Annotated in this window: 54 protein-coding genes and 1 tRNA gene (2 of these 55 cut by a window edge); 36 read left to right on the top strand and 19 right to left on the bottom strand. The window is 60.8% G+C overall.

What is annotated here, in order from left to right; translation table 11 throughout:
- From AB7813_RS18880 to AB7813_RS18830, 11 genes are all read left to right on the top strand, one after another.
- A protein-coding gene (locus tag AB7813_RS18880) for a flagellar hook-associated family protein (protein ID WP_089263446.1) crosses the window boundary here: on the top strand, nt 1–120 show its end. 924 nt of this gene lie to the left of the window's left edge; only the last 120 of its 1,044 coding nucleotides appear in the window; its start codon lies off the left edge, out of view; its stop codon occupies nt 118–120.
- Between the two features lie 40 nt (nt 121–160).
- Nucleotides 161–508, top strand: coding sequence for a flagellar biosynthesis regulator FlaF (flaF, locus tag AB7813_RS18875; protein ID WP_068729866.1), 348 nt, complete (start codon nt 161–163; stop codon nt 506–508).
- An 8-nt stretch (nt 509–516) separates the two neighbouring features.
- On the top strand, nt 517–924 hold the full coding sequence (gene flbT, locus AB7813_RS18870) for a flagellar biosynthesis repressor FlbT (protein WP_120288068.1): 408 nt from the start codon (nt 517–519) through the stop codon (nt 922–924).
- Nucleotides 925–939: 15 nt separating this feature from the next.
- The gene (gene flgD / locus AB7813_RS18865) at nt 940–1,347 is read left to right on the top strand and encodes a flagellar hook assembly protein FlgD (protein ID WP_439060104.1); all 408 of its coding nucleotides are present in this window, start codon (nt 940–942) and stop codon (nt 1,345–1,347) included.
- A gap of 3 nt (nt 1,348–1,350) precedes the next feature.
- Nucleotides 1,351–1,617, top strand: coding sequence for a flagellar biosynthesis protein FliQ (gene fliQ, locus AB7813_RS18860; RefSeq protein WP_089263448.1), 267 nt, complete (start codon nt 1,351–1,353; stop codon nt 1,615–1,617).
- Nucleotides 1,618–1,692: 75 nt separating this feature from the next.
- Nucleotides 1,693–3,780, top strand: a complete 2,088-nt coding sequence (flhA, locus tag AB7813_RS18855) for a flagellar biosynthesis protein FlhA (RefSeq protein WP_309941945.1) — start codon at nt 1,693–1,695, stop codon at nt 3,778–3,780.
- Entirely contained in the window at nt 3,777–4,523 is a 747-nt protein-coding gene (gene fliR, locus AB7813_RS18850) for a flagellar biosynthesis protein FliR (protein ID WP_068729859.1), read from the top strand. Before flhA ends, fliR begins: the two co-directional genes overlap by 4 nt.
- A 6-nt stretch (nt 4,524–4,529) precedes the next feature.
- Nucleotides 4,530–4,925, top strand: a complete 396-nt coding sequence (locus AB7813_RS18845; RefSeq protein WP_175369208.1) for a hypothetical protein — start codon at nt 4,530–4,532, stop codon at nt 4,923–4,925.
- 36 nt (nt 4,926–4,961) lie between these two features.
- On the top strand, nt 4,962–5,426 hold the full coding sequence (locus AB7813_RS18840; RefSeq protein WP_175369207.1) for a rod-binding protein: 465 nt from the start codon (nt 4,962–4,964) through the stop codon (nt 5,424–5,426).
- A 33-nt stretch (nt 5,427–5,459) separates the two neighbouring features.
- On the top strand, nt 5,460–5,951 hold the full coding sequence (locus AB7813_RS18835) for a hypothetical protein (protein ID WP_231078766.1): 492 nt from the start codon (nt 5,460–5,462) through the stop codon (nt 5,949–5,951).
- Nucleotides 5,948–6,400 carry a hypothetical protein gene (locus AB7813_RS18830; protein ID WP_175369206.1) on the top strand — a complete coding sequence of 151 codons (453 nt, stop codon included), beginning with the start codon at nt 5,948–5,950 and terminating at the stop codon, nt 6,398–6,400. The genes AB7813_RS18835 and AB7813_RS18830 overlap by 4 nt, the downstream gene beginning before the upstream one ends.
- A 169-nt stretch (nt 6,401–6,569) precedes the next feature.
- Here the strand turns inward: AB7813_RS18830 and AB7813_RS18825 are convergent, their stop codons facing one another.
- From AB7813_RS18825 to AB7813_RS18815, 3 genes are all read right to left on the bottom strand, one after another.
- Nucleotides 6,570–7,283 carry a response regulator transcription factor gene (locus AB7813_RS18825; RefSeq protein WP_175369205.1) on the bottom strand — a complete coding sequence of 238 codons (714 nt, stop codon included), beginning with the start codon at nt 7,281–7,283 and terminating at the stop codon, nt 6,570–6,572.
- 902 nt (nt 7,284–8,185) lie between these two features.
- Entirely contained in the window at nt 8,186–9,007 is an 822-nt protein-coding gene (locus AB7813_RS18820; protein ID WP_441228257.1) for a hypothetical protein, read from the bottom strand.
- A gap of 534 nt (nt 9,008–9,541) precedes the next feature.
- A complete protein-coding gene (locus AB7813_RS18815) occupies nt 9,542–10,198 on the bottom strand; it encodes a hypothetical protein (RefSeq protein WP_147421587.1) in 657 nt (218 codons plus the stop codon).
- Between the two features lie 538 nt (nt 10,199–10,736).
- On the opposite strand from AB7813_RS18815, the gene AB7813_RS18810 reads away from it, so the two are divergent.
- Nucleotides 10,737–11,777, top strand: a complete 1,041-nt coding sequence (locus AB7813_RS18810) for a glycosyltransferase family 1 protein (protein WP_439083853.1) — start codon at nt 10,737–10,739, stop codon at nt 11,775–11,777.
- A 74-nt stretch (nt 11,778–11,851) separates the two neighbouring features.
- Here AB7813_RS18810 and AB7813_RS18805 read toward each other — a convergent pair.
- Nucleotides 11,852–11,928 (bottom strand) — tRNA-Arg (locus AB7813_RS18805).
- A gap of 271 nt (nt 11,929–12,199) precedes the next feature.
- Here AB7813_RS18805 and AB7813_RS18800 point away from each other — a divergent pair.
- From AB7813_RS18800 to AB7813_RS18790, 3 genes are all read left to right on the top strand, one after another.
- Entirely contained in the window at nt 12,200–13,123 is a 924-nt protein-coding gene (locus AB7813_RS18800; RefSeq protein WP_441228256.1) for a class I SAM-dependent methyltransferase, read from the top strand.
- Nucleotides 13,124–13,308: 185 nt separating this feature from the next.
- Nucleotides 13,309–14,274: an amidohydrolase family protein gene (locus AB7813_RS18795; RefSeq protein ID WP_439065318.1), complete on the top strand. Its 966-nt coding sequence runs from the start codon at nt 13,309–13,311 to the stop codon at nt 14,272–14,274.
- Between the two features lie 112 nt (nt 14,275–14,386).
- Nucleotides 14,387–15,475 (top strand): acyltransferase family protein, encoded by a 1,089-nt coding sequence (locus tag AB7813_RS18790; RefSeq protein ID WP_439060099.1) that lies wholly within the window; start codon nt 14,387–14,389, stop codon nt 15,473–15,475.
- 8 nt (nt 15,476–15,483) lie between these two features.
- Here the strand turns inward: AB7813_RS18790 and AB7813_RS18785 are convergent, their stop codons facing one another.
- The 5 genes from AB7813_RS18785 to AB7813_RS18765 form a co-directional block, all read right to left on the bottom strand.
- Nucleotides 15,484–15,984 (bottom strand): hypothetical protein, encoded by a 501-nt coding sequence (locus AB7813_RS18785; protein WP_309941971.1) that lies wholly within the window; start codon nt 15,982–15,984, stop codon nt 15,484–15,486.
- 46 nt (nt 15,985–16,030) lie between these two features.
- Complete coding sequence (locus tag AB7813_RS18780; RefSeq protein WP_175369197.1) at nt 16,031–16,207, bottom strand: hypothetical protein; 177 nt, start codon at nt 16,205–16,207, stop codon at nt 16,031–16,033.
- A 208-nt stretch (nt 16,208–16,415) separates the two neighbouring features.
- A complete protein-coding gene (locus AB7813_RS18775; protein WP_309941977.1) occupies nt 16,416–17,471 on the bottom strand; it encodes a polysaccharide deacetylase family protein in 1,056 nt (351 codons plus the stop codon).
- Nucleotides 17,472–17,586: 115 nt separating this feature from the next.
- A complete protein-coding gene (locus AB7813_RS18770) occupies nt 17,587–17,991 on the bottom strand; it encodes a YccF domain-containing protein (protein ID WP_093757646.1) in 405 nt (134 codons plus the stop codon).
- A 94-nt stretch (nt 17,992–18,085) separates the two neighbouring features.
- Entirely contained in the window at nt 18,086–19,807 is a 1,722-nt protein-coding gene (locus AB7813_RS18765) for a putative bifunctional diguanylate cyclase/phosphodiesterase (RefSeq protein ID WP_439060562.1), read from the bottom strand.
- Between the two features lie 612 nt (nt 19,808–20,419).
- Between AB7813_RS18765 and ssuD the strand changes: the two genes are divergently transcribed.
- Genes ssuD through AB7813_RS18745 form a run of 4 tightly spaced genes read left to right on the top strand, consistent with a single transcriptional unit; the run spans nt 20,420 to nt 23,914 of the window.
- A complete protein-coding gene (gene ssuD / locus AB7813_RS18760) occupies nt 20,420–21,577 on the top strand; it encodes an FMNH2-dependent alkanesulfonate monooxygenase (protein WP_068730429.1) in 1,158 nt (385 codons plus the stop codon).
- Nucleotides 21,578–21,595: 18 nt separating this feature from the next.
- Nucleotides 21,596–22,402 carry an ABC transporter permease subunit gene (locus tag AB7813_RS18755; RefSeq protein ID WP_439065317.1) on the top strand — a complete coding sequence of 269 codons (807 nt, stop codon included), beginning with the start codon at nt 21,596–21,598 and terminating at the stop codon, nt 22,400–22,402.
- A 32-nt stretch (nt 22,403–22,434) separates the two neighbouring features.
- On the top strand, nt 22,435–23,286 hold the full coding sequence (locus AB7813_RS18750; RefSeq protein ID WP_439065932.1) for an ATP-binding cassette domain-containing protein: 852 nt from the start codon (nt 22,435–22,437) through the stop codon (nt 23,284–23,286).
- A 25-nt stretch (nt 23,287–23,311) separates the two neighbouring features.
- Complete coding sequence (locus tag AB7813_RS18745; RefSeq protein WP_439065316.1) at nt 23,312–23,914, top strand: flavin reductase family protein; 603 nt, start codon at nt 23,312–23,314, stop codon at nt 23,912–23,914.
- 83 nt (nt 23,915–23,997) lie between these two features.
- On the opposite strand, the gene AB7813_RS18740 is transcribed toward AB7813_RS18745, so the two are convergent.
- From AB7813_RS18740 to AB7813_RS18725, 4 genes are all read right to left on the bottom strand, one after another.
- Entirely contained in the window at nt 23,998–26,223 is a 2,226-nt protein-coding gene (locus AB7813_RS18740; RefSeq protein ID WP_439083855.1) for a CHASE2 domain-containing protein, read from the bottom strand.
- Between the two features lie 10 nt (nt 26,224–26,233).
- Nucleotides 26,234–27,541, bottom strand: coding sequence for an HlyD family type I secretion periplasmic adaptor subunit (locus tag AB7813_RS18735; protein WP_439065314.1), 1,308 nt, complete (start codon nt 27,539–27,541; stop codon nt 26,234–26,236).
- On the bottom strand, nt 27,538–29,295 hold the full coding sequence (locus AB7813_RS18730; RefSeq protein WP_439065931.1) for a type I secretion system permease/ATPase: 1,758 nt from the start codon (nt 29,293–29,295) through the stop codon (nt 27,538–27,540). The genes AB7813_RS18735 and AB7813_RS18730 overlap by 4 nt, the downstream gene beginning before the upstream one ends.
- Before the next feature lie 138 nt (nt 29,296–29,433).
- On the bottom strand, nt 29,434–33,981 hold the full coding sequence (locus AB7813_RS18725) for a cadherin-like domain-containing protein (RefSeq protein ID WP_439083856.1): 4,548 nt from the start codon (nt 33,979–33,981) through the stop codon (nt 29,434–29,436).
- 447 nt (nt 33,982–34,428) lie between these two features.
- On the opposite strand from AB7813_RS18725, the gene AB7813_RS18720 reads away from it, so the two are divergent.
- Nucleotides 34,429–35,229 carry a transglutaminase-like cysteine peptidase gene (locus tag AB7813_RS18720; RefSeq protein ID WP_439065930.1) on the top strand — a complete coding sequence of 267 codons (801 nt, stop codon included), beginning with the start codon at nt 34,429–34,431 and terminating at the stop codon, nt 35,227–35,229.
- Nucleotides 35,230–35,273: 44 nt separating this feature from the next.
- On the opposite strand, the gene AB7813_RS18715 is transcribed toward AB7813_RS18720, so the two are convergent.
- Complete coding sequence (locus AB7813_RS18715; protein WP_120288065.1) at nt 35,274–36,962, bottom strand: methyl-accepting chemotaxis protein; 1,689 nt, start codon at nt 36,960–36,962, stop codon at nt 35,274–35,276.
- Nucleotides 36,963–37,207: 245 nt separating this feature from the next.
- Here AB7813_RS18715 and AB7813_RS18710 point away from each other — a divergent pair, with 245 nt between their 5' ends.
- Both AB7813_RS18710 and AB7813_RS18705 read left to right on the top strand, forming a co-directional pair.
- The gene (locus tag AB7813_RS18710; RefSeq protein WP_439065312.1) at nt 37,208–38,050 is read left to right on the top strand and encodes an SDR family NAD(P)-dependent oxidoreductase; all 843 of its coding nucleotides are present in this window, start codon (nt 37,208–37,210) and stop codon (nt 38,048–38,050) included.
- A 17-nt stretch (nt 38,051–38,067) separates the two neighbouring features.
- Entirely contained in the window at nt 38,068–38,577 is a 510-nt protein-coding gene (locus AB7813_RS18705) for a cupin domain-containing protein (protein ID WP_439065311.1), read from the top strand.
- Here AB7813_RS18705 and AB7813_RS18700 read toward each other — a convergent pair.
- Nucleotides 38,558–38,854 (bottom strand): hypothetical protein, encoded by a 297-nt coding sequence (locus AB7813_RS18700; protein WP_439065310.1) that lies wholly within the window; start codon nt 38,852–38,854, stop codon nt 38,558–38,560. The two genes, AB7813_RS18705 and AB7813_RS18700, sit on opposite strands and share 20 nt — an antisense overlap.
- Before the next feature lie 150 nt (nt 38,855–39,004).
- On the opposite strand from AB7813_RS18700, the gene AB7813_RS18695 reads away from it, so the two are divergent.
- Nucleotides 39,005–39,778 carry a DUF4886 domain-containing protein gene (locus tag AB7813_RS18695; RefSeq protein ID WP_439065929.1) on the top strand — a complete coding sequence of 258 codons (774 nt, stop codon included), beginning with the start codon at nt 39,005–39,007 and terminating at the stop codon, nt 39,776–39,778.
- Between the two features lie 106 nt (nt 39,779–39,884).
- On the opposite strand, the gene AB7813_RS18690 is transcribed toward AB7813_RS18695, so the two are convergent.
- A complete protein-coding gene (locus AB7813_RS18690) occupies nt 39,885–41,111 on the bottom strand; it encodes an LLM class flavin-dependent oxidoreductase (protein WP_439065309.1) in 1,227 nt (408 codons plus the stop codon).
- Between the two features lie 191 nt (nt 41,112–41,302).
- Between AB7813_RS18690 and htpX the strand changes: the two genes are divergently transcribed.
- The 4 genes from htpX (at nt 41,303) to AB7813_RS18670 (ending at nt 44,893) form a co-directional block, all read left to right on the top strand.
- On the top strand, nt 41,303–42,235 hold the full coding sequence (gene htpX / locus AB7813_RS18685; RefSeq protein ID WP_439065308.1) for a zinc metalloprotease HtpX: 933 nt from the start codon (nt 41,303–41,305) through the stop codon (nt 42,233–42,235).
- Nucleotides 42,236–42,400: 165 nt separating this feature from the next.
- On the top strand, nt 42,401–43,480 hold the full coding sequence (locus AB7813_RS18680) for a DUF4892 domain-containing protein (RefSeq protein ID WP_439083858.1): 1,080 nt from the start codon (nt 42,401–42,403) through the stop codon (nt 43,478–43,480).
- 187 nt (nt 43,481–43,667) lie between these two features.
- Nucleotides 43,668–44,090, top strand: coding sequence for a hypothetical protein (locus AB7813_RS18675; RefSeq protein ID WP_089263479.1), 423 nt, complete (start codon nt 43,668–43,670; stop codon nt 44,088–44,090).
- Between the two features lie 53 nt (nt 44,091–44,143).
- Complete coding sequence (locus tag AB7813_RS18670) at nt 44,144–44,893, top strand: cupin domain-containing protein (protein ID WP_439083859.1); 750 nt, start codon at nt 44,144–44,146, stop codon at nt 44,891–44,893.
- Nucleotides 44,894–44,969: 76 nt separating this feature from the next.
- Here the strand turns inward: AB7813_RS18670 and sthA are convergent, their stop codons facing one another.
- Nucleotides 44,970–46,364, bottom strand: a complete 1,395-nt coding sequence (gene sthA / locus AB7813_RS18665; protein WP_439084257.1) for a Si-specific NAD(P)(+) transhydrogenase — start codon at nt 46,362–46,364, stop codon at nt 44,970–44,972.
- A 277-nt stretch (nt 46,365–46,641) separates the two neighbouring features.
- Between sthA and AB7813_RS18660 the strand changes: the two genes are divergently transcribed.
- From AB7813_RS18660 to AB7813_RS18620, 9 genes are all read left to right on the top strand, one after another.
- Nucleotides 46,642–48,051 carry an MFS transporter gene (locus AB7813_RS18660; protein WP_439083860.1) on the top strand — a complete coding sequence of 470 codons (1,410 nt, stop codon included), beginning with the start codon at nt 46,642–46,644 and terminating at the stop codon, nt 48,049–48,051.
- Nucleotides 48,052–48,195: 144 nt separating this feature from the next.
- A complete protein-coding gene (locus tag AB7813_RS18655) occupies nt 48,196–49,014 on the top strand; it encodes a sulfurtransferase/chromate resistance protein (protein ID WP_120287511.1) in 819 nt (272 codons plus the stop codon).
- 1 nt (nt 49,015) lies between these two features.
- On the top strand, nt 49,016–50,413 hold the full coding sequence (chrA, locus tag AB7813_RS18650) for a chromate efflux transporter (protein ID WP_439083861.1): 1,398 nt from the start codon (nt 49,016–49,018) through the stop codon (nt 50,411–50,413).
- A gap of 105 nt (nt 50,414–50,518) precedes the next feature.
- Complete coding sequence (locus tag AB7813_RS18645) at nt 50,519–50,767, top strand: hypothetical protein (RefSeq protein ID WP_093757628.1); 249 nt, start codon at nt 50,519–50,521, stop codon at nt 50,765–50,767.
- A gap of 212 nt (nt 50,768–50,979) precedes the next feature.
- Nucleotides 50,980–52,167 (top strand): extracellular catalytic domain type 1 short-chain-length polyhydroxyalkanoate depolymerase, encoded by a 1,188-nt coding sequence (locus tag AB7813_RS18640; protein ID WP_199711980.1) that lies wholly within the window; start codon nt 50,980–50,982, stop codon nt 52,165–52,167.
- Nucleotides 52,168–52,266: 99 nt separating this feature from the next.
- Nucleotides 52,267–54,756 (top strand): PAS domain-containing protein, encoded by a 2,490-nt coding sequence (locus AB7813_RS18635; protein WP_439083862.1) that lies wholly within the window; start codon nt 52,267–52,269, stop codon nt 54,754–54,756.
- Nucleotides 54,757–54,951: 195 nt separating this feature from the next.
- Nucleotides 54,952–55,371, top strand: a complete 420-nt coding sequence (locus tag AB7813_RS18630; RefSeq protein ID WP_068730422.1) for a DUF1236 domain-containing protein — start codon at nt 54,952–54,954, stop codon at nt 55,369–55,371.
- Between the two features lie 166 nt (nt 55,372–55,537).
- Nucleotides 55,538–56,509 carry an acyl-CoA desaturase gene (locus AB7813_RS18625; protein ID WP_439083863.1) on the top strand — a complete coding sequence of 324 codons (972 nt, stop codon included), beginning with the start codon at nt 55,538–55,540 and terminating at the stop codon, nt 56,507–56,509.
- 65 nt (nt 56,510–56,574) lie between these two features.
- Complete coding sequence (locus AB7813_RS18620; RefSeq protein ID WP_093757625.1) at nt 56,575–56,826, top strand: hypothetical protein; 252 nt, start codon at nt 56,575–56,577, stop codon at nt 56,824–56,826.
- 5 nt (nt 56,827–56,831) lie between these two features.
- On the opposite strand, the gene AB7813_RS18615 is transcribed toward AB7813_RS18620, so the two are convergent.
- On the bottom strand, nt 56,832–57,158 hold the full coding sequence (locus AB7813_RS18615; protein WP_089263487.1) for a hypothetical protein: 327 nt from the start codon (nt 57,156–57,158) through the stop codon (nt 56,832–56,834).
- Between the two features lie 7 nt (nt 57,159–57,165).
- Nucleotides 57,166–57,671: the 3' portion of an MBL fold metallo-hydrolase gene (locus AB7813_RS18610; protein ID WP_441228255.1), read on the bottom strand. 163 nt of this gene lie beyond the right edge of the window; the window shows 506 of its 669 coding nt (coding positions 164–669); the start codon falls outside the window, past its right edge; its stop codon occupies nt 57,166–57,168.

The raw sequence follows: 57,671 nt of genomic DNA, 5'->3' as shown, positions 1-57,671 counted from the left end.
ATGGAAGTGGTCGATCCGGAAGAGGCATCCGTCCGGGTCAACTCTCTGAAAAATCAGTTGGAGATGTCGCATGCGCTGACCGCGCAAATTCAGAACCTCAGCATCCTCAATTATCTCTGATAGGTGGGCTGATCTATGAAGCAACAGGTTATCGATTGAAATGACATTGGCAGGTTACGACGCGGAAATCGAGGATAGCGGCCGCGAGGCGCGATCCAGGGAACAACAAGCGCTCAATCACGGAATTAAACTACTTCAGAAAATCCAGAGCGGAGCGCTTGCTTCATCCGAAGAAACTGATGCCCTACTCTATATTCGTAATCTCTGGACCTTCTTCATACAAGATCTGTCGAATCCGCGAAACGGCCTGCCGGAGCAGTTGCGAGCGCAACTGATTTCGATTGGTCTCTGGGTCATCAAGGAAGCCGAGCGCCTCCGGGAAGGGCAGTTGTCGGACGTGAGCGATCTCGTTGCGATCAATATCGTCATCCGGGATTCGCTGGCATGAAGAAGCCAATGTGCATATCGCTGCGATCGGGCGAGAAAATCTATATTAACGGCGCAGTTTTGCGGGTCGACCGCAAGGTGACACTGGAGCTGATCAACGACGTGACTTTCCTGCTAGAAAGCCAGGTCATGCAGGTCGCCGATGCGACAACGCCGCTTAGGCAGCTCTATTTCGTCGTGCAACTGATGTTGATGAGCCCGAGCGATATCGAACAGGCGCGTGCGGTCTTTGGACATCAGCGCTGCGCGATCTACGCGGCGGCCGATAACAAGGAATTGTTGCAGGGCCTCGATGCGATCGAGGAGCTCGTCGAGGCTAAACGTTATTACGAGGCGTTGCGGAAGATCCGGGCTCTGTTCGAAGTCGAACAGGCGATCCTGAGCGGCGCCGACATGCTGCTGCCGGTCGTGGCCTAACCCAGGGAGAGCGAGATGATCGTCAACGGCGTAGATACCGCGAAATCCACCACAAGTACGACGACGTCGACGTCGTCGACCAACATGATCGACTACAACGGCTTCCTGCAGCTTCTGATCGCGCAGATGCGCAACCAGGATCCCACCAATCCGACCGATTCAACCGAATATATGAGCCAGCTTGCACAGCTGTCGTCCGTCGAGCAGGCGGTTCAGACCAATGCAAAGCTCGATACGCTGCTGTCGACCAGCGCGATTACCCAGGCAGAAGGGTTGATCGGCCGCACCGCTTCGTTCACGGATGAAAGCGGAACGAGCACGACCGGCAAGATCAAGGAAGTCTATATCATCCAGGGCGGTGCAGTTGCGACGCTCGAAAACGGTACGAAGGTCCAGCTCGGGCCCGGCATTACCATTAGCTGAGCCATGAACGAGCGCGACGCCCTCGATATCGCCCAACAGGCGATCTGGACCATCATCGTTGCCGCCGGCCCGGCGGTTGGTTCCGCGATGTTCGTCGGCATCGTCATTGCCCTCCTGCAGGCGCTGACTCAGGTACAGGAAATGACGCTGACCTTCATCCCCAAGATCGTGGTGATGTTAATCGTGGTCGCCGTCACCGGCTCCTTCATGGGAGCCCACATCTTTGCCTTCACCGAAGTGCTCTACGGCCGGATCGAACGCGGCTTCTAGCCGCCACCGTCTTCACCATCTTCACGCAAGGTCGGCGCTGCACAGTGCGGCCATGATATTCGCGCGAGACTTGCCATGGCCGACGTAATGATTTCAGCCCTGCCGGCCGAACGGCGGGCCGGCACGGACGTCGCCTTTGCATTCGGCATCGTCACCATTCTGGTGATGCTGGTGCTGCCGGTTCCGACGATCCTGATCGACCTCGGCCTGGCCTTCTCGATCGCGTTGTCCGCGCTGATCCTGATGGTGTCGCTGTGGATTCAGCGGCCACTGGATTTCTCGGCATTTCCCACCGTGCTGCTGATCGCCACCATCCTGCGATTGGCGCTGAACGTGGCGACCACGCGCGTGATCCTGTCGCATGGCGGTGAGGGAGAGCACGCCGCCGGCTATGTTGTCGCCGGTTTCGCCAAATTCGTGATGGGTGGCGACTTCGTCATCGGCCTCATTATCTTTGCGATTCTCGTCACCGTGAATTTCGTGGTGATCACCAAAGGTGCGACGCGTATCGCCGAAGTCGGCGCCCGATTTTCGCTTGACGCCATTCCCGGCAAGCAGATGGCGATCGACGCCGACCTGTCGGCTGGTCTGATCGATGACAAGGAAGCGCAGCGTCGGCGCCACGAGCTGGAGGAAGAGAGCTCGTTCTTCGGCGCCATGGACGGTGCCTCGAAATTCGTGCGCGGCGACGCGATTGCCGGCCTGATTATCACCGCCATCAACATCTTTGGCGGCATCATCATCGGCGTCACTCATCATGGCATGGAGCTGTCACGCGCCGCTGATGTTTTTACCAAACTCTCGGTCGGTGACGGCCTGGTCTCGCAGATCCCCGCACTGATTGTGTCGCTCTCGGCCGGTCTGCTCGTCTCCAAGGGCGGTACCCGCGGCTCTGCCGAGCAGATGGTGCTGAAGCAGCTCGGAAAGTATCCGCGCGCCCAGTCAGTTGCCGCGATGATGATGTTCGCGCTCGGTCTGCTGCCCGGACTTCCATTCCTGCCCTTCGCGCTGCTTGGCAGCGCCATGGCCTTCATGAGCTTTACGCTGCCGCGCCAGCAGGCCGCCCGCGCGAAGGTGGAGCAGGCGCGCATCGCGCAGGTTCAGGAAAAAGCGCAGATCGAGAACAGGGATTCCGTCAAGGAATTGCTCAAGACCTCCGATGTCGAGCTCTGCGTCGGTAGCCAGCTTGCGATTCAGATGCTGAATGCCCATGGCGAACTGGCGCACCGCGTGGCCAAGGTTCGGCGGCGTTTCGCTGCCCAATATGGCTTCGTCATTCCCGAGATCAAGCTGACCGATGACCTCTCCATCGGGCCGAAGTCATATCGTATCAAGATCTACGGCACCGTCGTGGCCCATCACGAACTACGTATCGGCGAGTCCCTCGTGTTGTTTGACGGCGATCGGAAGCCCGATGTTCCGGGCGACGAGACGATCGAACCCGCTTTCGGCATGAAGGCGATGTGGGTTCCGGAGACGTTTATTGATGAAGTCAAACAGGACGGATTCAAGATCGCTGACAATATCTCGGTGCTGCTCACGCATCTCAGCGAGGTCGTCCGCAACAATCTGGCCCAGCTCCTTACCTATAAGGACACCCGGGCACTGATCGATCGGCTCGATCCCGAATACAAGCGGCTGATAGAGGATATGGTGCCATCGCAGATTTCCTATTCCGGGCTGCAGGCGGTGTTCAAGCTACTGCTCGCCGAGCGGATCTCGATCCGCAATCTGCATCTCATTCTGGAAGCCATCGCCGAGATCGCGCCGCATGTGCGTCGTTCCGAGCATGTGGCCGAGCATGTGCGGATGCGCATTGCGCAGCAGATCTGCGGTGATTTCGCCGACAACGGCGTGCTCAAGGTGCTCCGCCTCGGTAATCGCTGGGACCTCGCCTTCCATCAGAGCATCAAGCGCGACGGCAAGGGTGAGATCGTGGAATTCGACGCCGATCCGCGGCTGGTCGAGCAATTTGCGGATGACGTGTCGGTTGCGGTCCGTAAGGCGGCGGCCAATGGCGACACTGCGGTGCTGGTCGCGCCGCCTGACGTCCGTCCTTATGTTCGCATGATCACCGAGCGCATGTTCCCCACGCTGCCGGTGCTGTCGCATGTGGAAATCGCGCGGGGGGCCGAGGTGATGTCGCTCGGAGCTGTATCTTGATCGCAAGCAGCTCGGTCTCCATCCTGGCCACGTTCCTGATCTTTTGCCGCATCGGGACTTGCATGATGGTGGCGCCGGGCTATTCCCGCGTCAATATCCCGACGCAGATCCGGTTGTTCCTCGCTATCAGCGTCACTCTGATGCTCACGCCCCTGCTGGAGTCCACGGTTCGCCCGGCTGTGGAAGCGGCGACGGCGCCGGATCTCCTCCGCCTGATCATGTCCGAGCTGATGGTGGGCCTGGTCATTGGACTCACTGCACGCATGTTCTTCGCTGCGCTGGAAACGATGGCCACATTCGTCGCGTCGGGGATCGGTCTGACCCTCCCTGGTGTCGCCGACGATGGCGAGCATGTGCCGGCGCTGGTGCCGCTGATCACGCTGACTGCGACGGTGGTCTTCTTTGTAACCGACCAGCATTGGGAATTGTTGCGCGGCCTAGTCGGGTCCTATCAGATCTGGTTGCCGGCAACCGGGATCAGCGCCGAGGGCGGGCTAACGCAACTCGTAGATCATCTCTCCATGGCCTTTACGCTGGCGCTCCGGGTCGCCAGTCCCTTCGTTATCTATGCTGTCATCGTCAATTTCGCGGTCGGTCTCGCCAATAAACTGACGCCAAGCATTCCCGTCTACTTTATCTCGATTCCATTTGTACTCACTGGCGGTCTACTGCTGCTCTATCTCACGGGCCGCGAAATGGTGCTGCAATTCAGCATCGCCTTCGCGTCCTGGCTGTCCGGGTGACGAGCCATGCAGAAGCGCGACCGCAAGATCCGCCGTATCGCCGCCGTGCAGGCCAGGCTGCATCGGATTGCCGAGTGGCAGCTGATGGAATGCCAGGCACGAGAAAACCAGCTCGAGGAAAAGCAGCGCGTCATTCTCGAAGGTTTCAATGACGAGAGCAAACTTCCGGACCTCGCCGTGCAGACGGCGAGCCAGAGTTTGCGCGCCGCGAGCATCGAACAAGGCGTCGTGGCCAAGGCCAAGGAAAGACTGGCGGTGCATGCACGCGATGAAGGCCGCAAGCTGAAGCATGCGCTGAAAATGGTGAAGTCGGCGGTCGGACGCACGGTTCGGGCCGACGAAAAGCGGGTTCTGGACGACGAAATCGACAAGGCCGTGCGGCGCTCGATCGAGGGAGGATAGGCCGATGAAAGCTCTCACAACTATGCAGGGCGTGACATGACAGTCGCCCCGGTATCGAACGATCTAATTGCGGATGTCATGAAGGCGGCGGATCCGGCCGCTCAACGTGTCGCGGCAACGAGGCTCGAGCGTATGGCGCCGGCGGGCGATGCGAACTTCGCATCTGCGGTCGCCGACGAGTTTGCCGCAGGGCAGGCCGCCCAGAGCGCGAAGTCTGCCCCCGTCAGCGGCGGAGAGATAGTGTCAACGCCGATCATCCGGAAGGCTGAGGGAAGCAACCCGGTTTACCGCAAGTTCGAAGCCTTCGTGCTGCAGATGTTCGTGGAAACGATGCTGCCGAAGGATGCGGAGGACGTATTCGGCAAGGGTACCGCCGGCAATGTCTGGCGTTCGATGCTCGCCGAGCAGATCGGCAATGAAATGGCCAAGGGCAACGGCGTCGGCATCGCCAAGCAACTGGCCAAATCGCGCCCGACATCGGCTCCAACTTCCGAAGGCTAACGGCCGAATCCGGCCATGACAGTAGAGATCGACATGGAACAGATCGAACAGCAGACCTCAGTCATCCCCGTCGAGGCGCAGGCTCTGGCCTTGCCTGAGACCGACCTTCCTGAATCGGCTGTGCAGGAGGCCCCCATTTTCGGCGAGGGGGACGATACGCCTGGCCAATGGCTCGGCACCCAAAGTAGCGCGCTGACCGCGATTGATCGGTTGAAAGCAACCATCGACGAAGAGACGGAGAAGCTTGAGGTTCGCGCCGTAGTGGATTTCGACGGCTTCAGCCAGCGCAAGAACCGTGGTCTGCTCGAGCTGACTCGCGCGATGCGGCTGACTCAGGACATCAAGAACGATCCGCGTGTCGCGCCGCAACTCACACTGTTGCGCGCCAGCCTGATTCGTAATCAAGCGGCGTTACAGATCCATCTCGATGCGGTGCGTGAGGTCTCGGCCATCATCGCGCGTTCGATCCAGGAGGTTGAATCGGACGGCACCTATTCCCTGGCGATCGCAGGCAAGCGCAAATGATGAAGCTGCTGATCACGGGCATTTGGGCCTGCCTCGTCACTGTGGGTACCAGTTTCGGGATCTCCTACTGGAAGGAGACTGCGGCCGCATTGCCCGCGAAGCAGGACCAACCTGAAGGTCTGGTTTATGAAAAGGTCAAGGTGATCAATGTGCCGATGATCGCTGACGGCAGCGTTCAGGGCTATATCGTCACCCAACTCGTCTTCACCGCTAACGCCAAAGTCCTGCGTCAGCTGCCGGTGCCGCCGGAGCCGTTCGTCGTCGATGAAGCATTCCGTATGATCTATGGCGACCAGAAGCTCGATTTCAAGAATCTCGGTCGTTACGACCTCACACAATTCGCACAGACGGTGCGCGCGCAGGTCAACAAGCGTCTGCAGACGGACGCGCTGCAGGAAGTCCTGGTGCAGGATTTCAACTATGTGTCGAAGGATCAGATTCGCCGCTGAGACTACAGCGAGTGGTCATCGCTGTGGTACGGTGATACTCGATGATCTAGCGTGGTGGATGTGTGGTACTTCGTGTTGCGCGAGAAGCTCTGTGTCTTGCACAGCAGTTCGAGGAGGCGGTGGACGCCAACGCCGTAGTCGGCGTCCTCTTGCGCGTAAGGCGTGAGCCTTAGTTCGCCTTTGAAATAGGCGCTTCGTGAGCGGGACGAGACTTCAGATCGTCCAGCCGGTAACCCATATAACGCTTCGATTCGATCGGGTCGAAGCCGAGATGATCGCGTAGCTTCTTGCGCAGCTTGCTCACATGGCTTTCGATCACATTCTCATCGAAGCTGGCATCGAACAGACCGTAGATGGCGTTGAAGAGCTGGGTCTTCGTCAGCCATTTGCCCTGATGCCCGACCAGGTGTTCGAGAATGCGTAGTTCGCGTCGTGGCAGAATCAAAGTGCGACCGGCAACCTCCGGGTCGCGGCCATCGAGAAAGACACGAATTACGCTCGTTTGTGCCGGTTCATGCTGATCGATGGTGCGGCGGCGAATAACTGCCGTTCGTGCCATGATCTCGCGGACGTGGACCGGTGCGTGAACGACGTCATCGACGCCAGCTTCGAATAACTCAATGGTCTGCTTGAGGTGCTTCAGGCTGTTGAGCGCAATAATCGGCGCCCGTGACCTGTTGCGGATACTGGATGGGATGCTCGTCCGATCCGGACAATCGCCCAGCAGAAAGGCCCGAATGACAGTTAAATCATTACCAACGGCACATTCCAGCCAATCGCGAAAGTCTGTAGAAGTGAAGCCAATCGATACAACCCCTTCGCGATCAAACCCGGCCGCATAGCCTTGTGTGACGCCCTCTCGGTCATCGATTACAACAAACATTTTAATCCCCTGCGTGTTCGCCTTGATATCGTTATGGGGTCGAATTAGGCGCACTCGCCCCATTTTTGTCTTGAAGACGCAACACAACAGTTACTTGAGCGGATGGATGGGCCTTTGAGCGATTCGTTGACTTGCAAATGGGAGGCCCGGTCGCTTTTTACGGGATACCCAATGCTGTGATGCGGTCAGCTCACATTCTCCGGCTTGCATTCATCCGTAGTTTCAGAGAGCTCCCTCTCGCTATGTGAACACGACATGACATCTCATGGTCGTGCACGGTCGGTGGCAGAACCGAACCAACGCTAATGTCAAAACGGGGGAGGTGGCCGATCGCGTGCCGTATCGTCGATATCTGGCGCTTTGATCGGCTGAACTTGCCCGAGTTGTCACACACGCGAATCGGCATACTGGTCATCAAGATGATACCGCATCATCAAGTAGTCGAGGTGCACAAATTTGCAAAGAGTCGTGCATGCAAACCATGCAGTTGAAGCAAACTAACAAGTGGATAATTCATGAAGGGCGACGATTTAGTCGGCCTCTTTTTGCATCGAACTATCTCACAGCGTGTCGTCACAGATGCAATCGCCACTTCACCGGTTTGAACCAGTGCAGTACCACACGGCAAAACGCATTGATTGTCGTGCGCGGGCATATGGAGCGAGAGTCTGTTCGTCATGTGCGGGGCAGCAACATGCGATTGCGTGGGTCCGATATCAGTCGGCATCGGCCAATACTGATATCCGCTCTCAAGAGCGTGCCATATAGGGCGCTCGGATCGCTCGATACGAATCCGAAGTTGCCGATCTTGTCGGCGTCGTCCTTGGTAGTCATCCAGCGTGTCACGAGCATCCTGCCTGTGCGTGGCCGTTAGTATCGATCAGTCAGATCGAGGCATCAATTCAGCGACCTGAAAGGATGACGCCTCTGCTGGTCAGAACCTGCCAGCGGTTGTTTTCGTTCTTGATTTCCTGGATCCGCCCGAGAGCAGGGACATCCTGCCCCGGCACGACCTCAATCACGCCGGTCTTCCCCTCGAGCACTGCGACGCCATCATAGGCGCGGCGCACGTGCCAGCCGGGAATAACTTCGCGTGACGTATTTGCTGGCCGTTGCGCCTGAGGCTGCACCGTGCCGGTGATATCGGCAGTATTCGTCAGCGTGGCTGCGACCTGTACCGCTTGCGCTTTCTCATCGGCAATGCGTGCAAATTTCGCAGCCAGAGCGGTTTGTTCGCGGTCGGCGCGATCTTGTGCGCGGCTCGCCTGTTCGGCGGCCTGCGTACGGGCAGCTTCAGCGGCAGCGCGACTGCTCGCCACATCGCCGGTCATCTCCGCAACTTGCCGTCGTAGCTGCGCGACGGAATCGCGAATGCTGCGAAGATCCGCATCAGATACGGCTGAAGATGTCATCGGCCGCAGGAGCAGATAGGCAATCGCGCCAGCGGAAACGAGCGTTGACAGGCCGACGACCATCGCCAGGGAGAAGAATGGAGCTTTCCATGCCGGCGATTGTAACGGTCTTGCGACAATACGGGCGGGCGGCACAGTGAAGCGCACCTTTGCCTTGATCGGCTCTTCGCGGGTGGAAATGCGAGCGCGTTGCATATTCGCCCGCGCTTCGCTGGCCAGAAGCTCGTCGATCGCAGCGGCAGCAGCGATATGAGGTTTTGGCGTGGAGTGTGAATTCGGTGATTGCTCACGAAACAGGCTGCCGTTTTCCACAGCGGTCGACTGTGAATCCGACGGTTTCTTGGACATCGTCATGCTGATCTTTGCATTGGTCATGACTGTCTGCAGTGGCAATCAAATCGTAAGAGCGGCGTAACAAGCGAAGCTTGCGCGAAGCCGTCGAGATAGATGTGTGCGCAAACGATCAACCGACGGTCGATCTTCATCGCACGACGATGCAGATTGTTCGAACGATGATGGGGTGCCGTCCGCACCGATATGTCGTGCACAAGAGCGCATAGGAGTTGTGTAGTTATCGGTGTGGTCTTCGTGTGGTCGCGAGATGCTAGCCGCCCATCTCACGATCGTCACGGGGTGGCGATTTGATCGAATAATGGAGAATGGCGCACGCACGATCAATGAGATGCGCGACAATCAAATTAAAGTCGACCCAAAGAATATTGAAATTGATTCGTAAAAATATAGATGAGTCGAGCTGCCTCACTCCAAAGTCTATCAGATCAAATCGGTAAATCCGCGCATTGAGTTAAATGCCGTAAATCTTGATAATAGATCGATAGGGGCTATTCATCGGTTGATGAAGTGGCGTTTTAAGAAACCGACACTATTGCCGTGGCCATGGATATCGATCTCAAAAGCCTTCGCGATTACGTGAAATTGTTGAAAGCCGAACGGCAGGATTCGCCGATCGGCAAGATCAAATCTGGCGCGACTGAAATTATTCGAAAGAACCTTCGGGAACTGGAACGGATGCACCGTGAAGACGGCGCGACGTGGACCGAGATTGCTGCGGGCCTTGCTGCGCAGGGCGTTACCCAGGGTGATGGTCAGCCCATCACCGGCCGTCGCCTCACAGCTCTGATGCATAATATCAGGGTGCAGGAAGAACGGAGTCTCGCCCGGGGAAAGGCGCTTGGTGATGCGCCTGATCAGGAGCCGCCCGAGCCACAAGGCACTGCCGACTGAGTCACGTTGCGAATTGTCAAATTCGATCCATTCAAAACGAGTCCCTTGTTGACGACCTTCTGTCACCAAGGTCGTTGGAGTGGATCGATTTGAAAGAGGACCGGCATGGTGCTCCCGCCGCATTGCGGCATGGGCTCTGCCTTTGGCATTCGCTCGACATTGATTGTCTTGTTGGCGCCTGTCCTTCAGCTCCGACAGTTCGGTTATCTGACGTGCCGACGCTCGGCCTTGTCCACCCTGATATGCGATCAGCTTCATGACCAACCAGGTATGGATCCAGTCCGCCGCGCGCTCAGGATGTCATGCTTCATCATGTCCTGTAGAGGATGTGGCTGCAGCGCGTGGTGCACCCAGTTGAAGACATGGAATATGGGTGGTGGCGCGGGGGTCGCTCATCGACTGATCCTGCCGCGTCAGCGGTCGCGGTGCGGAAAGCGAAAATTGGAATGCCCGCCGACCTTCAACAGGTTGAGCAGCGGTCCCCGCCGAGTGTTGTAGATACTGCAGCCGGTGCAGCAAGCGGATGAAGGGTGTCGGATCGCAGGCGGCTTTGGGAGAGGCTAAAAGGCGCCTTGAGGCCAGCTCGCCAAAAACGCTTGCAGACGGGCATGTTGCAGCCTTCTTCGCCCTCGTCAGACGCGCTTTTTTGTTGCATTCATGTCGTGTCGCGCATCAATCCGTGATGGTGATACCCGTTCTATTGCAACTCCCGTGATCTGGCCTCGTCTGTTAAGGAATTCCATCGGTGAGTGCGACGGCAGAAAGCCCAAATAGGACCAGACCGAGAATCCTCGAATTGGGCTCCTGGCACTACTGCAAGGATATCTATCCCGAAGAGACGGATGTGCTTTGGACGGGGGAACGTCCGATCCCTCGCGGGCGAGCGGCGAAAGGCTTTGCCGACTGCACGCCCTGGCGATTCATCAAAGCGATGCGTGAGGCGCGACGCGGGAAATACAACCTGATCATCGTCTATATGCCACTACGCCCGGCGTGGCATCCGCGCTACTGGCTACGCGCTTTCTTCCGGCAGCCGCTTCGCCCGCTCTCCGCGATGACAAGAGTGTTCGGCGTCTCCTGGCTACGATTCGTGAAGCCTCCCGTGCCGATCGCCGTTCTGGATATGAACGACGCCTTCATCGTCGGCTCGCATAACTTTTTTCTGCTCGACAAGGCTACCGCGGCTTTTAAACGCGAGCTTCCCGTCGATCGGTGGCACATTCTCTGCCACTCGGCCCATCCGGCACTTCCGACGCGGCGCATACGGCGCAATCGGCGCTGGAACGAACGTCTGGCGAAGATCCGCCCCATTTCGCTTCCTGCAACAAGGGTCGATACCGATAGCGAACCTCCGGAAAAGACATCTGACGTGTTTTTCGTTGGCGAGGTTGCGGAAAATTCGTGGGTGCGCCGTGTCGGTCTTTCAGAACTCGAGGCGTTGAGAAGCAAGGGTCTCAAGGTCGATATTCCGCATGAGAGGCTACCGCATGACGAGTTCCTGCGGCGGCTTTCCAGCGCATGGCTGGCCTGGTCGCCGTCGGGCTATAGCTGGGAGTGCTATCGAACCGCCGAGGCGGCGCAATGCCTGACGGTGCCGGTTCTCAACTATCCGACGGTCGAGCGTCACGCGCCCGTTCGAGAACACGAGCATGTTCTGTTGTACGACGTAACCCCGGGCAGTCTGTCGGCCGTGATCGAGCGCGGACTGAGCGACAAGCCGCATCTGCGCCAGATGGCACTGGATCTGCGCGAGCATGTTCGCAAATATCATCTGCAGGACGCGATGGTCGATTATGTCATCGACGAGACGCTGCGTGCTGATGGTCGAACGGCTTAACGGAGGCAAAGCTCTGAGGCGCAATCCGTTGGGCTTGACCCCGCAAAGGCCGCCTAGCGCGGCGCGGCAAGATCTGGCGCACCCGACACGATTCGAACGTGTGACCTTTGCCTTCGGAGGGCAACGCTCTATCCAGCTGAGCTACGGGTGCTTGAGCGTCCATTTAGCCGATTGGCCGGGCGGCGGCAACGGCTGGCCGGGGCCGGATTCGGCGAAAATGGCTCGGTTGGAGTGCGCGTGCCCTCTTTCGGGCGACGGTCGCACGTTCGGATCGGGGCGGGATGCGCAGAAGCGCTCGCGCCGCGGGTGTGTGGGGTATTTCGAGGGGGCGAGGGGACCAGGTTGCGCCCCCCGTGATTGTCCCGGAACCTCGTCCATTTGCTCAATCACGCTGTGTTTGGCAGCGGGACGTCCGATCGTGAATGCTGAACCTAGAACAGGAGCCGAGTGACATAACTCCGGCTACCCAGGCGCCGTTCTGCGAACCGACCCAGGCGCCGGCCGTTCCCATGTCGAACATTGGAGGATGTCCTATGAATCCCAACCAGGCTCTTTGGGAGAAAGGTGATTTCACCCGTATCGCTGAGACGATGCGTGCCAGCGGCGAAGCGCTTGTCGCGTCGATAGGGATCACGCGCGGAAGTGATGTGCTCGATCTTGGATGCGGAGATGGCACGACAGCGCTTCCAGCAGCAAAAGCCGGGGCAAATGTCACGGGCGTCGATATTGCACGCAATCTGGTGGAGGCTGGCAACAGGCGCGCGATGGCGGAAGGGCTTACGTGTCGTTTTCAGGAAGGCGATGCGTCGAATCTGAAAGATATCAAGGACGACAGTTTCGATCTCGTTGTCAGCATCTTTGGCGCGATGTTCGCGCCCCGGCCATCGGATGTTGCCAGGGAAATGGTTCGCGTCACGCGGCCGGGCGGCCGGATTGTGATGGGAAACTGGATCCCGAACGATCCCACTCTGGTGGCGCAGATTCTCAAGATCAGCTCATCCTACTCGCCTCCTCCGCCGGAAGGGTTCGTAAGTCCCATGACCTGGGGGCTCGAGGACAATGTTGTCGAGCGCTTCACCTCGGCCGGCATTCCGAAGCCAAATATCTCATTCGCTCGTGACTCCTACGAATTCAACTTTGCCGGACCGCCGGCAAAGTTCGTCGACCAGTTCAAGGCATATTACGGCCCGACCATGAATGCCTTCGATGCGGCTGAAAAAGACGGTCGCGCCGACACCTTGAAGGGCGAGCTTGTAAAGCTCTTCGAGAGCCAGAACAGAAGCTCCGATCCTTCGACGACATCGGTGAAGGCGACGTTCCTGCGCGTGACCGTCCGCAAACCGTGACATGACTGCGAGCGAGCTGCTGCACAGCCAATTTGGCATCGGGCTGTGCAGCAGGAGCGCGATCCCCGTCGTCTTCGCTTTGCAGCATGTGGAAGCACACTTGACATGGATCGCGAAACGATCACGTTGGCCTCAATCAAGTGAACGCCGGCCCAAAATGGCGTCACGACATCAGGGAGGAACCAATGTTCACAAGACGCGGTGTTCTGCTCTCTTCAATCGCGGGAGCGGTCGTGCTCAGCAATAGATTTGCGGTTGGCAAGGCCGCGCAGCCGGCGACGCCGGTGAATTTCCAGGTGCCTGCAGACGCCTGCGACTGTCACACTCATATTCATGGCGATCCCGAAAAATTCCCGTTTTTTGCAGGCCGCGTCTACACGCCGGAACTGGCGTCGCCGGAGGAAATGGCGGCGCTGCACAAGGCACTCGGCGTCAAGCGCGTGGTGATCGTCACGCCCAGCATCTACGGTACTGATAATTCGGCGACCCTGTTCGGCATGAAGGCGCGCGGCAGCGACGCGCGCGGCGTTGCTGTCATCGATGACAAGACACCGGAGAGCGAGCTCGACGCCATGACGGCCGCGGGCATTCGCGGCATGCGGATCAATCTTGCGACCAGCGGCGTGAGCGACCCCGCCATCGGCAAGCAGCGTCTGCTGGCTGCGATCGAGCGCATGAAGACGCGCGGCTGGCACATCCAGATGTTCACCAATCTGCCATTGGTATCTGCGATCAAGGAGGTTGTTGCCAGTGCGCCGATGCCGCTGGTATTCGATCATTTCGGCGGCGCGGAAGCCAAGCTCGGGCTGGATCAGCCGGGCTTTGCGGACCTGCTCGACCTCGTCAAAGCCGGCAAGGCCTATGTGAAGATTTCCGGCGCCTACCGCGCTTCGACGCAAGGGCCGGATTACCCGGACGTCGCACCGCTGGCGAAGGCGCTGATCGCGGCCAATCCGGAGCGGATCATCTGGGGCACCGACTGGCCGCATCCGGATTCGGTGACACCGCCCGGCAAGAAGCCGACGGACGTCACGCCGCTCCATCAGATCGACGATGGCCGCCTGCTGAACCAGCTCGCGATGTGGGCGCCCGACGCCGCCATTCGCAAGACAATCCTGGTCGACAACCCGGCGCGGCTTTACGGCTTCTGACCGCTGGCGTCACCTCGCCGCCTTCTTTGTCCCGCAAGAGTTCCGGATCGGCGGAACTCTCGTCTCTGCCAGAGGTTTGCCCCCGACCGCGACGGGCGGTCGAGGGAGCCCCATGCTGTCAAATCTGCAGGTGTTGCGCGGCGTAGCTGCCCTTGGTGTGGTGTTCTTCCACACCGGCTACAAGTTCGCGGGCGATTGGCACACCGAATTCTTCGGGGTCTCCACCTTCTTCGTCATCTCCGGCTTCATCATGTGTTTCATCACCCGGAAGGGTGATGACGATTTTCTCGCTAAGCGCCTGGAGCGGATCGCACCGCTCTATTGGCTGTGCACAGCCGTGCTTCTTGTCGTGATGTTCGGATCTGCGCTGCTTGAGGCAGAGACATGGGCAAAGCCGTTGGATGGCCGTTCGTCCGAGCCGCTCTGGGCCTATGTCGGCCGTAGCCTGATGTTCGCGCCGATCGGTGACAAATATCCGATCCTGAATGTCGGTTGGTCGCTGAACTACGAGGTGTATTTTTATCTGATCTTCGCAGCCGCGCTTGTGATCAGCCGCCGTCTGGCGCCGCTGATCGTTGTCGGATGCCTGGTGGCGTTGAACTATGCCGCGGCCGCCGTCTGCATGGCGGCTGCCTGCCACTATCTGTCCTTCGACTATACGAAGTTCTTCATCGCCGGGATCGCGATCTTCTATGCGTTGCAGGTTTTTGCTCCCGCTGCACCACAACGCTCCATTGTCTGGATCGGCGCCGCACTCGTCACACTCTGCTATGGGTCCCAATTCGTGGGACCGCTATGGGCAAACAGCGTCACGCCGTCGGTCTATATGGCGCTCGCCGCAGCCGCGCCGGTCGTGATTGTCGCCAGTGCGCTGTTTGTCGAATATGCCGGCGGTGCCATAACCTGGCAGCCGCTTATTCTGATCGGCAATGCGTCCTACGCCATCTATCTCACGCATCCGATCGTTTTCGACGTCATGAAAACAGGTAATGAGCGATGGCTTCAGCTGCCGACGCCCGAAGCATCGACAATGATGATGCTGTGTTATGTCGCCATAGCCGGCGGCGCGGGCATCATCGTGCATCTCACAATTGAAAACCCACTGCTTCGCGTGATCAGGCGCAGGCGGCAACCGGGCATCAAAACACTCGTGTCAGGCAGTGGGCTTGATGCTGTGGGTCGACAGCATCAAGCCGCATAGGTTCTGCCTCAGCTCCGGATCATATTGATCGAGACGTCGCGGATCTGACCCTTGGAGCTGATCGAGACCAGCTGCTTGTTGCCCTTGGTCGTCAGCGTCAGGTTGGCGGCGAAGCCGGCGGCCTCGACGAAGACATCGATCTGGCCACCGCCGGCGCTGCCCTGCAGATTGCCGAAGATATTGCGGCTGGCTTCGCCCCAGGTGCCGGTCACCTGATTACCCTGGCTCTTCACATCGCTGCTGAGTTCGAACTTGTAGCTGTCGCTGGCGCAGCGGAGGGACTGTTTCAGCGCGGTACCGCCGACGACGTTGTAGGTGGCGCGGCAGCGAATTTGTTCGGAGGAGCCATCCGACAGCGACACGGTGCCGCTGCCGCTCCACGATCCGTCAAAGCCGGCAAAAGGGCTCGCCGACTGGGCATGGCTCGCCGTCGCCGACAGCATCAGGATTGCGCCGACAGTGGCGGCCTTGAGGGTGTGTCCGATCAGATGTGCGCTGAATGAGGTCATGGTGATGGCTTTCTGTGTCTGGGGATATCGGAGGGGAGGGGTGCGATCAGGCGCGACGCGTGAGCGTCAGATAGGCGAATTTCGCGGTCGCCGTATCAGGGGCAATCTGCGCGCCGTTGTAGGAAAAGGTGCCGATACCCGGCAGGTCGTTCATCGCGGTGCCAGAGAATGACGGACCGGCAAAGGCGAACGAGAAGGCAAGGATGAAACCGATGATGCGCATGTGACTGTCCCTGTTGGGCGGCGCTGTGTGCCGCTTCGTTGGACAGATGGATAACCATGCCCGGTTTCGGGCGGTCTGCGTCGGTGCGGAAAATGGTTTCGTCCGGGGATCGTTTTGTTTCGCCGCGGGCCTCGCCACGAAACACAAAAAGGCCGGGGCAGCGGTGCCGCCCCGGCCTCGATTGGGTTCAACCCGAGTGGATCAGGTGCTAGTCGACCGTCTGGATCACGTTGGAAATCGGGCGCGCATTGCTGGTTTTCACCGGCTGCAGCTCGGCGGCGATGGCGGCGTCGTAGCTTGCGATCGTCGGCAGCGTGTCCTTGGCGCGGATATGCACGACCTTGTAGCCGCCGGCCTTGAGCTGAGCGAGCAAGTCCGGCACCGCGGCGGCGGACCACTTGTGCAGGTCATGCATCAGGATGATGCCTTTGCCCTTCTTCTTCAGCTTTTCCATCACCGAGGCAACCAGCTTGCCGGCATTGTGGATGCGGAAGTCCTCGGAATCGATGTCGATGGAGAAGGCGGCGATGTTGCGCTCGGCGAGATAGGCCTTGAGCTCCGCATTCTGGCGCAATTGCGGGAAACGGAAGAAGGGCGACAGCGGCTGCCCGGCCATCAGGGTGATGGCGCTGATGCCGCGCTCGATCTCGTCCTTGGCTTCCTGTGGGGTCTTGCTGGCCAGATTCTGGTGCGACCAGGTATGGGTGCCAACCGAATGGCCGGCCGCGATCACCTGCTTCAACACTGCGGGATGCCAGGTGGCATGTTTGCCGATCGGGAAGAACACGGCCTGCACGCATTGCGCGCTGAGCGCAGCCAGCACGGCAGGCGTGGTCACCGGCCACGGGCCGTCGTCGAAGGTCAGCACGACTTCGCCGGGCTGCAGGAAGTCATAGTCGCGATATTGCGACATGCCGAGGCCGGGGCCGCCGGTGGTGTCGATCTGCACGGTGCGTGACACGCCGAGCGCGTTCGGATTGTTGCAGACGGGCTTGGCGATGGCCGGGCGCTTTTCCACCGCGGGAGCCACGGGCATGGCAGCCGGTGCGGCTGCGACAGCCTGCACGCGCGGCGCCGGCTCGGCCGGTGCGGTCGAATTCGACTTCGGCACGCGCGTGTCGATCGAGGCGGTGGTGAGCTCGCCTTTATCGGCTTTCGCACTGGTCTGAGCGCCGGCGGGCCCGAAGAAATGCCAGGCGCCAGCGCCCGCGGCGACAACCGCCGTGAAAGAACCTGCAACGATCAAAAAAGGAAGTTTACGCATAATCACTCCGGCGCCCGAGGCCCACCTCGTTTCACCATTGAGCGAAATAGTTAATCACGCGTATGCGCGGCGCAGTCTCAACGAGAAAATTTGAATTCGTTCAACGCAATGCGCGTTAGGCCGGTACGATGACCTTGCCGATCGGCCAGAGTGCGATGCCGGCGAGCTTCAGATGTGCCCAGGCAAAGGGGATGCCGACGATGGTAATCGCCAGGGCCAGCGCCGCCAGGAGATGGCCGATCGCCAGCCACCAGCCTGCCAGCACCAGCCAGATGATGTTGCCGAGGAGGCCGAAAACGCCGGTGCCAATGTCGCCGCGGCCGGTGACGGCCTCGCGGTCAACGGCGCGCTGGCCGAACGGCAGCAGCGTATAGGCGGCGATATTGAAGGCGGCGCGGGCCCAGGGCAGGCCGATGATGGTGATGGCCATCACAACGGCCGCGATTAGCCAGCCGACTGCCATTCCCAATCCGCCGAACACGATCCAGAGGATATTCAGAAACAGCGGGACGACGGGCATGGGGGCTCTCTGGTGATGCGTAGCGCGCGGTTTTCAGTCCCTTAACAGATGGGATGTGGTTACGGGATGACAATGACGGGGAGAGGGCGGTGCCTCAATAACCCCGGCCGCCGGAGCGGGAATAGGCGGGGCGGGCATCTGCTGCCGGACGAGCCGATGATGCACCGCGCAGGTCGCTACTGGTGCGTGCCTGTGGCTGCAGTTCTTCCAGAAAAATCGGCTTGGAGAAATAATAGCCCTGCGCATAGCGGATCTTGGTCGCGGCCTGAAGATAGGCCAGTTCTTCGAAGGTCTCGACGCCTTCGGCGATCACGGTCATGCCCAGCGCCTCGCTGAGCGACTCGATGGCGCGGAGAATGCCTTGGCTGCGCGGGCGCTTGTGGATGTCCGTAATGAAGGATCGGTCGATCTTGATTTCGTCGGCGGTGATATCCGCCAGCGCCGACAACGACGAATAGCCGACGCCGAAATCGTCGATGGAGATACCGACGCCAAGCGCGCGGAACATCGGCAGGATGTCGTCCTGGAAATGCGTCTTGGCGACGAATGCGTCTTCGGTCACTTCGACCATGAAGCGCGTCGGGCAGCCGGTCTCCTCGATCGCCCTGGCAAAGGTGCGCATGAATTCCGGATTGCCAGCCTGTTTGGCGGCGACGTTGATGCTGATACTGGCGGTGGCGCCGAAGGTCTCGTCGATCAGGTCGATCGACTTCATGATCTCGGCGAGCACCAGATGGGTGAGCTCATCAATCAGGCCGAGTTCGACCGCCAGATTGATGAAGGTGCTGGGCGCCTGGATCACGCCATCGTCGTTACGCAAGCGCACCAGGGCCTCGATACCCTTGATCTCCTGGCTGCGGATATCGACCTTCGGCTGAAACGCGCAGCAGAACCGCTTGTCGAGAATCGCCAGCCGCAATGACTGTTCGGTGGCCATGCGGGTCAGCGCCTCGCTCTCCATGCTGGAGTCGAAGAACACCGCAGCGCCCTTGGTCTCATTCTTCACGCGATACATCGCGATATCGGCGTTCTGATGCAGCGCGTCATAGTTGCGGCCGTGTTCGGGATAGAGGCTGACACCGATCGATGCAGAGGCGAATACTTCGGAGCCGTCGATGAAAAACGGAGCGCGCAGCCGCTGCACCAGCAGCTCCAGATATTCGGCGACCTCCTGCTGGCTCTGGATCGGGTTCAGCAGCAGCAGGAATTCGTCACCGGAAATCCGCGACAGCATGTCGGTGCCGCGCAGGTCGAGCGCCAGTCGCTTGGCGAACTGCACCAGCAGCGCATCACCGACGCTGTGACCGTAATAGTCGTTGATGTGCTTGAAATTGTCGATGTCGAGGAAGGCCAGCGCGAAATGTGATGTCTCGCCGGAATGGCCAATGATGTCGCCGACATGTTTCTCGATCACGCGCCGCGTCGGCAGATCGGTCAGCTCGTCGTAATAGGCGCGGCGAAACAGCTCTTCTTCCATCTCCTTCTGCCGGCTCACATCGGTGGCGCTGGACAGTATCACGCTGCGGTCACCGATACGCACCGGGCGATGCGTGGTCAGGAACACGCGCCGGTCGCGTTCGGAATTGACGCGTTCCTCGAACACCGCGGAGCGGCCGGACTGCAGCAGGTCGAGTGCAGTCTTGCGTCGATGCGTCAGTGCCTGCACCAGAAAATCCGACTGCGGATCGGGTCTGTTGAACTGGTCTGCCGATGCATTGAACTGGATTGCCGCGGCGTCATTTACCAGCAGAAAGTCGCCCTGATCGTCTTGCACAGTGACGGAGGCCGGCAGCATGCGTACGATCTCGCGCAGCATCTCCAATTCGCGTGCGGCATCGCTATCCACGAATCCGGTAGCAGCCTCGGTCGAAGAGGTTGCGGTCGGGCGGTCGCTGTCTATTGGAGAGGCCGACGAGCCTGGGGCGGATGCGTTCTGCATGGTGGCCGAGCCTCGCAAAACGCCTTGTCGATTTGGTTAAATCGGTTCGCAAAACGCGGGTAGTTGTGTAAATGCCGCACGATTTGGACCGGTAGCGGTGCTGACGTCATTAACAAAGCGTCAATGACGGCGGCGAAAGCGCCAGATTGCTCAATAAGGGCGTGCACGATCATTCTCATGACGAGCCTTTGAGAAAAACAATCTGAGTGGCACGCGCCGCGATCTCAGCATGAAATTCTCCACTCAGTCGCGCTGATCGCCGGTCGGGCTCTTGCATTCCGACCCACGCGGTTGTGATCGCTGCGGGATGCAGGATTGGTGGAGAAAAATGCGCTGCATATGCCCGGAAGTTTGAAAGGAACGCCTCGTCATTGATGTAAGTCACAGTGCGCGCGTCGCTATTTTCCCAGGCCACTCGACAGACTTATGTCATGACACCATCCTCTCGCGGTGCCGCAATGGTCGCCCGATGCGAGAGAGACGTCACCGATGAGCAATCCATCCAAAGCCAATGTTCTATGGTTCCTGCCGACCCACGGCGATGGACGCTATTTGGCATCGACCCATGGTGCGCGCGACATCGACTTCAAATATCTCCGTCAGATCGCGCAGGCCGCCGATCAGCTGGGCTATTTCGGCGTGCTGCTGCCTACGGGGCGCAGCTGCGAGGATTCATGGGTGGTCGCATCCGCTGTGGCCCCGTGGACCGAACAGCTTCGCTATCTCGTGGCCGTCCGGCCGGGCCTGCAATCGCCGAGCGTCGCCGCGCGCATGACCGCAACGCTGGACCGCGTCACCAACGGTCGCCTCCTGATCAATGTCGTGACCGGCGGCGATCCGGTCGAGAACAAGGGCGACGGCATTTTCCTGCCGCATGACGAGCGCTATGCCGTCACACGCGAATTCCTCAACGTCTATAACGACCTGCTGGCCGGCAAGACCGTCAATGTCCAGGGCAAGCATATCCAGATTGAAGACGGTCGCCTGATCTTCCCGCCGGTGCAGTCGCCGCGCCCACCGCTGTATTTCGGCGGCTCGTCGGATGCCGGCATCGATGTCGCGGTGGACACTGTCGACAAGTATCTCACCTGGGGCGAACCGCCCGCGCTGGTCGCCGAGAAGGTTGCGCGCGTCAAGGCTGCTGCCGAAAAGCGCGGCCGCAAGCTGTCTTTCGGCATCCGTCTTCATGTGGTCGTGCGCGAGACCAACGAGGCGGCCTGGAAGGCCGCCGACGAACTCATTCAATATGTCACCGACGACGTCATTGCCAACGCGCAGAAGACATTGGCGCGGCAGGACTCCGTCGGTCAGCAGCGCATGATGCAGCTGCATGGCGGTCGCCGCGACAAGCTCGAAATCAGCCCGAACCTCTGGGCCGGTGTTGGCCTCGTACGTGGTGGAGCCGGTACGGCGCTGGTTGGCGATGCGCAGACGGTGGCGGCGCGCATCAAGGAATATCAGGACGTCGGCGTCGATACATTCATCATGTCCGGCTATCCGCATCTCGAGGAGGCCTATCGCTTCGCCGAGCTCGTCTTTCCGCTGCTGTCGCTGCAACAGCACGACAACGTCACATCGCTACGCACGCGCACCGGCCCGGTCGGTGAAATCGTTGCCAATGAGCATCGCGCGCAGAGCGCCTCGTAATTCCGACAGGCACCCATCATGAGCATTGTTGAAATCCTTCCCCGCGTTCGCAGCTTTCGCCTGCCACGCATCGATGGCCTGACCCAATGGATCGTGCCACTGGTCATCCTGCTCATGTGGCAGGCCGCGTGCGTGACCGGCTACGTGCCGGCGCGGGTGATGCCGGCACCGACCGATGTTGCCTTGGCTGGCTGGAAGCTGTTGCTCTCGGGCGAACTCGCTCAGAATATCTGGGTGTCGTTCTGGCGTGCGTCCGTCGGTTTCCTAATCGGCGGCAGCATCGGCTTTGCCTTCGGTCTGGCCAACGGTCTGTCCCAGCTCAGCAGCAAGCTCACCGACACGACGCTGCAGATGGTGCGCAACGTGCCCCATCTGGCGCTGATCCCGCTGGTCATCCTGTGGTTCGGCATCGATGAGTCGGCCAAGCTGTTCCTGGTTGCGCTTGGCGTATTCTTCCCGATCTATCTCAACACGCTGCACGGCATTCGCACGGTCGATCCGCAGCTGATCGAGATGGGCCGCATCTACGGCATGCGCAACAGCGAACTGTTCCGCCGCGTGATCTTTCCGGGCGCGCTGCCATCGATCTTCGTCGGCGTGCGCTTTGCGCTCGGCATCATGTGGCTGACGCTGATCGTGGCCGAAACCATCGCGGCCTCGTCGGGCCTTGGCTACATGGCGATGCAGGCGCGTGAATTTATGCAGATCGACGTCGTGGTGCTCAGCATCCTGATCTATGCGCTGCTAGGTAAGGTCGCCGACAGCGCCTCGCGCGCGCTGGAACGACTGACATTGTCCTGGCACCCGGCTTTTCAGAAACATTGAGCGAAATTCGGAAGCGAGAATTTGAAATGACCGTGCAACAGTCTCTTCGCCTCAGCCATGCCGATGCTCAGGTCATCGATGCGCCCGTCGATTTCGAACAGGCCCGCGCCACGCAGGCGCGGCGTCCGTCCGAGCAGAAGTCCCGTGGACTGTCGCTGACCATTCGTGGTCTCCGCAAATCCTTCGGCAGCAATGAAGTGCTGCGCGGCGTCGATCTGCATATTCCTGCCGGCCAGTTCGTCGCCATTGTCGGCCAGAGCGGCTGCGGCAAGAGCACGCTGCTCCGCTTGATCGCAGGCCTCGACGAGCCGACTGCCGGTACGATCAGCTTTGGTGAGGAAACCCGCCCGGAGGACATCCGCGTGATGTTCCAGGAACCGCGCCTGCTGCCATGGGCCAGTGTGCTCTCGAATGTGGAAGTGGGCCTGGGGACCGACCGGACATCGGCCGATGCCAAGGCACGCGCTGAAAGTGCATTGACGGAAGTCGGCCTCGCCGAGAAGCGCGATCAATGGCCGTCCGTGTTGTCTGGCGGCCAGAAGCAGCGTGTCGCGTTGGCGCGGGCACTGGTCAGCCATCCGCGTGTGCTGGCGCTCGACGAGCCGCTCGGCGCACTCGATGCGCTGACGCGTATTTCGATGCAGCAGTTGCTCGGTCGCGTGTGGCATGATCAGACCTTCACCTCGATTCTCGTGACGCATGACGTGTCCGAGGCCGTGGCGCTGGCAGATCGCGTGCTTGTGATTGAAGACGGCCGCATCGCGCACGATATCAATGTCGATATCGCCCGGCCGCGGCAGCGCGGCTCGGCAGATCTTGCGGCGCTGGAAGGTTCGATCCTGCGCAATCTGCTCGGCCCGGGAGCCGACGCCACTGGCTTGTGAGACTATTGTGACCTGCGAGGCTGCCATGAATTCCGTCGTTCGTAACATCACCGTCGATCGCGAGATTTCCTCTGATCGCGGGGTCTCTTCGCAAGAATTCCGTGGCGCCATGCGAGTGCTGGCCGGCGGCGTCAGCGTGATCACCGTCGGGCGTGGCAAGGACATCACCGGCATGACGGTGACGTCGGTCTCGTCGCTGTCGGTCGATCCACCCACACTGATCGTCAGCGTCAACAGGGAGTCGTCGTCATGGCCGCTGCTGCAGCGCTACGGCACCTTCGGTGTCAACATTTTGTCGGCTGATCAGCTCGATGTGGCCGAGCGATTTTCGGGCAAGGGCGGATTGAAGGGCGCAGAACGTTTCGTTAGCGCGCAATGGGTTACCCGGGCAACCGGCGTGCCGCTGCTGGCCGGCAGCCTTGCCGCAATCGACTGCGACGTCGAGGAAGTCATCGAGCGCCACTCCCACGCCATCGTCATCGGCCGCGTCCGCGATGTCATCACCTCGGTCCCGCACACCGCGCTGACCTATTGGGACGGGCAATATGTGGCGATCGACCAGAACGAAGACAATCTGAAGCTCGCCGAAGTCAGCGTGCCCAGCATGCGGGCACTGCGCGAGATCTGATCCGTAGATTGTAGGGTCGGTTAGCGCAGCGTAACCCACCGCCCGCTGGCGCAATACGCTTTGCTATTGTGCCCTACGTGGGATTACTTCGTCAGCAATGCAAACGAGCCGTTCCAGTCCGCTGGTGGCGGGGTCTCCCGATAGGCGCGGATGCGCTTCTCATAGAGATCGTAGAGCTTCTCGAGCGCATTCGCGACATCGGAATTGCGGCCGCGCTCGACGGCGTACAATGCGCCGTCCCAGTCGCGACTACGATAGCAGGCGAGCATTTCGATGGTCAGGTTGCGCAGCGTCTGGAAGCGCTCCGAATGCGTTACGTCCTCACGTCCGGCGATGGCGTAGATCACTTCCGGTTCTTTCTTGCCCTTCACCATGATGAAGTCGAGTTCAAGAATGGCGAACTTGTCTTTGACGGCGAGCGCGGTCTTCGAGCCGACGATGATTGGGAAGCCGTATTCCTTGGACTGGCCTTCGAGGCGCGAAGCCAGATTGACGCTGTCGCCGAGCACCGAATAGTCGAAGCGCAAGTCCGATCCCATATTGCCGACGACGCAGATGCCGGTATTGAGGCCGATGCCGACGTTGATCGGGATATAGACGTGGCCGCCTTGCGTGGCCTCGTCTTCGCGCAGCTTGTTCAGGGCATCGATGCGATCCAGCATGTCGAGCGCGGCGTGGCAGGCATTGATCTGGTGCTGGTCGTCATCGAGCGGCGCGTTCCAGAACGCCATGACAGCGTCGCCCATATATTTGTCGATGGTGCCCTTGCGATCGAGGATCGCATTGGTCAGCGGCGTCAGGAAGCGGTTCATCAGCGTGGTCAGGCCGTGCGGATCGTGCTTGTAGGATTCCGAGATCGTGGTGAAGCCGCGCACATCGGAGAACATGATGGTCATCTCGCGCTCCTCGCCGCCGAGCACCAGCTTCTCCGGCGATTGCGCGAGCTGCGCGACCAGGGCTGGCGACAGATACTGGCTGAAGGCCGAACGGATGCGGCGGCGCTGCGCCTGCTCGCGCACGAAATTGCTGAAGATGAGCGTGAGATAGATCAGCGTGGTCGAAAGCAGCGGATAGGTGAAGTCGATCAGCAGACGGTGCTGCGTGTAGAAATACCAAGACGTGCCGGCGAGCAGTCCTGCGAATACTGCGCCCATGATGACCAGAGTAACCGGCCCGAACATCGGGGCCAGACAGATCACGATAATGCCGAGAATGATCGCAATGCACAGTTCGGCGCCACGCGTATAGGCGGGTTGCGACAGCACGGTCTTCGTGAGCGCACTCTCCAGCACCTGCGCATGAACCTCGACGCCGGGAATCACTGCGTCGAGCGGTGTCGTTTTGGTGTCGAGCAAGCCGACCGCCGAGGTGCCGATCAGCACCAGATGCCGTGCGATCATGCCGGGTTGCACCGTGCCATCGAGCACGTCGGACGCCGACACATAGATACTGGGATCGCGCTTGGCGAAATGCACCCAGATCCGTCCTTCGCTGTCGGTGGGAATCTCCAGACCCTTGACCGCAATGCTCTTGATGCCGGCGCGGTCGGATTTGATCAGGATCGTGTCGGTGCCGGTGACGGCGCGCAGCATCTCGAAGCTCAGCGACGGCATGACTATGCCTTGCGCCTGCATCATCACGGGCACGCGGCGCACGAGACCGTCGCGCTCCTGACTGATGGTGAACAGGCCGCGTCCCATGGCTGCCTTTTCCAGCAGGTCGATATTCCGGATCAGTCCGGGAAACGCCAACATGAATGGCTGTGGATCGCCGCCGAGCATGGCCAATCCCGTCAGGGGCAGAGACTTGTCGAGTTCCGAAACGACATAGGGCAGGCCGGACTCGCCAAGCACCACGCGCCCGCGCCGGATGGCGTCGGCCAGCACCTGATCGTTGCTGGGTAATGCTTTCAGCCGGATACGCGTTTCGTCATCGAGCCCTGTAAAACTCTCCGCCGCCAGCGCAGGATTCAGCCGGTCCGGTTCGGGGAATACGATGTCGAAGCCGGTCACGACGGCGCCGAGCTGGTTCAACCTGGTGACAAGTTCGGCGATACGCGTGCGCGGCCACGGCCACTGGCCATGTTTTGCGAGGCTCTTCTCGTCGATATCCACGATGGTAACGGGCTTCGCCGTCTTCACCCGTGGCTGGATCACTTGATAGGTATCGAAGACGCGCAGCCGCAATTCCTCGATGGCGGGCGGGTCAGCGATGCGTAGCAGCGCGAGGCCCAGCAGCAAGACAAGACAGAATGCACGTGCCCAACCGAACCGCCGCGCCAGCCGTATCACTCGCCGCATGCGCTTCATGGCTGGCGGGTCATTTCTCGCGGAAGGCGCGCATCAACTGATCGCTCAGCGGCTTGGCGAGATAGGACAGCATGGTGCGGTCGCCGGTCTGCACGAAGGCTTCGACGGGCATGCCGGGGATCAGGCGCACATCGCCGAGCTTGGCGACTTCCGACGCCGGCATCGAAATCCGGATCGTGTAATAGCTTTGCCCGGTGCGCTGATCCGTCGTCGTATCCGGCGAGACGCGGCTGACGGCGCCGTTGAGCTCAGGCGTGGTGCGCTGGTTGAAGGCAGAGAGTCGCAGCAGCGTCTTCTGGCCGATCTGCAGCTTGTCGATGTCCTGTGGATTGACCCGGGCTTCCACTGACAGATTGTCGGTCTGCGGCACGATCAGCATAATGGCGTCGCCCGCGGTGATGACGCCGCCGATCGTGTGCACGCTGGATTGCAGCACCATGCCGTCCTGCGGTGCGCGGATGTCGATGCGCCGCAGCTGGTCCTCCGCAGTGACCTTGCGTTCGACGAATTCGCCGATCTTGTCATTGGTCTCGCGCAGATCCTTGGAGACTTCGCTGACCAGGTCCTTGTCGATCTGGAAAATCTGCAGCTCGATCTCGGTGATTTTGCCCTTGGCCTGGGCGCGGGCGGCGATGAACTGTGCGCGTTCGCCGGCGAGGCGCGCGGCGTCGCGTTCCAGCACGGTCAGGCGCGAGATCTGCACCAGCTGTTGATCGAACAATCCGCGGACGCCGACCAATTCCTTTTCCACGAGCGCGATTTCGCGCGTCTTGGCAGTCTCCTGCGCGGTGAGGCCGGCGATCTCCTCGTTGAGCTGCGCGATGCGCTCGCGGAGCTGCTGCTTCTGGCCAACGCGGCCGGTCGAACGCACATTGAACAGCTTCGTTTCGCTGGCGATGACGTTCTTCACGTCGTCATCTGCGATCTGTTCGATAAGCTGCGGTGGAAACGTAATACGATCGACGCCGCGCTGCTCGGCTTCCAGCCGCGCCGCACGGGCCCACAATCCGTTGAGGTTCTTGGTGACGATGGCAAGGCCGGCTTTGGTGACGGTATCGTCCAGGCGCACGACGACATCGCCGGCCTTTACCAGGTCGCCGTCGCGGGCGCGCACTTCGCCGACGACGCCGCCGGTCGGGTGCTGGACTTTCTTGACGTTGGAATCGACAACTACCGAGCCGGGCGCGATCAGGGCGCCGGAGATCTGCGCCGTCGATGCCCAGCCGCCCAAACCGCCCGCGAGCACGAGCACAACGACGAGGCCGATAATGAGGTGGATTCGGATCGAGCGGCGCGATCCTGTGAGCGGCGCACTCATGGCTTGGCTACTCCGCCGTCGGCGACGATCTTGATCGGCTGTGGTGCTGGGCGCTGCAGCACCTGACCCAGCACGGTCTCCTTCGGTCCGAAGGCTTGCATGCGACCGTCCTTCAGCACCAGCAGCATGTCGACGCCTTCGATGCCGATCGGCCGGTGTGCAACCACGATGACGATGGCGCCGCGCGTACGGGCCGCACGCACGGCCTTGGTCAGCGCTTCATCGCCTTCGGTATCGAGATTGGAATTCGGTTCGTCCAGAACGATCAGGAACGGATCGCCATACAGTGCGCGCGCCAGCGCGATGCGTTGCGCCTGACCGGCGGACAGAACGCCGCCGTGATCGCCGACCTGCGTATCATAGCCTTCGCGCATGCCGACGATGAGGTCATGGACGCCGGCCTGCCTTGCCGCAGTGATGATGTCGTCATCCTTCGCGTCGGGATCGAAACGGCAGATATTGTCGGCAATGGAGCCTGCGAACAGTTCGACATCCTGAGGCAAATAGCCGATATGGCGGCCGAGATCGTCCGGCGCCCATTGGTCGAGCGCCGCGGCGTCGAGCCGGACATGACCGCGCACCGGCTTCCAGACGCCGACCAGTGCGCGCAGCAGCGATGACTTGCCGGAGCCCGACGGTCCGATGATGCCGAGGCCGTTGCCGGCCGCGAGTGCAAACGTGATGTCGCTGACCGTGATCTTCTGCTCACCCGGCGGTGCTATGCTGACGCCTTCGATCGTCAGTTTCTGCGACGGGTTCTGCAGCTGAGTAACAGCCGCCTGATCCGGCAACGCGTATAGAAGCCCGTTGAGCCGATGCCAGCTCTGCCGGGCGGTGACAAAACCCTTCCAGTGCGCGATCGCCAGATCGACCGGCGCCAGCGCGCGGGCGCTGAGGATCGAGCCCGCGATGATGATGCCGGCGGTGGCTTCCTGATTGATCACGAGATAGGCACCGACGCCGAGCACCGCCGATTGCAGGATCATGCGCATGACCTTGGCGATGGCACCGAGACCGCCGGCCACATCGCTGGTGCGCTGGTTGCCGGCCAGATAGGTCTCGTTGGCCTCGCGCCAGCGTTGCGTCAGACGTCCGGCCATGCCCATCGCGACGACGACTTCGGCATTGCGCCGGCTAGCTGAAGCGATGCCGCTGCGACGAGCGGCAAGTCCGTTGGCCTCGCGCGCTGGTTCGCGGGTCATGATTTCCGTGAGGATCGTCAGGCCCACCAGCAGAACTGCGCCGACCAGCGCGGTAACGCCGATCATCGGATGAAACGCAAAACAGATCGCCAGATAGAGCGGCAGCCAGGGCAGGTCGAACAGCGCGCTCGGTCCCATGCCGGAGAGGAACGAGCGAACGTTGTCGAGGTCGCGCAGCGGCTGCAGGCCTTCGTTGTGCCCGCCGGCGATGAGCGGAAGCCTCACGACGGTCTGGAACACGCGGGGGCTCAGCGCCTCGTCGAGCGAACTGCCGATCCGCACCAGAATGCGACCGCGCAGCAGGTCGAGAATACCTTGGGCCACGTAGAGTCCGCCGGCCAGGATGATGAGACCGACGAGGGTCGGCACGCTGCGGCTCGGCAGCACGCGGTCATAGACCTCGAGCATGAAGAACGAGCCGGTCAGATACAGGATATTAATCATGCAACTCATCAGCCCGACGCCCAGAAAGGCGCCGCGGCAGGCCCGCAAGGCATCGCCGAGCTCGGTCCGCGCCGGCAGGCTGGAGGTTCGTGACAGGCCACGCTGCATCGTCAAACCTTTGCGGATCATGCGGACGGTCGCTCGTCAGGCACCAAGCGCCACCCCAAGCCCCGATCTGACAGCCATTATGCCATCAGTCAGGCGACTTGTGCAGGTGCTGTCCGCGGGACGGTTAACGGTGCCGCGTTACGCCACGTTGGAATAGGGGTGGACGATGAAGTCGCTGGCGTGCAGCTGGGACATGTGCACGTTATTGAGTTGCAGCGTGTCACCGCCATCGAGATGGATCAGGGTATTGGTTCCCTTCTGCTCGATTCCGCCAGACAGCTCCCAAAGGGTCAGCTTCAAATCGCCGAAGGGGCCTGAAAGATTGGGCACACCACGAATGTGGTCGAGCACGATCTTGTCGGTGCCGACCTCGAAGTCCGTGACGATATCCCTATCGATCGATCCACTATGCGACCCGAAGACGAATTGATCCGAGCCATGGCCACCCGTCAGCGTATCTTTGTTGACCGTTGCGAAGATAACGTCATTTCCGGTCGTGCCGTTCAGTGACACCTGCGTATTGGACTGGAGAGGTGCTGTATTGAAGATGAAATTGACATGTTCGCTAGCGCCGAATCCGTCAGTGACGGTGACGGCAACGGTCGCTTGAGGCGTTTCCGAACTGGTTGGTTTGAAGGTGAAACCATCTTCGAGATAATGATCAATAGACGAGAGTGATCCCGACTTCACCACAGTGCCGTTGATGTCCAGCTTATAGTTCTCACCGCTGGACCAATCTTTGTCCCACACGGACACATCGGAAATCTTGAAATAGCCGCCGTGGAGCTTGGAAAGCTCAGCCGACGACGTATTGATGTCGGGCGCGTCATTGCTCCAGGTCATCTCGGTGCCACCGTGATGGTCGGAGTCGATGTCGAGATGTTTCAGCACGCCTGGATCGGTCAGCGTGAAATAGTCGTTCTTGCCCCAGCCGTAATGCACATCGACGACGCCGTCGTGCTGGTCGAACCAGAGCTGCCAGGGCGAGATGCCCTTCAGGTCGATCGTGTCGCCATAGGACAGACCGGATACCGTGCCGACAAAGTGAGAGCCACGGTCGAGGATCAATTCGTCGCTGCTGACGCCGGAGAATGTCACATTGGCATCCGACCAGCCGCCGAATTCGAGATTGCCGCCGCTGATTTTCGCGGTGCCGTGGCCGGTGACATTGCCGCCGATCTCGAACAGGCCGGCATAGGCTTCGATGGTCCCGTAATTGACCAGATCGCCTTTGATTTCGAGACCGCCGGTGGCCATCGACGCGATCAAACCAAAGTTGATCAGGCTGCCCTTGCCGGTGTCGATAATCAGTGCGTGCGAGCAGTCGGATGCGATGATCTTGCCGTCGCATTGATTGACGATGCTGAGCTTGCCGTCGCCGAGCTTGCCATAGCCGTTGATTGTGTTGTCGGCATTGATGAGTTTCGAGCTGAGCGAGTCGCCGGTGATCCGGTCGGCGCTTCCGTCGAGCGTCACGGTGCCTTCGCCATCGAGCGTGACCGTGCCATGGATCAGCAGGGTTGCGCCGGCCGTGTGATCATCGACCAGCAGCGTGCCGGTGTTTTGCACGACGCCGTGGACTTCGAGCGTCGTGCCCGGTGCGAGCTGGATATCGCCGTCGTTCACCAGTGTGCCGGTGACATTCAGCGTTCCGGTGCCGGTCAAATCGAGCTCGGCCTGGGCACCGATGTGAAGCCCGGCGATTTCCAGCAGGCCGTTGAGATTGAAGGTAACTGTCCCCGTATTGATGTAGACGATCTCGTCTGCCGTCGGGACGATTCCGAGGGACCAGTTGCCCGGCGTGTTCCAGTCACTGTTGACGGCGCCAGTCCAATAGTTGGACGCTCCGTAGGGCGGCGGCGCAGCCAGGATCACATCGGTTGGGCCACTGCCAACCATCTCGGCGGTTCCACCGCCGTCGGTGTAGCTGACGATAACATAGACGGTCACGCCGACATCTGCGGCAGTGAGGACGTAGCTGCTATCTGTGGCCTGCGAAATCGCGACGGGTGCATTGGAGCCGGGGCTCGAGCGATACCATTGGTAGTGAAACGTCCCCAGTCCATCGACATCGGCCACGCTGCCAGTCTGGGCGGTGATCGTCGCGCCTTCTTGGAATGTTCCGGAGATCGTGACCTTGCCGCTGGGCAAATCATTGACCGGCGTGACGGCAAGCTCCGCATGGCCATCAACCGACGTCACGCCGTCGGAGATCCGATACGTAAACGACACCGGTCCGTTGAAATTGGCCGCAGGCGTGAAGGTCCAGGTGCCGTCTTCGTTTGCGGTGAGCGTTCCGCAGCCGTTCGCAATTTCAAGGCCGGTCACGTGCAGCGTCTGGCCGTCGGCATCCGTGGCATTTGCCAGCAGCTGCGCTTCTGTGATGACCAGACAGTGGTCTTCCGCGATGGCCGTGAGCGCGACATCACCCTCGACAACCGGCGCATGGTTTTCACTGGGCGCGACCGTGCCCTCATAGAGGGCACTGAGATTGTTGTGGCTGCTGCCATCGTCGACCTGCACGGTGAAAGTAGGCTGACTCGTGCTGCCGTCACTGACGAAACGGACATGATGTTGGGCGAGTTGGTCGCTCGTGAAGGCGTAGGAGGTCTCGGAGGAGCCCGTCTCGTTGGTTACACTTAGGAGCTGAAACACGGAATTCGTCGCCGGCACCCATGCGGAGCCGTCCCACACTTCGAATGTGCCGCCAGTGACGTTGCTCACCGTGAAAGTGAAGTCGGTCGTTCCGTCGGGATCGCTGACCGTGAAGCTTGTATCGCTCAGCACCGTAACGCCGCCGAGGACGACCGCGATCGACGAGCCGGTGATCACCGGCGCGTCGTTGACGCCCGTGATCGTAATCGTCTCGGTCTGCGCCACGCTCGCGCCATGCGCATCGATGATATTATAGGTGACCCTGAGGGTCGCGGTCTGGCCTTCGCCGAGATAGGCAAACGCGTTCGGAGCGATTTCCAGCGTGGTGCCGTTGAGCGTCACGCCGACATGCGTGTTGGTCGGCGCACCATTGTTCAGTGAAAATTTCACACCACTCACGGTCAACGTCGCGGTTTCGCCGAGATCGGCGTCGGACGCGCCGGCGAGCAAATCGAAGCTCTGGGCGGCAGTGCTCTGCGTTGCGGCGGCTGTCAGCGCAGATGCAACGACCGGCGCATCATTGGAGCCATCGACCGTGAAGGTCAGCGTCTCATGGGTCGTGTCCGGCCCGGACTGGCTGTCGAAGCCGATGGTGTAGACGGCCTTCTGTCCTGCGGCGAGGAACTTGAACGCTGCCGGATCGTAACTGACATGACCGGTTTGTGGATCGACGGTGACCAGCGATTTGAGGTCAAGCGACGTGGGTGTGCCGCTCGGACCGCTCGCCGAAATGATATGCGCGGTGCCCGGTACATAGGGTGTCGCAACGTCGCCGCTATCCGGATCGGTGATCTGGACCTGATCCTTGATTTCAAAGCTGGTCTTGTCGACCGGCAGCATCACGACAACCGGAGCGACGGTGACGATCGGCGCGGTGTTGAAGCGCGTGAAGGTGACATCAATCGGTGGAGTAGTGGAACCATCGCCCTGCAGCTTGATCGGGACAGTATATGGCTGGTTAGGCAGATAATCCGGAAGAATGAATTTCAAAGGATCGGGACTGGTGCCCGAATTGGGATCGCCAGGCGCGGATCCGCCGCCGGATCCGTTGCTGCGCGGATTGGCGTTCGGAACGTAGTTCGGGAAATAGGTCTGCAGCGTTTGCTCAATGATCGCCCGTGCGATCGGCGTCAGCGGATCGGCGATGCCTGTGGATGTATCGCCATTGCCGAGCACGCTGGTGACCTGACCGGCCGCATTGACGGTGCCGATCGCCTGGCCGCTGGTCTTGCTATACAGCACATAAGAGCCGGTCACGCCGTTGGGCTCGACCAGAACCTGGAATTTCACCGGCGGTGCGCCGCCCTGTCCGGGCACCTCGAAACCGATTTCGACCAGCACGGCGGTGCCGCGAATGCCCATGGTGGCAACGGGCGTATCGACGCGCATGTTGCCATGCTTGGCGGTTTCGCCGGCAACGAAAGTGATCGTGCCCTGCACGAGGCTGAGCAAGGATGAGTTCGCCGATCCCTGGGGATCGTAGACCATCTCGTTCAGCACCATGCGTGCATTGGCCGAGAGGCCAAACACGGTGCCATCGATGAAAGTCATGGTCAGCGATGAGTCTGCGCCAGCCTGGACCACGTCGCCCTTCTGCACCTGATCGCCGACATTGAGCATCACGGAGACGCCATTGCGGATCGCAGTCGCGCTACCGGCTAGCTTGCTAACAGTACCAATGACTTGCGCGGCGGCAGTGGCGCCGCCGCCGAGCTGCGCGACCTGCACTTCACCAACAAGGGCGGTGACGAGGTCGCCGGACAGTTGCGCGCCATCGGGCGACGACAGAGCTGCGCGCAGCGAACCCTTGAAATAGTCGGAGACGACGTGTTCGTGCCCGTCCTTGGACAGCACGAGATCGACGCCGGAGCGCTTGTAGTCGCCGGAGAACAGCAGGTTGGCATCCTGCACGACAATCGCGGAACCGGCCGTATGAGCGGAAAACGTATGGCCAATACTGCCGCCGCCAGCCGTTGGTTCGGCCGGAGCATCGCCAGATTGCGAAAAATCGAATGGACCCGCGTAGTTCAATTTCTACCGCGCATGGTTATGGTTATTAATTAGCTAATTTGCGAGCCATGCATACCACCGCGGGGTGCAATGCGATAGTGGACGTCTGCGCATCACTTTTTCAAGTTATCGCCCGCTTTGTGAAATCATCCGGATACCACTGATCCATATAGTGAATTTTCGTTAACGATGTTCCGAGTTCGGGCTGTGTTCCCGGTTCCGGAAATCGACGTCGCTGGAACGAATGCGTGAGGTAATATAATCCCTCTCGTACGAGCCTTTCGGCCATTTCGATAAAATTGTCGTCAAGCCGGTTAGCCCCCCTTCAGCCTGTCCGCGAACTTCGCCGACCCGGCTAACCCCTTTTAATCTCGTCGAAAATTAGCCGCCTCAAGATGGCCCCACAAATGATCCGGTCACGTGCGAGCAGCCCTGCTTGCCGATGCCCGGACAGACGGGGCGTCTATGATGTGGACTTCTGCTTTTGCGCGGGTGCGCTGCGCGTCTGTGCTGGCCTTGGGGCTGGCGATTTTCGCGGCACCCGCTGATCTCCTGGCCGGAACGGCCTTTCCTGACCAGGCGATCGACGCAGTCGAACGGCCTGCGGAGCCGTTTGGCCTTGCCACATCGGCGCTGCCGGAAGGCGAGCTCAAAGCCAAATGGCGCGGGGTGGAACGCGAGCAGGACGACGAGCAGCTTGCCGTCGAGCTTTGTGCCGAGACACCCGTCCGCTGCTCGCCTGAGGCCGCGAAGTTTCTGGATATCGTTGGCGATGCCAGCGCCCGCGACGGTCGCGCCCGTATGGGTGAGGTCAATCGCGCTATCAATCTGGCGGTTCGGCCCGGTGATGATCTTGTGCTCTATGGCGCAACGGATGTCTGGCGCTCGCCGCTGGCACTGTTCGCCATTGGTGCCGGCGATTGCGAGGACTATGCCATCGCCAAGTTCACCGCATTACGTGCCGCCGGCGTCGCGGCCGAGGATCTGCGCGTTGTGATCCTGCGCGATACGCTGCGCCAGGAAGACCACGCTGTTGCGGCCGCCCGTCTCGATGGCCGCTGGTTCATGCTCGACAACCGTCGCATGGCGATGGTCGAGGACGTCAACATGAAGAACACCCGGCCGCTCTTCGTGATGGATCACAACGGCATCCGGCAATATGTCGACGCGCCGCTGCTGGCGGCTATGCAGCGTCCCGTTGCGGATGAAGCAGCTCTGACCACGCTGGCAAGCAATGCCAAAAAGACATCGGGCCGCCCCGCGCTATAAGCGGAACGGCCCATATCGATCGAAGCTTCAGTCGGTCGCCTGATTTAGGCCGCGCGAACCTTGGTCAGGAAGTCCGTCACCGCCGATTGCAGCATGCTGGCCTGCCCGTCGAGCTCGCGCGCGCCGCTGAGCACCTGGCCGGCCGCTTGTCCCGTGGCGGAGGCTGCTGCGTTGACGCTGCCGATATTGGTGGCGATTTCGCTGGAGCCCGTGGCTGCGGCCTGAATGTTGCGGGCGATTTCGCGGGTCGCAGCGCCTTGCTCCTCGACAGCTGATGAAATCGCCATCGAAATCTCGCTCATCTTCTCGATGGTCGCACTGATATTGCCGATTGCCGAGACGGCATCTCCGGTCGTCGATTGCATGCTGGCAACCTGCGCCGAGATTTCCTCCGTCGCCTTGGCTGTCTGGGTTGCCAGGGCCTTCACTTCCGAGGCGACAACCGCGAAGCCACGCCCAGCTTCACCCGCGCGGGCAGCCTCGATGGTGGCATTGAGCGCCAGGAGGTTGGTCTGTGCTGCAATCGTGTCGATCAGCTGCACCACAACGCCGATCTTCTCGGCTGCGCCGGACAGGAGCTGAACCGTTGCGTTGGTTCGGTCTGCTTCGCCGACGGCCTGCCGCGCGATCTCGGTCGATTGCGCGACCTGCCGCGAGATTTCCTCGACGGAAGCGGTCAGTTCTTCCGCTGCAGCGGCAACGGTCTGCACGTTGTTCAGCGCCTTCTCGGACGCCATGCTGACGCTGGCGACGCGATCGGTGGTTTCGCTTGCGGTGTTGGTCATGGACGATGCGGTGGCCTGCATTCCGGCCGCGGACGTCGCAACCGATTTCACGACGCCGTTGACGCTTTGCTCGAAGCCATCGGCAAGGCTGTTCATCGCCGACTTGCGTTCGGCGGCGACGCGCTGCTGGACGGCTACCTCTTCCTGCTCGAGGCCGTGCATGCGGATCGCGTTGTCCTTGAACACCTGCACCGTCGTAGCCATCGCACCGATCTCGTCGCGACGGCCGGCGCCGGGGATCTCGGCTTCCAGCTTGCCGTCAGCAAGATCCCGCATGCGGGTGCCGAGCTGGCTCAGCGGCCTCGTGATACTGCGGGCGATGAACCAAGCGATCAGACCGGCAACAACAGCGATACCGAGGATCGCTGTTGCCAGTGACCAGATGATCGGCGTCATCTTGGTATCGAGGTCGTCGAGATAGGCGCCGGTGCCGACGAACAGATTCCAGTCGGGCACGGCAACCGCATAGGAGAACTTGCGGATCAATTCGGTCGTGCCCGGCTTCATGTATTCGTAATACAGCGTGACATCGCCCTTGGCGGCGACGCCGTCGCGCAACTCGCGGGTCAGCGCACGGCCGTTGGTCGGGACGTCCAGCCGGTTGGTGCCGAACTGTTTCGGATCCGGCGTCACCAGCGCGATGCCGTTCATGTCATAGGAGAAGACGTAGCCGTTGCCCTTGTCATAAGTCATCGTGCGGGCGCGCTTGACGAATTCCTGGATTGCAGCATCCTTTGTCAACTCGCCGGCTGTCACCTGCTTCTGCAGACCGAGCGCCATGTTACGAGCCGTTTCGACGATGGCGAGAACCTGCTCCATGCGAGAGCTGCGCATCTCGGCGCTGACGAGGCGCGTCGCCTGCACGCCGGCGAGGCAGAGACCGATCAGAGTGACGGTGACGAGAAGCCCGAGCTTGGCGGAAATCGGCAGGTTATTGAGCAGCTTCACGGAAAAGGTCTCCAGCAATCGCGAGCCATGCTTGGATGGCGGTACAATGCTGCACGATACGCAGATGCGTCTTAGAACTTCCTTAATCGTAATTCTCGGGACTCTCCGACGGTTGTGGCTTGGAAAGTGCGCCGCTTCATCTGCAAATTCAGCGGGCTGCGAGTCGCGCTGACTCAAAATACGCCTTGCGCGGGCGCAGGTTCGGGGCGTCAAATGCCGGCCATAAAAACAAACGGGGGAACGATATGGGGCGTCTCGACAACAAGGTTGCAGTCATCACCGGTGCAACGAGCGGCATCGGATACCGTACGGCGGAAATCTTCATCGCGCAGGGTGCGAAAGTTATGATTGCCGGGCGTCGTGCGTCGGAAGGCCATGCGCTTGCTTTGAAGCTCGGCGCAAATTGCAGTTTCCGTCAGACCGACGTTACCGATGAAGCGCAGATGAGTGCACTGATCGGTCACGCGGTCGAGAAATTCGGCCGCATCGATTGCCTGTTCAACAATGCCGGCGGTCCGGCGCAAACCGGTGGTATCGAAGGCCTCGACGTCGATCGTTTCGATACGGCGATGGCGACACTCGTACGCAGCGTCATGCTCGGCATGAAACATGCCGCCCCGCATATGAAGAAGCAGGGCTCGGGCAGCATCATCAACAATGGCAGTATTGCCGGCCGGCTCGCCGGCTACTCGTCCTCGGTGGTCTACGGCGCCGCCAAGGCCGCGGTCATCCATCTGACCAAATGCGTGGCGATGGAGCTCGGTGAGAGCGGCGTGCGCGTCAACAGCATCTCGCCAGGCGCCATTGCGACCGGAATCTTCGGCAAGGCGCTGGGACTATCGGTGGAAGCAGCCGAGCAGACGCCGGCGCTGATGCGCGAGGCATTCAAGGCTGCACAGCCGATCCCGCGTGCCGGCCTGCCGGACGATATCGCCCATGCCGCGGTGTTCCTCGCCAGCGATGAATCCTCTTTCGTCAACGGCAACGATCTGGTGGTCGATGGCGGTGTCACCGGCGGTCGTAACTGGAGCCAGCAGCAGCAGGGCTATGTCGCGATGCGCAAGGCGTTCGGCCAGGACAACGGCTGATGGGCAGGGAGCAAAGAATGTCCATCACATGCGATGCGATCGCGCCGCGGCTGCCTGAAGCCCGCTATGTGTCTGTTGCCGTTGCCGCAGGACTGATGTGTGCGATTGCCCTTGGCAAAGCACTTCCGGCGACAATGGACGCCTTGTCGATTGTTCTGGCGCCGCTTTGCGCCGTCAACGCTGGCTCCAGCGCCAATCCCGGCGATGCGGTGGAACTGATCACGTCGCATGCGCTGCCGAATGTGCCGGGAAAGCGCGTGACCATTGTGCGCGTGTCCTATGGCCCCGGCGGCTTCAGCGCGCCGCATCGTCATTCCGGCACGGTGATAGCCTACATCACCAAGGGAGAGATTCGCTCGCAGCTCGGCGGCGGGCCGGTCGAAACCTTCAAGGTTGGGCAGTCATTCTTCGAGCCGCCGGGCTCGACGCATCTCGTCTCGGCCAATGCGAGCACTACGGAGCCGGCCGAGCTGATCGCAGTGTTTGTGGCTGATGAAGGCGCGCAGCTTACGATGCCGCTGGACTAGTTGCGGTGGTCAAGGCTGACCTCTTTGGCGTGACGCGGCCATGCTGTTGCAGGAAGGACAAACCTGCGGTCGTCACTTGAACGACGGAGCCATGCCCGGCGACGTGCATGCGCGTGGTAAATCCACGGTCGATGCAGTCTTCCCACACCGTCAGTCGCGGGCACGACGTCCGCCATGAATCGAGCACGTCGGCATAGGATCTGGGTTCGCGCGCGATCCATTCCAGGAGATCAAGGATCAGGGGATCGAGGTCATGGGAATCGAGCTCATGGGGCATGGCGCTGTCTGCCTCCCGCGATCGAGGCCGGCGCAATCCGCACCGACCTATGCTATCGATACGCATATCCGCACATAATAAGAACCGGGAGACATTCCATTGTCCAGAACTTTGCGAGTCTTGCTTGTCGCCGTGGCGACCCTTGCTGCCATGGCCAATGTGCCCGTTGCGGCGCAAGCGCAGACCAAACCCAAGGTCACGTCGCTGGGACCCGATTTCCCCAAGACCGAGATCTTCATCGGCAACAGCTTCTTCTATTTCAACAACAGCATGCACAGCCACGTGCTGGGGATGGTGCGCGCTGCCGACCCCGCCAACAGGACGAGCTATCAGGCGACCTCGGTGACCATCGGCGGCTCCGGCTTCGAATGGCACGATGTCGAGAGTTATTTCCGCCCCAACGCCATCGCGTCCTATTCCTTCGATGATAATAACAACATCATCTTCAATAAGCGGGAGCGGCTGTTCGATGCTGCGATCATGATGGATTGCAGCCAGTGCCCGATCCATCCCAAGCTGAAGTCGGTCTTTACTGAATATGCGAAAAAGGATGCGGACATCGTCAGGGCGCATGGCGCGAAACCGGTCTTCTTCATGTCCTGGGCCTATGAAGACAAGCCGGAGATGACGCAGCAACTGGCCGAGGCCTATACGGTCGCCGGTAATGATAACAATGCCTTGGTGATTCCGGCAGGTCTGGCATTTGCGAGGGTGCGCGCGAAGCAGCCCGAGCTCAATCTGTACCAGCCCGACAGGCGTCATCCGAGCATGGCAGGCACATACCTTGCGTCCTGCGTGGTCTTCGCCGCGCTGACGGGCCGCTCGCCGGTGGGCAATCCGTATCTCGCGGGTCTCGATGAAGCGACTGCGAAGATGCTGCAGACGGCGGCGTGGGAAACGGCGCAGGATTATTACGGGAAGTGAGTGCCACATTCTCCGTCATGGCCGGGCGTGTCCCGGCCATCTACGTCTTTGCCTGGTGGTTTAAGACGTGGATACGCGGGACAAGCCCGCGCATGACGGAATTCTACTAACCCTTCTTCTGCAGATCCGGTGCATTGACGAGTGGAATCGCCACGCGTCCCGGCCCCGTCAGCGGCAATGCCGCAGCTGCTTTCTCGTTGGCCATGATCTTGGCCATCACGGCCTGCCCCGCGCGCTCGAACACCTCGCGATTCTCGATCACGAATTGCTGCGACTTGCGCAGTGATGCGATGTAGCCGTTGATCTCTGGCACTACATAGCGCGCCACCATGTCCCAGCTGCGCCTCGTGTTTTCCGGATTGGCCCAGTCATGCACGAAGCCGATGATGGTACCGACACCGCCGGAAACCTGCATCAGGTTCTTGATGGTCTTGATGAGGTCATCCGGCGTGCCGATGGTCGAGGCCGCATTCTCGCCGCCCGCCGTCTTTTCCACTGCGTCCTCGGGCGAGGTGAAGGGCTGGAGGCCCGGCCGCTGCAGCGTGCCGACATTGTATTCGTTGTGCCAGCGCATCAGGCCGGGGCCGGCCTCGCGCGCGGCCTGTTCGCGCGTCTCGGCGATGTGCCAGGACAGCAGCACGCGCCAGTTGGCGCGATCCACCGTGGTGCCGTGCTTCTTGGCTGCGTCCTCCGCAAAGCCCCATTGCGTCGGCAGTGCCATCAATCCCTGCGTCGACATCGAGCCGAGCGAGATGATGCCGATGCCGTATTTGCCGGCCAGCGTCATCCCCGACGGCGAGATCTGCGACGCAACCACGAGGGGCATCTCCTCCTGCAGAGGCAGGATCTGCAGCGCGGCGTCGTTCATGGTGAACCAGTCGCTCTTCGCGGTGACGCGCTCACCGTTGAACAGACGGCGGATGATGGCGATGGCTTCGTCCTGGCGATCGCGCTGGGTCATCGGGTCGATGCCGAGTGTATGCGCGTCGGAAGCGAGAGCCCCGGGGCCGGAACCGAAAATGGCGCGGCCGCCGGTCATATGGTCGAGCTGCACCATGCGCTGCGCGACATTGTAGGGATGATGATAGGGCAGCGAGATCACGCCGGTCCCCAGGCGAATGCGCTTGGTACGTTCGCCTGCCGCGGCGAGGAACATTTCCGGCGAGGCGATCATCTCCCAGCCCGACGAATGATGCTCGCCGCACCAGAATTCATCGTAGCCGAGCGCATCGAGCTGCTCGACGAGATCGAGGTCCCGCCGGAACTGCAGCATCGGATGTTCGCCGATCGGATGATGCGGTGCGAGAAAGGCGCCGAACTTCACGCGAGCCATAGTGTTTCCTCTTTGTAATGTTTTTTAATGTTTTCGTTGCGCGCAGCCTATGGCCACATGTCGCGGCATTCAATGCAGTCCGCTGCATGGCCGCGACGCGCTGCCGCACAATGCCGTCTTGCGGAACGATCGGGCGGATCACCATTTGATGCCTGCACCGCAGCGTTTTCCGCAGGCGGGCAGGAGGACCAATGAGCTACTTCAAAACCGCGATTCTGCTGGCTGGCATGACCGCCCTGTTCATGGGTGTCGGCTATCTCATGGGCGGCGCGTCGGGTGCGATGATCGCACTGGTGGTCGCCGCCGGCATGAACATGTTCGCCTACTGGAATTCGGACCGCGCGGTGCTGTCGATGCACGGCGCCCAGCCGGTCGATATCAGCAACGCGCCGGACTTGTATCGCATGGTCGGCGAACTCGCCCAGAATGCCGGCCTGCCGATGCCCAAGATCTACATCATGGACAATCCGCAGCCGAACGCCTTTGCGACCGGCCGGAATCCGGAGAACGCCGCCGTTGCCGTGACCACCGGTCTGATGCAGCAGCTCACGCGCGAGGAACTCGCCGGCGTGGTGGCGCATGAGCTCGCGCATATCAAGCATCACGACACGCTGCTGATGACCATCACCGCCACCATCGCCGGTGCGATCTCGATGATCGCGCAGTTCGGCATGTTCTTCGGCGGCAACCGCAACAATAATGGCCCGGGCATGATCGGCCAGATAGCGCTGATGATCCTGGCGCCGCTCGCCGCCATGCTGGTGCAGATGGCGATCAGCCGGACGCGCGAATATGCTGCCGACGAGATGGGCGCGCGGATCTGCGGCCAGCCCATGTGGCTTGCCTCGGCACTGGCCAAGATCGACAACGCCGCGCATCAGATTCCCAACGAGGATGCCGAGCGTGCGCCGGCGACCGCCCATATGTTCATCATCAATCCGCTGTCGGGGCGTGCCATGGACAATCTGTTCACCACGCATCCGGCGACGCAAAATCGAATCGCAGCGCTGCAGCAGCTTGCGGGGCAGATGGGTGCTCAGTCGCAGGTATCGACGCGATCCGCGCCTCAAGCAACTGGCCCGTGGAACAGCGGTCAGTCGCGTCCGCGCGGTCCGTGGGGCTAAAACCCGTTTGGACTTAACGAGATTGGTCGCCGCGCAGCATCGTCCGGTTCAATGAAAACCGGACATGGCTACATGGCTGCGCGGCCATTCGCTGCGCTTTAGTCCTCTTGTTTACATGTCCCAAATCGTCATCGTGTGCGCTCCTGAAACGGGGACGCATGACTCATGCTCGGACGCATTCTGACGGTTGGCTTGTTGGTTCTGTTCGGTGCGTGTGCGGCACAGGCCGATGCGACGATTCCCAACAAGGATATTCCCGGTGCCCGGGATAGTGCGCTGCTGAAGCGTTACGACGGCTCCTTCATCATCAGCTATGAGCGTCTCGCCTTCACTGACTTCACCATCCCGCTGTCGAAGCTCGAAAAGACGAGTGATAGCGATCGCGATCGGATGAACAATCAGGTCTACAAGCCGAACAAGCTGCTTGAAGTGGAAGGCGCACGCACGCGCATCACCTATCTGCTGCCGGCCAACCGCTCGCCGCTCGAAGTGCTGCGGAACTATCAGGATGTGGTCAAGGCAGCCGGCGGCGAGGTGCTCTATAGCTGCAAGACCGATGACTGCGGCGGCGATCCGACGCGCTCGGCTGCGGGCGGCGGCGGCGATATGAGCCTGCTGATGTATTTCGTCACTGAGGCGCAGTTGAAAGACGGTGATTTCTCCAATGGCAAATGCGCCATGGCGTCTCATCTCGACGATCAGCGCTTCTTCGCTGCCAAGATCCCGCAAGCTGGCGGCGAAGCCTATGTCACCGTGCAGACTTATCTCGTGAAGGACGATCTCTACTGCAAGGCCTTCAACGAACGCACCGTGGCCGTCGTGCATATCGTCGAGCCGAAGCCGCGTGAGCAGAAGATGGTGGTGGTAAAGGCCGACGAGATGGCGAAGACCATCGGCTCTACCGGCCGCGTTGCCCTTTACGGAATATTCTTCGATACAGGCAAGGCCGACCTGAAGCCGGAATCATCGCCGACCCTGCAGGAGATTGCAGGTCTGCTGTCGTCGGATCCGAAGCTCGCCGTGCTGATCGTTGGCCATACCGATAATCAGGGCGCCTATGACTACAATCTCGATCTGTCGCGCCGCCGCGCCGAGTCGGTGGTCGCAGCGCTCACTACGAGCTTCCGTGCAGACGGCAAGCGCCTGCGCGCAGCCGGTGTCGGCATGCTCGCACCTGCAGCATCGAATGACCAGGATGACGGCCGCGCCAAGAACCGGCGTGTGGAAGTCGTCAAGCTGAACTGATCGCAACGGATGTTGGGGGTGGGTGGGCTCGCCGGTGTGAGGTCCTTCGGATAGGCGCTGTTCTGTTGGAGAAGAGATATCTCTCCAGATTCGACCAAAGCCCAATAGTGCTAAAGAAGCAGACGGGGATATTGGTATCGGAAGTTGATGGAAAGGTTGTTGCCCGGACAGATAGAAGGGTAATTGCATGACGCCCGATGCCGTCGCCTTGGCCTCTATGGTCCTTCTGATTTTCTCGATGGGCTTCTTTCTGCTGTCGTCACCGGCCTTTCTGCTGGTGAGGCTGGATATCCCGGAAGTGACACAGCTGCTGCGGGGCCTGTTCCGTTCCTATTTCCTGATGGTCGCTATCGCCGGTGTCATCGCGACAACGGCCTTTGCACTGGCTGGTCGACTGGTTTTCACCATCGGCATCGGCTTAATCGCGGCTTTTGCGATCTGGGCGCGGGGCTGGTTCTTGCGGCGGATGGATAGTCAGATGAGCGCACGAGACGCCGGTGATGCCGAGGCCGTGCGCCGGCTCCGACGGATGCATTGGGGCGGCATGCTGTCGAACGCATTCCAGCTTGCCGCCATTATCGGCAGCATCCCCTACGTCATGTCGGCTTGATCAGCCTCGCAGCACAGCGATGTGCTGACGATAAAGCGCGATGGAGAATGCAGATGAGCAAGTTCTCATGGCGGTGGTTGTCACGTCAGAAGCCTAAGCCTTCGAATGCTGGGTCTCTGAATGCCGCGCAGGGTACTGAACGATTTGCAGGCAGCGATCGGCGCCAACTGCTTCAGGCGCTGTCGGTCATCGTCGGTGGCGGCGCTTTGGCCGCGCTGCCGCAAAGCTCGGATGCGAAAGATGCGAGCGAGCTGCCATCGCCCAAGCGGGTCGTGACCGGCCGCGATGAAGCCGGCAAGTCGGTGTTCAAGTCCTTCGATGTCACGTCCAAGGTCGTGGAGATCGATGCCAATCCCGGCCTGACATTCTACGAACTCTATATGACCGAGGGCGTGCCGCAGCTCACCGGCCTGGAGGCGGATCCGATGCTCAAGGGAACGAAAGCGTTTCCCGGCCCGGGCGGTACGATGTTTCGGCTGATCTCCTATCCGCCCAGACGCTCCGAAGGCTGGAAGCCGCCGCCCGGCGTCACAATGGAAAGCGGGCTGCGCGAGTTGTCGGACAAGGTCCCGGGCATGGGGGATCATTTCGAGCGCGATGCGCCAGGCATGCACACGTCGGATACGATCGATTACGGAGTCGTGGTTCGCGGCGAGATGACGCTGGAATTGGACGATGGACAGAAAGTCCATTTACGTCAGGGCGACTGCGTCGTGCAGAACGGAACACGCCATCGCTGGCGCAATCCGTTGCCGGAGCCATGTCTCATGGCGTTCATATCGATCGGCGGCAAGCGCGGCTAGGACTTGGGCATGCCACGCGGGACGTCAGGCGATGAATCCATGTGGCCAAAATCTATGTGACCATGGCGCTTCTGCGCTACCGCGCCGTCATCCGATTCCATGCATCCAGCCCGGCGATCTTGTAGGCCTCCGCCAGCGTCGGATAGTTGAACGTGTTCTGGATGAAATAGTCGATCGTGCCTTTGAGATTGAGCACGGCCTGACCGATATGGATCAGCTCGGTGGCGCCTTCGCCAAGGATATGCACGCCGAGCAGGCGGCGGGTCTTGGTCGAGAAGATCATCTTCATCATGCCGCTATCCAGGCCCATGATATGGCCGCGCGAGGTCTCGCGAAAGCGCGCGACGCCGACCTCATAGGGGATGCCCTTCTGGCGGACTTCCTCTTCGGTGAGCCCGGTCGTGGAAATCTCCGGCACCGAATAGATGCCGTAGGGGAAGAACTCCGGCGGTGCCAGCGGATCGATGCCGAGCGCGTGGCAGGCGGCAACGCGGCCCTGCTCCATGGATGTGGAGGCCAGCGAGGGAAAGCCGATGACATCGCCAGCGGCATAGATATGCGGCACGCTGGTCTGCAGCGTGACGGGATCGACATTGATTCGGCCGCGGTGATCGACCGTGATACCGGCGGCCTCGAGATTCAGCCGGTCGGTGGCGCCGACGCGGCCGGCGGCGAACAGCAGCATTTCCGAGGTTACGTTGCGGCCGTCTGCGAGTTTGGTCACGATGTGCCCGGTCGGTGCGTGCTCGATCGCATTGACCTTGGAGCCGAGCCGTAGCGCGACATTGCGGTCGCGCAGCTCATGCATGAATTCGTCGATCAGCTCCTTGTCGATGAAATCGAGAAAGGTCGGCCGCGGCTCGATCAGGGTCACGGCGACATCGAGCGCGCTGAAGATGGTGGCATATTCGACGCCGATCACGCCGGCGCCGATCACCGCGAGGCTGCGCGGCAGTTTCGGCAGGTCGATGATCTGGTCGCTGTCGAACACTGTCTTGTTGTCGAACGGGACATAATCCGGCCGGAACGGGCGGGTGCCGCAGGCAATCAGGATATGGCCGGCGGAGACATTCTTGATCTCGTTCTTCTCGTTGGCGATCTCGATCTGGTGCGGTCCGGTGAAACGTGCCTCGCCGAGCGCCGTCTTCACGGCATTGCGGCTGAACTGATGCTCCAGCACCTCCACTTCGTGGTCGAGTGTCTTCTGCAGCCGCACGATCAGGTCGTGGGCGTCGATGTCCTGTTTCACCCGATAGGAACGGCCGTAGAAGCCGCGCTCGCGCCAGCCGGACAGGTTGAGCACGGTCTCGCGCAGCGTCTTCGATGGAATGGTGCCGGTATGGACCGAGACGCCGCCGACCCGCCGGCCCTTCTCCACCACCAGCACGGATTTACCGAGCTTGGCGAACTGGACGGCTGCGCGCCGGCCAGAGGGACCGGAGCCGATCACGATCATGTCGTAGTCATACATCGAAGAGGCCTCGAAACCGGAAGGGCCGGCATATGCAATCGTCTCGCCATGCAGCAATCGGGCCACAGGCGGCATCTTCCTGCACGAGGAATGCAAATTCGGTGTGACTTGGACGGGGAGATCGACCTGCGAAGCCGGGCCTGCGGTCAGCGCGCCACCAATTCCGACGGGAGAGTTCAATTGAATAAAGCTACCTCCGAGGTAATCGACGCGATGACTGGAAGCTGGGATCAAAGTGGGCGGCTGCTTCAGGCCGAACCGTTGAACGAGGCGCTCCATGCACCAGATCGTTGCCAATCCTGTCGACTCCGTGCGCCGCTGGTGGGTGCTGGCGATCGTCGTTGCGGCGCAGTTCATGTTTGGGGTCGATGCCTTCATCGTCAATGTCGCGATCCCAACCATCGCGGTCGAGCTTCGTGCCAGCGCGGCGCAGATCGAGGCTGTGATTGCGGTCTATCTGATCGGATATGCGACGCTGGTGATCACCGGTGGTCGGCTCGGTGATATCTACGGCACTAGGAACACCTTTCTCGCCGGCGTGCTTGGCTTCACCCTGACGTCACTGTGGTGCGGGCTCGCGCAATCCGGACCGGAGCTGATTCTGGCGCGGCTGGCGCAGGGCGCCACTGCAGCGCTGATGGTGCCGCAGGTGCTGGCCACCATCCATGTGCTGTTTGTGGATGAAGCCCGCGCCCGCGCCTTCGCTGTTTACGGCATCGTGCTTGGCCTTGCCGGCGCCGCGGGCTTTCTGCTCGGTGGCCTGCTGGTGACGATGGATCTTGCAGGCCTCGGCTGGCGTGCGGTGTTCTTCGTCAATGTACCGGTGGGGCTTGTCATCATCGCGGCGGCGTGGCGGCTGATGCCATCCGTTCCTCGCCGTCCAGGCACGCGGCTGGATATACGGGGTGCGCTGGTGCTGTTCGCCGGGTTGCTCGGTCTGATCGGCCCGCTGCTGTTCGGGCACGAATTGCACTGGGCGCCGTCTGTATGGCTGGCGATGGCTATGGGTGCGGCAGTGATCGTCGGCTTCGTCAGGCTGGAGCGCCGTGTCGCGCTGCGTGGTGGCATGCCGCTGATCGATCTGGCGTTGCTCGCGGATGCTGCTTTCATGCGCGGGCTGTGCGCGGTGTTCTTTTTCTTCTTCGCCAATCTGTCATTTTACCTGGTGATGACATTGTTCATGCAGAATACGCTGCACATGCCGCCGCTGCGGGCCGGTTTTATTTTCGTACCGCTGGCGCTGGCCTTCGTTGTCGCATCCCGTCACAGCGGCATGCGGTCACGCCATCGTGGCACGCTGGTGCTGATCGAGGGCTGCGTGGTGCAGGTCATCGGTCTCGCCGCGCTGGCTGCAACGGTGCTGGCCGTGAATGCGTCATCTGCATCGCTGCTGGCGGTACCGCTTGCCGTGTTCGGTTACGGCCAGGGTCTGGTCATGGCGCCGCTGTCCAGTGGCGTGCTGTCAACCGTACAAACGTCGAGCGCGGGAGCTGGCTCGGGCATGTACGGCACCACGACACAAATCGCCAATGCAGCCGGCGTTGCTGCGATCGGCGCGGTCTATTTCGCGGTGCAATCCGAGGCATCGGCAGTCATCGCGCTGCTCGCAAGCTTCGCATTGTGCGTGTTGTCGGTCGCCGCCTGTGCGGGCTTTCTGCTATGGATGCGCCGCGCGGGCAACGTATAGAATTCCAGCACGGCGTTTGATCGTCCAGCACGCGCCTTGACAGGTCAATCGCGATGGCTTGATATTGGGGCATGGGGACAAAGCGATCTCCCCACGAGGCGACATGCCCAAGTATCGCGTCCCGCATTCCTGCAAGGACGCGCCATGTCATCGATTAACAGCATTTCCGTTGAAAAACTCGTTCGCCTGATCGGGACGCCGAAATGTCCCGCGCTCGTCGATGTTCGCACCGACGAGGATTTCGCCCTGTCGCCGTTTCTCCTGCCAGGTTCGGTCCGGCGGCCATTTGGCGACGTGAATGGCTGGGCCGCGGCGCTGCGCGGTCGGTCCGCCATGGTGATCTGCCAGAAAGGTCTCAAGCTCAGTCACGGCGTTGCCGCGCTGTTGCGCGATGCTGGTATCCCGGCAGAGGTTCTGGAAGGCGGGTATCTCGCATGGGAGAGTGCGAGCCTGCCGCGCGTTCCCACCGGCAAGTTGCCGCCACAAAACCCGCAGGGCCGCACTTTGTGGGTGACGCGCGAACGGCCAAAGATCGACCGCATTGCCTGTCCCTGGCTGATCCGGCGTTTCATCGATCCGGCGGCGCTGTTCATGTTCGTTGCGCCGTCGGAAGTGTCGGCAGTCGGCGAGAAATTCGATGCTGCGCCCTTCGATATCGAAGGCGTGTTCTGGAGCCATCGCGGCGAGCTCTGTACCTTCGATGTGATGATCGAGGAATTCGGCCTCACCACGCCGCCGTTGCTGCGGCTGGCTACCATTGTCCGCGCAGCGGATACAGCACGGCTCGATCTCGCCCCGGAAGCGCCGGGCCTGCTGGCGGCGTCACTCGGCCTGTCGCGGATGTATGCCGACGATCTCGAACAGCTTGAGGCTGGACTGAATTTGTACGATGCGTTCTATCGCTGGTGCCGAGATGCCAGCACCGAAACCCACAACTGGCCGACAGCAAAGACGAAAGCTTGAGATGGCGGAAGCAACTTCGGTCACACCACCGGCCATTCCCGAGCCGCAGACCCACGGCGTTTCCTTCTCGGAGGCATTTTCGGTGTGGCTCCGGATCGCGTTGCTTTCCTTCGGCGGTCCGGCCGGGCAGATCGCGGTGATGCATCGCATCCTGGTCGACGAGAAGCGCTGGGTGTCGGAAAGCCGTTTTCTGCATGCGCTGAACTATTGCATGCTATTGCCGGGCCCGGAGGCGCAGCAGCTCGCCACCTATATCGGCTGGCTGATGCACCGGACCGCCGGCGGGCTGATGGCCGGCGGGCTGTTCATCCTTCCCGGTGCAATCTGCATCATGGTGCTGAGCTGGATTTACGCTGTGTTCGGCAATGTCGGCATCGTCGCGGCGCTGTTCTTCGGTTTGAAGGCCGCAGTGCTCGCGATCGTGCTGCAGGCGGTGGTGCGGGTCGGTAGTCGCGCGCTGAAGAACGATGTGATGCGCGCGCTGGCGGCCATCGCCTTCCTCGCGATCTTCTTTCTCGACGTGCCGTTCCCGGTGATCGTTTTCGGTGCGGCAGCAATTGGCTTTCTCGGCGGTCGGGCCGGTCTGCCCGCCTTCACGGTAAGTGTGGGCCACGGCTCATCAGGCGGCGGTGATGCTGATAGTTTGCTCGGAGATCAACTTCCTCTCCATGCCCGGCCGAGCGTACGGCAGTCGCTCACCGTTGCGGTCGTCTGGCTGGTGCTGTGGCTCACGCCCGTCGCTGTGCTGCTCGTGGCGTTCGGCAGCAATGACGTGTTCAGCCAGATTGCCGTTTTCTTCTCCAAGATGGCGATGGTCACCTTTGGCGGTGCCTATGCGGTTCTCGCTTATGTCGCGCAGCAGGCCGTCGATCACTACGCATGGCTGAAGCCGGGCGAGATGCTCGATGGCCTTGGCATGGCCGAAACCACGCCTGGTCCGTTGATCGTGGTGCTGCAATTCGTGGGCTTCATGGCTGCTTTCCGCGCACCGGGGATGTTGCCGCCGCTGCTGGCGGGCACGCTTGGTGGATTGCTCGCGACCTGGGTGACCTTTGCGCCGTGCTTTCTCTGGATTTTCCTCGGGGCGCCGTTCGTCGAAACTCTTCGTGGCAACCGTGCGCTGAGCGCCGCGCTGGCGGCGATTACCGCCGCAGTGGTCGGCGTCATCCTCAACCTGGCGATATGGTTCGCCATCCACACGATGTTTCGGGAGGTGAAACCTGTTCGCACGCTCGGACTCAGCTTCGACATGCCGGTTCTGCAGAGCGTCAATGGATGGGCTGTCGCGCTGTCGGTCGCGGCGCTGCTTGGGGTCTTCTATCTGAGGATTGGTTTGCTGCAGATCCTGTTGGCTTGTGCAGGCGCGGGTGTGCTTTTGCACATCGTCGGTCTGGTGTGACGTCAATCGCGAAACCGTGTGCGGAACCGGTAATTGACGGCCGACGGAACAGGAACGTTTCGAACCACGTCGCGTTGAAGGCCGTTCACTCAACAGGAGCTGACCATGCGGAAAACCATTCTTGTTGCGATCTGCGCCACGGCCATCGGCGCTACTCCGTTCGCAGCCTTTGCCCAGGCGACCGGCCCGTCCGGCCAGGATTCGACCAAGATGGGCACCGGCACGACGGCGAAGGAAGGCGAGACCAAGGCCACGGGCACCCAGGGAATGTCGAAAAATAGCGCGAAGAAGGATTCCATGCACAAGGACGGCATGAAGAAAGACAAGATGATGAAGAACGAGATGAAACAATAACTCGTCATCTCTCCCCGACTCGCCCCGTATGGCGTGGCCATGTTATGGCCGGCCCTGCGGGGCTTCCTTTGCAATATAGGTAATTTCGGAAGCGTCCGTGGCGCCTCTCGTTTCGTTGATAGGTATATTGAAACCGTATTTGTTTTATTTTGCAGTGCAGCAACCATATGTCGTCGGTACTGTTGTATAAGCCTGACGACCTAGGAGCTGCCGTGTCTCTTGCCGATAATATCGATTTCCTCCGCAATCTCCCGAAACCGCCCGGAATCAATACGTTGCAGGGGTTGGCGCGCGGCCGTGCATCGGCAGGTTTGAGTCCGATCAGCGAATCAACGGGTTTCGGCAGCAATCCCGGCGACCTCCGTATGTTCAGTTACGTGCCCGCCACGCTGGCAGCAAATCCGGCATTGGTCGTCGTGCTGCACGGATGCACCCAGAGCGCTGCGGGCTATGACAACGGCACCGGCTGGTCTGCTCTGGCCGAGCGCTATGGTTTCGCGCTGCTGATGCCCGAACAGAAGTCGTCCAATAACGGCAACACCTGCTTCAACTGGTTCAATGCCGATGACATCGCGCGCGATAGCGGCGAAGCGCTCTCGATCCGTGAGATGATCGAGCAGATGGCCGTGGACCACGATGTGGACCGCAAGCGTATCTTCGTTACGGGTCTGTCGGCCGGCGGCGCGATGACGTCGGTGATGCTCGCAACCTATCCTGACGTGTTTGCGGCCGGCGCCATCATTGCGGGCCTGCCTTACGGTATCGCTACCACCATGCAGGAGGCGCTGAGCGGTATGTATCGCGCGGCGCCGCGTGCCGCGAACGATCTCGGCAATCTCGTGCGCAAGGCATCGCCGCATACCGGTGAGTGGCCGAAAGTATCAGTCTGGCACGGCAGTGCCGATCGCACCGTGAATCCGGCAAATGCCGGCGAAATCGTCAAGCAGTGGCTCGACCTTCACGGCCTGCCGCCAGCGCCGATGTCGGCAGTGGATGTCGATGGCTATCCGCGTGAGGTGTGGTGGAACAAGGACGGTGAAACCGTCGTGGAATCCTTCACGATCACAGACATGGCGCATGGCACGCCGCTGGCGATTGCCGGACAGGACGAGCCCTATGGTGCCGCCGGTGCCTTCCTGCTCGAAGCCGGCATCTCATCCTCCTATCATATCGCGCAGTTCTTCGGCCTTACCCGGCAGCTTGCACCGCGCAATGTCGAAGCTGCAGCCGTGGAACCCGCGGCGCCGGCGGATGCTGTTGTCTCATTGGTGACGCAAAAGCCGCGCACGTCAGGCGATCGAGGCGCCGCGCGCCGCGATCCCGCGGGACGGCGGTCTATCGATATCAACGGTGCCATTACTCGTGCCCTCACGGCTGCCGGTCTCATCAAGTCACCCTGACAAGTAACAGGCGTGATCGGCGCCGATTTGCGCCAGGTCTGACAGGGCGCTAAGTTCTCAAGATACGTCAGACTGGTCTTGCGTACCGATTGCCCGCGCATGTTGGATGCCCATCGACCGAATTCGCCCGACTTTCTCGCCGGTGGAGGCGAGATGGGGGCGTTGATGCGTGCTTACGATTGGGCATCGCATCCGATCGGAGCCCCGGATACCTGGCCGCAGAGTCTGCGCACCGCGATCCGGATCGTCCTGAATACCAACCACCCGATGTTCATCTGGTGGGGACCGGACCTCATCCAGTTCTATAATGACGCCTATGCGCTGACCATGGATGCACAACAGCATCACGCAGGGCTGGGCGCGCGCGGCCGTGAATTCTGGCACGAAATCTGGCCCATCATCGGCCCGCAGATCGCGCAGGTGATGAGTGGCGGCGGTGCCACCTGGCATGAAAACCAGCTGATCCCCATGACGCGCAATGGCAAGCTCGAACACAGCTATTGGACCTACAGCTACAGTCCGCTCGATCTGGATGATGGCGTCGGCGGTGTGCTGGTGGTTTGCCGCGATGTCACTCGGGATCATGAAGCGACCATTGTCTTGCGCGAGCGAGAAGCAGAGCTCGCGCGCGTGCAGCAGATCGGCCAGATCGGCGGTCTCGAAGTCGATCTGCGTACCGGCTTCCGCAATCGTCGATCGCCCGAATATCTGATCGTTCATGGTTTGCCGCCGGAAGCGGCCAACGAGTCGCACGAAGATTGGGTGCGTCGCATCCATCCCGAGGATCGCGAGGCGACGGAGCAGAAGTTTCGCGACGCGGTGAAAAGCGGCGTGCGCGACTACACTGTGCAGTATCGCATCATTCGCCCGAGCGATGGCCAGACCCGCTGGATTTCAGTGCGATCCTATATCGAGCGCGACGACGCGGGAAAGCCGCTGCGGCTGGTCGGTGCGCATACCGACGTCACCGATCAGGTGCTGGCAGAGCAGGCGCTGCGCAAGAGCGAGGATGAGGCGCGTCAGCTCGCGGCAAAGCTTGCAGACCTCAATGAGACGCTGGAACAGCGCGTGCGTGACAAGACGCGTGAGCGCGACCGGATCTGGAGCGTATCGCAGGATCTCCTGATGGTCGCCGACCATGATGGCGTCTGGCGCACTGTCAATCCGGCCTGGACGCGCACGCTCGGCTGGAGCGAGGCCGAGCTGCTCAACAAGACCTCGCGCTGGCTCGAGCATCCCGAGGATCAGGCCAGGACAATGGCCGAGGTTGATAAGCTTGCTGCCGGCGAGCCGACGATCCGCTTCGAGAATCGCCTTCGCCACAAGGATGGCTCCTATCGCTGGCTATCCTGGACGGCGGTGCCGGATCAGAACCAGATCTATTGCGTGGCGCGCGATGTCACTGCCGAGAAGGCTGCTGCCGAGCGCCTTAAAAACACAGAAGAAGCGTTGCGGCAGTCGCAGAAGATGGAGGCTGTCGGTCAGCTCACCGGCGGCATCGCGCATGACTTCAACAACCTGCTCACCGGCATCGTCGGCTCGCTCGACTTGATGCAGACACGGCTCGGTCAGGGTCGCACCGACAATATCGCGCGCTATATCGACGCTGCGATGACCTCGGCCAATCGTGCGGCGGCGCTGACGCACCGGTTGCTGGCCTTCGCGCGGCGGCAACCGCTGATTCCGAAAAGCGTCGATGCCAATATGCTGATCGTCTCGCTGGAGGATCTGTTGCGCCGGACCATTGGCGAGACGCTGGATCTCGATATCGTGGCGGCGTCTGATCTATGGTGCACGCTGTGCGATCCAAACCAGTTGGAGAGCGCGTTGCTCAATCTGGCGATCAATGCGCGCGACGCGATGCCTGATGGCGGGCACTTGAAGATCGCGACACAGAACGTGCGCGTCGATGCCATCAATGCCAATGCGCCGGCGCTGACTCCCGGCGACTATATCTGTATCAGCGTCAGCGACAGCGGAACCGGCATGAGCCCGGAGGTCGTGGCGCGCGCTTTCGATCCGTTCTTCACGACAAAGCCGATCGGGCAGGGCACGGGCCTCGGCCTATCGATGATCTACGGCTTCGCGCGTCAATCCAACGGACATGTCAGCATCGACAGCAGGCTCGATATTGGGACGACCGTGAAACTGTATCTGCCGCGCCATGAGGGAGACACTGCCGCACAGGATGCGGCCCCGCTGAAGGGCGATCAGCATGTGGCCGCAGGCGAAACCCTGCTGGTGGTCGAGGATGAGCCGGTGGTGCGCTCTGTCATCGTCGATATGTTGAAGGACGAAGGCTATCGCGTGCTCGAGGCAGTTGATGGTCCGTCGGGCTTGCGGGTCCTGCGCGAGACACCGAATATCGATCTGCTGGTCACCGATATCGGGCTGCCCGGCATGAACGGCCGTCAGCTTGCCGATCAAGCGCGCGAGGCGCGGCCGGACTTGAAGATCCTGTTCATCACCGGTTATTCCGAAAGCGTCGTTATGGCGAAGGGCTTTCTGCTGCCTGGGATGGAGATGATTACCAAGCCGTTCGACCTCGATCATTTCCTGCGACGCATCCGCGCGATGGTCACGAGCTAAAGCGTTTTCAAGCGAAGTAGATACCGGTTCGCGTCTAGAAAACGCGTCAGAATAAAAGGCGTAGCCCTCCGGTTCCATATCTCCCCAGATATTTCAGCCTCGGTGCGCAGGTTCTAACAGTTCAATCGCCGGAACCATTGTGCGGCCGCGAGCTTGTATCGGCGCAATACCGATCAATCAAAACTGGAGATCATCATGATCCGCCGTCTTCTTGGAACCGCTGCCATCGTCGCCATGATGGCTCTTCCCGCCGTTGCTCAGGCTCAGGGTGTCCCCGGAGGCATTGAGCGTGGTGCGCGCGATGGCGAGCGCGCAGCTGGTCCTGTGGGCGCTATCGTAGGCGGCACCATCGGTGGTGTTGTCGGCGGCGTAGCCGGCGTGCTCGGTGTCGACGATCGTCCGCGGTTCCGCAGCTATGTCGTGGAACAGCGTCGCCCATCCTACACCTATAGCAACGAAGTTCGTGTCGGTGCCGTACTGCCTGAGAGCGGTGTGACCTATTACGAGGTTCCGGCAGAATACAATTCCGCCCGTGAATACCGCTACACCGTGGTCAATGGTCGCACGGTTCTCGTCGAGCCGCGCACCCATCGCATTGTCGAAGTGATCGATTAAGCCGATCAATAAATGACTTTTCGAACAGGCCGCCTTCAGGCGGCCTGTTTTGTTCCATCTATGGCCTGCGGCGTATCTGTAGTCAGCGCCGATGTTCTCGCGTAGAGAAGTGCCGGGGAATCACACGAGCACCACGCGGCGATCAATCGCCCGGATGCGGAGAACGATGGCCACCAGCAATCGCGATCAGATCGCCCCTGCCATCGCACTGGACATTCCCCTTGCCGATCGTACCGAGACAGGTCTCGCTTTGCCGGACGGCGTGCAGCCCTATCGCATCGACTGGCTCAACACGCTCACCATCGCCACCTTTCACGCACTCGCACTGCTCGCGCTGATGCCGATGTTCTTCAACTGGACAGCGGTGATCGTGGCGATCATCGCAGCGCGGTTGTTCGGCCTCATCGGCATCAATATCGGTTATCACCGGTTGCTGACGCATCGCGGTTTCAAGTGCCCGAAATGGCTGGAGCACGCTCTCGTTGTCGTGGCGATCTGCTGTGCCGAGGATACGCCGGCGCGCTGGGTTGCCATCCATCGCCGTCATCACGAGAAGTCCGACGAGCAGCCGGACCCACACAGCCCGCTTGCCAGCTTCTTCTGGGGCCATATGGGCTGGCTGCTGGTGAAGAACCCGGACCTGTCCCGCCTCGGCATCTATGAACGATATGCCAAGGATGTCCTGCGCGATCCGTTCTATGTCGCGCTGGAACGTAATTTCTGGCAGCTGAAGATCCTGCTCATCCAGATCAACGTCTTCTTCTTTGCGGGCCTGGCCGGCAAACTGCTGTGGGGCGGCTCATGGGCCGAGGCGGTGCAGTTCGCTTTGAGCATCGTTATCTGGGCGGTCTTCGTGCGAACCGTCTTCGTCTGGCATCAGACCTGGGCGGTCAACTCGGTCACCCACATCTGGGGCTATCGCAACTACGCGACCGATGAGGACAGCCGCAACAATCTGTTCATTGGCTACCTCGCCCATGGCGAGGGCTGGCATAACAACCATCACGCCGATCAGCGCTCCGCGCGCCACGGTCATCGCTGGTGGGAGTTCGATACCACCTATCTGACGATCCGCCTGCTGGAGAAGCTCGGCCTGGTATCGGATATTGTCGAGCCGCGGCATACGACCAAGAGGTAAGGCCTGCCAAGCTCGGGCATGCCACACGAGATGCAACTTTTCGTCACAATTCGCGTTACTACACCATGATGACGAAGCCCGATATCTGGTACGTGGCGTTTGGCCCCGACAAATCCGTGAAGTCCGACACTCGTGCGACAAACGGTGTGCGTACGACCAGGACCTTCAAATCCGAAATCGATGCAAAACTGTTCGCCCGGGAAATCCTGGCCAAAGGCTGGACCGCTACAGCCGGCACACTCAATCCATATCAACCCAAGCGCACCATTGCGGCATCGCAGATCGAAGACTGGGCCGATCCCGCTCGAGCCGACTAATCTGGCTAGATGACTTCGTAGGCGAAAAACAGGATGATTACCGTGATCGCGACGAGGCCTCCCAGAAAGCACTGATCGGCAATCGACTCGCAGCGCTCGCTGAGTTGGCGGTTTTGCGACTTCCGCATCGATGTGTAGGACGCGACCGCGCTGGCGAGGAAGAACAGCGAGGCGATGGCCGAATATTCATCGACCCGGCTGGGGCCGATCTGCGGCTCCATGATCTTGACCAGTCCGATCAGCGTCGCGCAGACGCCGATCATCGTCCCGGAGCTCGGCAGGATGTGCTTGGAAAGCGCTCCTTGTTCCCCGGAAGCCCTGTCGTCGCTCATGGCGGGATTATGCCTCGCCGGTGAGGAACGGGTTGGTCATGCGCTCCTGGCCGATGCTGGAGCCCGGGCCATGACCGCAGATGAAGCCGACACCGTCGCCGAGCGGGATCAGCTTGGTCGTAATCGAATTGATCAATGTCTCATGGCTGCCGCCGGGGAAATCGGTCCGCCCGATGGAGCCTGCGAATAGCACGTCGCCGACATGGGCGAATTTCATCGCCTTGCTGTAATACACGACGCTCCCAGGCGAATGACCGGGGCAGTGCAAGATGTCGAAAGTCAGGCCGCCGACGCTGACGGTGTCGCCTTCATTGAGCCAGCGGTCAGGCATGAAGTTGCGGGTGCACGTCATGCCGTACTTCGCGCCGCTGTCCTCGACATGTTCGAGCAGGAACGTATCGGCGACATGCGGGCCGATGATTTCGACCTTCAGCGTTTCGCGCAGCTCGTCGGCGCCGCCGACATGGTCGATATGGCCGTGGGTCAGCCAGATCTGTTCGACCTTCACATTCG

Origin of the sequence: Tardiphaga sp. 20_F10_N6_6, assembly GCF_052076045.1 — a bacterium.
GTDB classification, from domain to species: domain Bacteria; phylum Pseudomonadota; class Alphaproteobacteria; order Rhizobiales; family Xanthobacteraceae; genus Tardiphaga; species Tardiphaga robiniae.
This window is presented reverse-complemented; position numbering and strand designations above follow the sequence as displayed.

Coding starts and splice junctions, on each gene's coding strand:
- AB7813_RS18835 (WP_231078766.1), top strand. CDS start 5,460: ATGGAACAGATCGAACAGCAGACCTCAGTCATCCCCGTCGAGGCGCAG.
- AB7813_RS18785 (WP_309941971.1), bottom strand. CDS start 15,984: ATGACCTCATTCAGCGCACATCTGATCGGACACACCCTCAAGGCCGCC.
- AB7813_RS18675 (WP_089263479.1), top strand. CDS start 43,668: ATGACGCCCGATGCCGTCGCCTTGGCCTCTATGGTCCTTCTGATTTTC.
- AB7813_RS18705 (WP_439065311.1), top strand. CDS start 38,068: ATGTCCATCACATGCGATGCGATCGCGCCGCGGCTGCCTGAAGCCCGC.
- flaF (WP_068729866.1), top strand. CDS start 161: ATGACATTGGCAGGTTACGACGCGGAAATCGAGGATAGCGGCCGCGAG.
- AB7813_RS18655 (WP_120287511.1), top strand. CDS start 48,196: ATGTCATCGATTAACAGCATTTCCGTTGAAAAACTCGTTCGCCTGATC.
- AB7813_RS18745 (WP_439065316.1), top strand. CDS start 23,312: ATGAATTCCGTCGTTCGTAACATCACCGTCGATCGCGAGATTTCCTCT.
- AB7813_RS18625 (WP_439083863.1), top strand. CDS start 55,538: ATGGCCACCAGCAATCGCGATCAGATCGCCCCTGCCATCGCACTGGAC.
- ssuD (WP_068730429.1), top strand. CDS start 20,420: ATGAGCAATCCATCCAAAGCCAATGTTCTATGGTTCCTGCCGACCCAC.
- AB7813_RS18695 (WP_439065929.1), top strand. CDS start 39,005: ATGGCCAATGTGCCCGTTGCGGCGCAAGCGCAGACCAAACCCAAGGTC.
- AB7813_RS18845 (WP_175369208.1), top strand. CDS start 4,530: ATGCAGAAGCGCGACCGCAAGATCCGCCGTATCGCCGCCGTGCAGGCC.
- AB7813_RS18690 (WP_439065309.1), bottom strand. CDS start 41,111: ATGGCTCGCGTGAAGTTCGGCGCCTTTCTCGCACCGCATCATCCGATC.
- AB7813_RS18770 (WP_093757646.1), bottom strand. CDS start 17,991: ATGCCCGTCGTCCCGCTGTTTCTGAATATCCTCTGGATCGTGTTCGGC.
- htpX (WP_439065308.1), top strand. CDS start 41,303: ATGAGCTACTTCAAAACCGCGATTCTGCTGGCTGGCATGACCGCCCTG.
- flgD (WP_439060104.1), top strand. CDS start 940: ATGATCGTCAACGGCGTAGATACCGCGAAATCCACCACAAGTACGACG.
- AB7813_RS18815 (WP_147421587.1), bottom strand. CDS start 10,198: ATGAAGCTGATCGCATATCAGGGTGGACAAGGCCGAGCGTCGGCACGT.
- AB7813_RS18765 (WP_439060562.1), bottom strand. CDS start 19,807: ATGCTGCGCGAGATCGTACGCATGCTGCCGGCCTCCGTCACTGTGCAA.
- AB7813_RS18670 (WP_439083859.1), top strand. CDS start 44,144: ATGAGCAAGTTCTCATGGCGGTGGTTGTCACGTCAGAAGCCTAAGCCT.
- AB7813_RS18615 (WP_089263487.1), bottom strand. CDS start 57,158: ATGAGCGACGACAGGGCTTCCGGGGAACAAGGAGCGCTTTCCAAGCAC.
- AB7813_RS18830 (WP_175369206.1), top strand. CDS start 5,948: ATGATGAAGCTGCTGATCACGGGCATTTGGGCCTGCCTCGTCACTGTG.
- AB7813_RS18720 (WP_439065930.1), top strand. CDS start 34,429: ATGTGGACTTCTGCTTTTGCGCGGGTGCGCTGCGCGTCTGTGCTGGCC.
- AB7813_RS18620 (WP_093757625.1), top strand. CDS start 56,575: ATGATGACGAAGCCCGATATCTGGTACGTGGCGTTTGGCCCCGACAAA.
- AB7813_RS18755 (WP_439065317.1), top strand. CDS start 21,596: ATGAGCATTGTTGAAATCCTTCCCCGCGTTCGCAGCTTTCGCCTGCCA.
- AB7813_RS18645 (WP_093757628.1), top strand. CDS start 50,519: ATGCGGAAAACCATTCTTGTTGCGATCTGCGCCACGGCCATCGGCGCT.
- AB7813_RS18790 (WP_439060099.1), top strand. CDS start 14,387: ATGCTGTCAAATCTGCAGGTGTTGCGCGGCGTAGCTGCCCTTGGTGTG.
- AB7813_RS18635 (WP_439083862.1), top strand. CDS start 52,267: ATGTTGGATGCCCATCGACCGAATTCGCCCGACTTTCTCGCCGGTGGA.
- AB7813_RS18780 (WP_175369197.1), bottom strand. CDS start 16,207: ATGCGCATCATCGGTTTCATCCTTGCCTTCTCGTTCGCCTTTGCCGGT.
- sthA (WP_439084257.1), bottom strand. CDS start 46,364: ATGTATGACTACGACATGATCGTGATCGGCTCCGGTCCCTCTGGCCGG.
- flbT (WP_120288068.1), top strand. CDS start 517: ATGTGCATATCGCTGCGATCGGGCGAGAAAATCTATATTAACGGCGCA.
- AB7813_RS18840 (WP_175369207.1), top strand. CDS start 4,962: ATGACAGTCGCCCCGGTATCGAACGATCTAATTGCGGATGTCATGAAG.
- chrA (WP_439083861.1), top strand. CDS start 49,016: ATGGCGGAAGCAACTTCGGTCACACCACCGGCCATTCCCGAGCCGCAG.
- AB7813_RS18680 (WP_439083858.1), top strand. CDS start 42,401: ATGCTCGGACGCATTCTGACGGTTGGCTTGTTGGTTCTGTTCGGTGCG.
- AB7813_RS18700 (WP_439065310.1), bottom strand. CDS start 38,854: ATGCCCCATGAGCTCGATTCCCATGACCTCGATCCCCTGATCCTTGAT.
- flhA (WP_309941945.1), top strand. CDS start 1,693: ATGGCCGACGTAATGATTTCAGCCCTGCCGGCCGAACGGCGGGCCGGC.
- AB7813_RS18825 (WP_175369205.1), bottom strand. CDS start 7,283: ATGTTTGTTGTAATCGATGACCGAGAGGGCGTCACACAAGGCTATGCG.
- AB7813_RS18775 (WP_309941977.1), bottom strand. CDS start 17,471: ATGCGTAAACTTCCTTTTTTGATCGTTGCAGGTTCTTTCACGGCGGTT.
- AB7813_RS18735 (WP_439065314.1), bottom strand. CDS start 27,541: ATGAGTGCGCCGCTCACAGGATCGCGCCGCTCGATCCGAATCCACCTC.
- AB7813_RS18630 (WP_068730422.1), top strand. CDS start 54,952: ATGATCCGCCGTCTTCTTGGAACCGCTGCCATCGTCGCCATGATGGCT.
- AB7813_RS18795 (WP_439065318.1), top strand. CDS start 13,309: ATGTTCACAAGACGCGGTGTTCTGCTCTCTTCAATCGCGGGAGCGGTC.
- AB7813_RS18800 (WP_441228256.1), top strand. CDS start 12,200: ATGCTGAACCTAGAACAGGAGCCGAGTGACATAACTCCGGCTACCCAG.
- AB7813_RS18740 (WP_439083855.1), bottom strand. CDS start 26,223: ATGAAGCGCATGCGGCGAGTGATACGGCTGGCGCGGCGGTTCGGTTGG.
- AB7813_RS18660 (WP_439083860.1), top strand. CDS start 46,642: ATGCACCAGATCGTTGCCAATCCTGTCGACTCCGTGCGCCGCTGGTGG.
- AB7813_RS18710 (WP_439065312.1), top strand. CDS start 37,208: ATGGGGCGTCTCGACAACAAGGTTGCAGTCATCACCGGTGCAACGAGC.
- fliQ (WP_089263448.1), top strand. CDS start 1,351: ATGAACGAGCGCGACGCCCTCGATATCGCCCAACAGGCGATCTGGACC.
- AB7813_RS18730 (WP_439065931.1), bottom strand. CDS start 29,295: ATGCAGCGTGGCCTGTCACGAACCTCCAGCCTGCCGGCGCGGACCGAG.